Raw genomic sequence first — 46202 nt, forward strand, 5'->3', positions numbered from 1 at the left:
CTGGCTGAAACCTTGGGCAAGGCCGAGTTGAAGGGTCGCACGTTCGGGGATACTGAGTTCGTGATAGGACATAGTGGCAGCACCGTACCGGAAAGGTCAGGTGTTGCACTCAGTTTTTGCGGCCGCCCAGAGTAACAATTCAGCCCACCCATACAAAATAAAACTCAACAAGTCTTACATTTAAATAAAATCATCAACAAACTGGGAGTTACCAAAAGCCACGAGAGCACCTTCAAGGAAATAGACTACACAGCTTTCAGACTTCAGATCCGCGAAATTACATTTAACAGCCAAACTTTTCTCCCTTCAGCCATCAAAAAAACTTCTCCCTGATTGGAACACGTCTAGAATCATTTATAAGGAACCATAAGTAACTCATCTGCCGAAAATATAATCATTCCACAAAACATCTCACCCACCACACCATAAAGACGTCCCAACCAACCACTAGAAGCCTCTATATAAAAGTGAAAGAAAATGACCACACCACCAAAGAAAAGCGCCACTCCCATGACGATCATCGCGATCTTCGCTACCCTCTCGGAAACGTCGGCGGCCGTATCGCTTCCTTTCCTTGATTTCCAGGAACGTCAGGTTTATGTCTGGTTCCTGATTACCTTTCCGTTTTTTCTGATTTTGTTGTTCTTTGCCACCCTAAACTTCAACTACAAGTCACTTTATGCGCCGTCCGACTTTGAGAAAGGCAAACACTTTATAAAAATCATCGATGAGAAGCTAAAGCAAGAAAATTTAGCTAACAGCTCCACCGCCAACTTGCCGGATGAAGGAATGCCATCAAACTACCATAATTCGAACTTTTACCTTCCTGAAAGGCTGCGTAAACAGCCCCCACAGCATCCTGAGGTTCATTACCACAAGGATCATTACTCGTCAGGCAATGCCCAGGACCCACCTGCGCATGTGAATCTGTTCGCCGGCCATGGCGTACAGCACATACTGAACTTTCCTCGACTTTTATACGACCTGCACATTGTCGATACACGTTGGATTAGTACAAAAAAAGAAGCAGACGAATTGATGCACAAAGTTGAACAGAAAATCCAGAAATCATCCGACACAGGTTACTTGATTGTATTTTTGACCAATCAGAAATCCGCAAAACTTATGACCCAGAGCGATTGGAGCACAGCAAACGAAGAGAAGCACAAACGACACCCCTATATTTCTTACAACTTGAACAACTTTGCTTTAACCCTGTCCTACCAGGCCAATGGCTAATAACAAGAACAAACACCCGCGAGATCTGTTTATACATCATGCCATCACATACAACGGTTGCATTAAACGAATTCAATAAAAAAGGCCCTGCACTGCAGGGCCTTTTCTTATACACACCAGCTAAAATATCAAAACAGCTTGCGGCCCTTGTTGGCCGCAATGCGCATGCGCAATGCATTCAGTTTGATAAAGCCCGCTGCATCTTCCTGGTTATAAGCGCCACCATCTTCTTCAAAGGTCGCGATATTGGCATCGAACAGCGACTCATCGGACTTGCGCCCAGTGACAATCACATTGCCCTTGTACAATTTCAAGCGAACCACACCGTTCACGTGAGCCTGGGAAGCATCAATCATTTGTTGCAGCATCAAACGCTCAGGGCTCCACCAGTAGCCGGTATAGATCAGGCTGGCATACTTAGGCATCAACTCATCTTTAAGGTGTGCGACTTCACGATCCAGGGTGATGGACTCAATGGCGCGGTGCGCACGCAGCATGATGGTGCCGCCAGGGGTTTCGTAGCAGCCACGGGACTTCATACCGACGTAACGGTTCTCGACGATATCCAGACGACCGATGCCATGTTCGCCACCGATGCGGTTCAGGGTGGCCAGAACGGTGGCCGGAGTCATTTCGACACCGTCCAGGGCAACGATATCGCCGTTACGGTAGGTCAATTCCAGATACTGCGGGGCATCGGGAGCCTTCTCCGGGGAGACGGTCCAACGCCACATGTCTTCTTCGTGCTCGGTCCAGGTGTCTTCCAGCACGCCACCTTCATAGGAGATGTGTAGCAGGTTGGCGTCCATCGAGTACGGGGATTTCTTTTTGCCATGACGCTCGATCGGAATGCCGTGCTTCTCGGCATAATCCATCAGCTTCTCGCGCGACAGCAGGTCCCATTCACGCCACGGCGCAATGACTTTCACACCCGGCTTGAGTGCGTAAGCGCCCAGCTCGAAACGCACTTGGTCGTTGCCTTTACCGGTCGCGCCATGGGAGATGGCATCGGCACCGGTTTCGTTGGCGATTTCGATCAGGCGCTTGGCGATCAACGGGCGGGCAATGGAAGTACCCAGCAGGTACTCGCCTTCGTAAACGGTGTTGGCGCGGAACATCGGGAAAACGAAATCACGCACAAATTCTTCGCGCAGGTCGTCGATGTAGATTTCTTTCACGCCCATGGCTTGTGCCTTGGCGCGTGCAGGTTCGACCTCTTCGCCCTGACCCAGGTCAGCGGTGAACGTCACCACTTCACAGTTGTAAGTATCCTGCAGCCACTTGAGGATCACCGAAGTGTCCAGGCCGCCGGAATACGCCAGAACGACCTTGTTTACGTCCGCCATGCCATCACTCCACCGGGTTCTACGGAAAGCCGACAAGTCTACCGTTCCAAGCGGATGATTTACAGTGGCGCGACAGCTTATGACGACGAAGCGACAGATTATGTCGAGCGGGCGACTAGCGCTGCTTCAAGACGTCGCAGCTGCGTTGGGCGTGGAAGCGGCTTGTGGGGCCGGTTTCTCGACGGGCGCGACCCGTTGCAGATGAATGTTGACCCGACGGTTCTTGGCCCGGTTGGCGGAGTTGGTGTTGGCCACCAAGGGATAACGTTCGCCATGGAACCTGATGGTCACCTGGGATTCTTCTATGCCGTTGGCCTTGAAGAACTCCATCACCGCCAAGGCCCGGCGGCGCGACAAATCGCGGTTGGTCAAACGGTTGCCGCTGTTATCGGAGTGGCCGTCGAGTTCGATGTGGTTGACCGTGGGGTCGGCCTTCATATAGTCGAGCATCACTTGCAACTTGGCCTTGGCTTGCTCATCGAGCTCGATGCCGCCGCCCGGAAACCCAACCTGGCCCAGCTTCACTTGTTCGAAGTTCATGGGCAGGAGCTTGGCCACGCAACCTTGATAGTCGCTATAGGCCTTGCTGAATCGCACCGGCAACAGGCGGATTTCCGAAACCCCTGCGTCGCGGGAGTAGTGGCGCACGACAGGGCTGCGGCCGTCCATCAGGCCGCTGATAAGCCGGCCAGCCTGGGCTTGAGAGCTGTTGAACAGTACATCGCCACTGCCACTTCTGACCGTCCCCAAGTTGATATCAGCACGCCCCGGCTGCCACGGGGCCGCCGCCGCCAGCAATGTCGCCGAGCCACCGCCGAGCAAGGCGTTAAAGGCTTTGAGGCGAAACGTCGCCTGCTCGCCCGCGCGGCGCACGAACTCGCCAGAGCCGAAATCGGTGATCGGCTGCGCCAGGCGACACTCGAACTTGTCGCCTTCGACCTTCCACTCAATGCTCTCCAGACGAGTCTGGAAAGTCAGGGCCATGGCCGGCAGGCTGGCAAACACACTGAGCAAGGCTAGATAACGCTGGCGCACGGGCGGCTCCACTGGCTTCTACAACTGAAAAGACCGATACATTCATTTACGGCATACCTTGAGCATATCGGTTGCCAGCGACAAAACTTGATAGCGAGTGCCTGCAAGAGTCTTTTCCGGTAGCATTCGCCTCAGTTTGACCCGCCTGGAATCCCCAATGTCCGACCGCCTGACCCTGCTGCGTCCCGACGACTGGCACATACACCTGCGTGATGGTGCTGCGCTGCCCAATACTGTGGCGGATGTTGCGCGCACCTTTGGTCGCGCCATCATCATGCCCAACCTGGTACCCCCGGTGCGCAACGCCGCTGAAGCCGATGCCTATCGCCAGCGCATCCTCGCTGCGCGGCCGGCCGGCAGTCGCTTCGAGCCGCTGATGGTGCTGTACCTCACCGACCGCACCCAACCGCAAGATGTCCGCGAGGCCAAGGCCAGCGGCTTCGTGCACGCCGCCAAACTGTACCCGGCTGGCGCAACCACCAACTCGGACTCCGGCGTCACCAGCATCGACAAAATCCTGCCGGCGATCGAGGCCATGGCCGAAGTCGGCATGCCTTTGCTGATTCATGGCGAAGTCACCCGTGGTGATGTCGATGTCTTCGATCGCGAAAAAATCTTTATCGATGAACACATGCGCCGCGTGGTCGAGTTGTTCCCGACCCTGAAAGTGGTGTTCGAGCACATCACCACCGCCGATGCAGTGCAGTTTGTCAGCGAGGCTTCGGCTAACGTGGGGGCGACCATCACCGCCCATCACCTGCTCTACAACCGCAATCACATGCTGGTGGGCGGTATTCGGCCGCACTTCTATTGCCTGCCGATCCTCAAGCGCAATACTCACCAGCAGGCACTGCTCGACGCCGCCACCAGTGGCAATGCCAAGTTTTTCCTCGGCACCGACTCGGCCCCCCATGCTCAGCACGCCAAGGAAGCCGCCTGTGGTTGCGCTGGTTGCTACACCGCTTATGCGGCAATCGAGTTGTATGCCGAGGCGTTCGAGCAACGCAACGCGCTGGACAAGCTCGAAGCGTTCGCCAGCCTCAATGGCCCGCGCTTCTACGGTTTGCCGGCCAATACCGATCGCATCACCCTGGTCCGCGAAGACTGGACCGCCCCTACCAGCCTGCCGTTCGGCGAGCTGACTGTCATCCCGCTGCGCGCCGGTGAAAAACTGCGCTGGCGCCTGCTGGAGGAACACCCGTGAGTGAAGACCATTACGATGACGAGCAAGAAGGCCATGGTGGTGGCGGTTCCCGTCACCCGATGGCGGCCCGCTTCCGGGGCTACCTGCCCGTCGTAGTCGACGTAGAAACCGGCGGCTTCAACTGCGCCACCGACGCACTGCTGGAAATTGCCGCCACCACTATTGGCATGGACGAAAAAGGTTTCGTGTTCCCCGAGCACACCTATTTTTTCCGCGTCGAGCCTTTCGAGGGCGCCAACATTGAAGCCGCTGCCCTGGAGTTCACCGGAATCAAGCTCGACCACCCACTACGTATGGCAGTGAGTGAAGAAGCCGCGCTGACGGACATCTTCCGTGGTGTACGCAAGGCGCTGAAGGCCAATGGCTGCAAGCGAGCGATCCTGGTCGGTCACAACAGCAGCTTTGATCTGGGCTTCCTCAACGCCGCCGTGGCGCGCCTGGACATGAAGCGCAACCCATTTCACCCGTTCTCCAGCTTCGATACCGCCACACTGGCCGGCCTGGCGTACGGCCAAACCGTACTGGCCAAGGCCTGCCAGGCTGCGGATATCGATTTCGATGGCCGCGAGGCGCATTCGGCGCGCTATGACACCGAGAAAACCGCAGACCTGTTCTGTGGCATCGTCAACCGTTGGAAGCAAATGGGCGGTTGGGAAGACTTCAACGACTGATCGGCTTTGCTTGCCCCATAAAAAATCCGGAGCCCCATAAGGGCTCCGGATTTTTTGTGCCGGCTCAATAAGGGTCTATTGGAACAGCGACTCGCTGGATAAGCCATTTTTCTCCAGGATCTCGCGAAGACGTTTGAGCCCCTCGACCTGGATTTGCCTGACCCGCTCCCGGGTCAAACCAATCTCAAGGCCAACATCTTCAAGGGTACTGCTCTCGTGGCCACGCAACCCGAAGCGGCGTATCACCACTTCACGCTGTTTGTCCGTCAGCTCCGAGAGCCACTGGTCGATGCTTTGCGACAGATCGTCGTCCTGCAGCAACTCGCAAGGGTCGGTAGGGCGATCGTCCGTCAAGGTGTCCAGCAAGGTTTTATCCGAATCCGGACCTAGCGAGACATCCACCGAGGAAACCCGCTCGTTAAGGCCTAGCATGCGCTTGACCTCGCCCACCGGTTTTTCCAGCAGGTTGGCGATTTCTTCAGGGGAAGGTTCGTGATCGAGTTTTTGCGTCAATTCCCGTGCGGCCCGAAGGTAGACGTTCAGTTCCTTGACCACATGGATCGGCAACCGGATGGTCCGGGTCTGATTCATGATCGCGCGCTCGATGGTCTGACGGATCCACCAGGTTGCGTAGGTCGAAAAACGGAAGCCTCGTTCCGGGTCGAACTTCTCCACCGCGCGGATCAAGCCGAGGTTGCCCTCTTCGATCAGGTCGAGCAGTGAAAGCCCACGATTGACGTAGCGTCGGGCGATTTTCACCACCAGCCGCAAGTTGCTTTCAATCATGCGCTTGCGCCCGGCCGGATCGCCACTTTGCGACAAGCGCGCAAAATGAACTTCTTCTTCCGGCGACAGCAGGGGGGAAAAGCCGATTTCATTGAGGTACAACTGGGTCGCGTCGAGCGCCCGGGTGTAGTCAATGTATTTGTGTTGCTTGAGTGAAGCGGAGTGTTTGGATTTGGTGCGAACTGAAGGTGTTGCAGATCCCTCATTCGACATCGAATCCGTAGCGATGCCGGCCTCCATCAGGAGAACCTCATCATCGATGTCAAACTCCGGCACTTCTTTACTGAGAGCCATTGTTATAGTCCTTTGGTGAGTTCGACCTCAAGCTCAAGCGGCGCCTTTATCCTTGGCAACGCTGGAGCCTGTTCCTTCTACGTGAGGGAACAGGCTGACAACCGATCAACGGCGTGGCAGGAATTGCAGTGGGTCTACAGGCTTACCCTGACGGCGAATCTCAAAGTGCAGTTTCACCCGGTCTGTACCAGTTGACCCCATTTCGGCAATAGCCTGCCCGACTTTGACCTGCTGCCCCTCCCGAACCAACAGCCTGCGGTTATGACCGTAGGCACTGACGTAGGTATCGCTGTGTTTGATGATGACGAGCTCGCCGTAGCCCCGCAAGCCACTCCCGGCGTACACGACCGCCCCATCAGACGCAGCTAAAACAGGCTGTCCCAAATCCCCGGCGATATCAATCCCTTTATTCAAACTACCGTTTGAAGAGAATTTTCCAATCAAAACGCCATTTGCCGGCCACCCCCAACCCTTGGGCGCCGGGCCTGCGGGCGGCAGCGGCGCGAGGGTAGGCTTACTCGCCGGAGCGGTTATCACGCCGTTGGTAGTGCCCGCCGGGCGACGGGTCACAGTGGTCTTGCTGGAAGAAGACGGGGTCGAAGTGGACTGCGTGACGACAGTGGTTGGCGTTGAACCCGAGCGACCATCGAAGCGAATCGTCTGACCCGGGTGGATGGTGTAAGGCGGTGGAATATTGTTGCGTGCAGCGAGGGCCTTGTAGTCCCAACCATAGCGGAAGGCGATCGAAAACAGGGTGTCGCTGCGTTTGACCACGTACTGACCTGTGGTCACTACCGGCCGCTGAGGCGCTGCATTATTGCGATCGACCACCCGTACATTGCCCTTGGGCGTGCTGGAACAGGCAGCCAACATGGAACTCAAGACAAGGCCAATCACCAGTCGCTGAAAGCTTTTTACATCCATACGCTGCGCAATGGCTGTGAGACTCACCCGCCGCTCCCTTTGTGGTGGCTGATAAAAAAGAGTGCCCGTTGAGGCTTGGAATGTCGCCAGTATAACCGGCTGCGCATGCTTTACCGACGCCAAGGCCCATTCGATGGGTTTATCTGGCTATCGGTTCATGCTCGGGTTTTGTTTATTCTTTTCGGCGCCGTTATAGGACAGGCGACCGCGCACAGAATTCATCGCGTTTATATAAATGCTCAGGCCAGGGGGCCATTGAGCAACGGCACAAAACGTACGGCACCGAGAACCTGCCGAGAAAAACCCTGCTCCTCGCGGGTAATCAGCATCAATTGCTGAACTTCGCCAGCCCCCACCGGAATCACCAACCGCCCGCCAGGGGCCAACTGATCGAGCAAGGCCTGCGGCACATCAGTGGCCACCGCAGTGACGATAATGCCGTTATACGGTGCCAGCGCCGGCCACCCTTCCCAGCCGTCGCCCCAGCGGAACACCACGTTTCGCAGGTTCAACTCCACCAGGCGTTCTTTGGCGCGGTCCTGCAGGACCTTGATGCGCTCAACGGAAAACACCCGTTCCACCAATTGCGACAGCACCGCCGTCTGATAGCCCGAGCCGGTGCCGATTTCCAGCACCTTGTCCAGAGGCCCGGCGGCCAACAGCAGTTCACTCATGCGCGCGACCATGTACGGCTGGGAAATGGTCTGGTTGTGGCCAATGGGCAGCGCGGTGTCTTCGTAGGCGCGGTGGGCCAGCGCTTCATCGACGAACAGGTGCCGAGGTGTACGGCGGATCACCTCCAACACCTGGGCGTTGGACAGCCCTTCTTCATACAAGCGCTGGATCAAGCGCTCCCGCGTGCGCTGGGAGGTCATGCCGATACCGCGCCGCAGCATGTCGTCTTGCTCGCGAGCCATCAGCGCAGCCCCTCCAGCCAGCCTTCGACGCTGGCAAAGGCGTCGTTGAAGGTGCGATCGAGTTGCAACGGCGTAATCGAAACGTAGCCCTGCATCACCGCGTGGAAATCCGTACCAGGACCGCAGTCGTCGGCATCGCCAGCAGCCGCGATCCAGTAGCCGGAACGGCCGCGCGGGTCGACCACTTCCACCGGTGCCGCCGCCCGGGAACGGTGCCCCAGGCGCGTCAGTTGCACGCCGCGGATATGATCCACGGGCAGATTGGGCACGTTGACGTTGAGCACAGTGCGCGGTGGCAGCTGTAACCCGGCCTGGGCCTCGATCAGCTTGCGCGCGAAGTGGGCGGCCGTCGGCAGGTTCTCGACCTGGCGCGAGACCAGCGAAAACGCGAAGGACGGACGCTCCAGGAAACGCCCTTCCAGCGCCGCGCCGACGGTGCCCGAATACAGCACGTCATCCCCCAGATTGGCGCCCAGGTTGATCCCGGATACCACCATGTGCGGCGCCTGCGCGAGCAAGCCGTTGACCCCCAGGTGAACGCAGTCGGTGGGGGTGCCGTTGACGCTGATAAAGCCGTTGGCCAGGGTTTGCGGATGCAACGGACGGTCGAGCGTCAGCGAGCTGCTGGCGCCGCTTCGTTCCTGGTCCGGGGCGATCACCACGCACTCGGTGTAATCCGCCAACGCAGCATGAAGCGCGGCGAGGCCGGGGGCCGTGACCCCGTCGTCATTAGAAATCAGAATACGCATGGGCTGTCCGTCTGCCCCACCGGCACCAGATCGACAAGCTCGCGCACCAGTACAGTGGCAAAGCATCCGGCCGGCAGGACGAATTCCAGTTGCAGAATGTCAGGCTCGGGATAATGCCACGTCAAACCGCCAATGGGCAGCCGCAGGATTCGACGCTCATGTTTCATGCCCGCGGCCACCAGCCAATCGCGCAGGTCCGGCTCACTGCCCGCGACACCTTGCTCCAAGGCATGGGTCGCGCCGCCGGCCGGCGACTCGCCTTCGCCCCACTGCGGCCCGGTGGGGTGCAGGTCGAGAATGGCCAAGCGCGGATCACTGCACTCGGCCTCCCCGGCCGGGAAGAAGCTGCGGCTGTCGGTGAAGGCCAGGAGGTCGCCCACCTGGGCGCGCTGCCAACTGCCGTCGGCAACCCGCGCCGCCAGTACTTGGTTGAACAAAAAACTGCGGGCCGTGGACAGCAGCCGCGAGCGCACATTGCGTTGCTCCGGCAGTGCCTTACGCGCAGCCCAGCCACGGGCGTCAACCACATTGCCGCCGTTGTGGCCGAAACGTTGCGTACCAAAATAGTTGGGAATGCCCTGACGGGCGATCAAGCGCAAGCGCTCGTCGATGGCCGCGTGGTCGCCGCTCAGTTGGGTGAGGCGCAAAGTAAAGCCGTTGGCCGAATGGGCACCACGTTGCAGTTTGCGTTTGTGCCGCATGCTTTTGAGGATGGTCAACGTGTCGTTCTGCGCTGCCGACAGATCCGGGTCGGCCTTGCCCGGCAGTTGCAAGCTGAACCATTGGCGCGTCAACGCCTGGCGATCCTTGAGGCCCGCATAGCTCACCGTACGCAACGGCACGCCGGCAGCCTTGGCGATGCGCCGCGCCGCTTCTTCGGTGTTGAGGCCGCGTTTTTCGACCCACAACCACAGGTGCTCGCCATCGCCGCTCAAGGGGATATCGAGCACTTCATCGACCTGGAAATCTTCCGCGCTGGCTTTGAGTACGGCACTGCCAAGGGATTCGCCGTAGGCACGTGGGCCCAGCAATTGCAGGTCGTTCATGAGCGTTGCAACAAGGCGACGGCGTGCACCGCGATGCCTTCTTCACGGCCGACAAAGCCGAGCTTTTCAGTGGTGGTGGCTTTTACGTTCACTTGATCCAACTCGACCTGAAGATCCGCGGCAATCAACGCACGCATCGCTTCGATGTGGGGGGCCATTTTCGGCGCCTGGGCAATGATGGTGTTATCGACGTTGGCGACTTTCCAGCCTTTGGCATGGATCAATGCGACAACGTGGCGCAGCAGCACGCGGCTGTCGGCGCCCTTGAATTGCGGGTCGGTGTCCGGGAAGTGTTTGCCGATGTCCCCCAGCGCCGCCGCGCCGAGCAGGGCATCGCTCAAGGCATGCAGCAGCACGTCGCCGTCGGAATGGGCCAGCAGCCCGCAATGGTGGGCAATTTGCACACCGCCCAGGGTGATGAAATCGCCTTGTGCGAAACGGTGTACATCGTAGCCGTGGCCAATACGCATAAAAAAACGCCCCGATTGAGTCAGGGCGTGATTCTACCTGCTTTGGCGCACATTAGGCGCCTAGCGCACGAGCGTGATGGGCCAAGTGCTCGTCGATGAAACTGGCGATGAAAAAGTAGCTGTGATCGTAGCCCGGTTGCAGGCGCAGGGTCAGCGGATGGCCCGCCAGCCTGGCGGCCTGTTGCAGGGCCAGAGGTTTGAGTTGGGTTTCAAGGAAGTCATCGCGGTCACCCTGGTCCACCAGCAACGGCAGCTTCTCCCGGGCTTGGGCAATCAGCGCGCAGGCATCCCATTCGCGCCAGCGCGAGCGGTCCTCGCCCAGGTAACGGGAAAACGCTTTCTGACCCCAAGGGCAGTCGATGGGGTTGTTGATTGGCGAAAAGGCTGACACCGATTGGTAACGCCCCGGATTGCGCAACGCACACACCAGCGCCCCGTGACCGCCCATGGAGTGACCGCTGATACCGCGCTTGTCCGAGGCCGGGAAATGCGCTTCGACCAACGCCGGCAATTCCTGCACAACATAGTCATGCATCCGATAGTTTTTTGCCCACGGCGCTTGCGTGGCATTGAGGTAGAACCCGGCCCCCAAGCCAAAATCCCACGCGCCATCCGGGTCGCCCGGCACATCGGTGCCACGAGGGCTGGTGTCCGGGGCGACGATTATCAACCCCAACTGCGCCGCCATGCGCTGGGCGCCGGCCTTGTGCATGAAGTTCTCATCGGTGCAGGTCAGGCCCGACAGCCAATACAGCACTGGCAACTTGGCGCCCGACTCGGCCTGCGGCGGCAGGTACACGGCAAACACCATGTCACAACCCAACACCTCGGAGCGGTGCCGGTAACGCTTGTGCCAGCCGCCGAAGCTTTTCTGGCAAGAAATGTTTTCCAGGGGCATTGAAGGCTCCCAGCCGCAAGCGTCAAACCACAGGCTGCAAGAAGGCGCACCCTCTTGCAGATCACTGCTTGCCGCTCGCCACTATTGGTCAGAAGTGGATGACAGTACGAATGCTTTTGCCTTCATGCATCAGGTCGAAAGCCTTGTTGATATCTTCCAGGCCCATGGTGTGGGTGATGAAGGTGTCCAGTGGGATCTCGCCGGTCTGGGCCATTTCCACGTAGCTGGGCAACTCGCTGCGCCCACGCACGCCGCCAAACGCCGAACCGCGCCAGACGCGACCGGTGACCAATTGGAATGGCCGGGTAGCGATTTCCTGGCCCGCACCGGCGACGCCGATAATCACCGACTCGCCCCAGCCCTTGTGGCAGCACTCCAGCGCCGCGCGCATCAGCTGCACGTTGCCGATGCATTCGAAGGAAAAGTCCACGCCGCCGTCAGTCATATCGACAATCACCTCCTGGATCGGGCGATCGAAATCCTTGGGATTGACGCAGTCAGTGGCACCCAGTTGCCGAGCGATGTCGAACTTGGCCGGGTTGATGTCAATGGCAATGATGCGCGCCGCTTTGGCCTTGACCGCACCGATCACCGCCGACAAGCCAATGCCGCCCAGTCCGAAGATCGCCACGGTGTCACCCGGCTTGACCTTGGCGGTGTTGAGTACTGCGCCGATGCCAGTGGTGACGCCGCAACCCAGCAGGCAGACCTTTTCCAGGGGCGCATCCTTGGCGATTTTCGCTACGGAGATTTCCGGCAGCACGGTGTACTCGGAAAAGGTCGAGGTACCCATGTAATGGAAAATCGGCTGGCCTTTATAGGAAAAGCGAGTAGTGCCGTCGGGCATCAGGCCTTTGCCCTGGGTGGCGCGAATGGCCTGGCACAGGTTGGTTTTGCCCGACAGGCAGAACTTACATTTCCCACATTCGGGCGTGTAAAGCGGGATCACATGATCGCCCACCGCCACCGATGTCACGCCTTCACCGATGGCCTCGACTACCGCACCACCTTCATGGCCAAGGATCGACGGGAAGATGCCTTCCGGGTCCGCGCCGGACAACGTGTAGGCATCGGTGTGGCAGACCCCGGAGGCCACGACTCGCAGCAGAACTTCGCCTGCCTTGGGCATGGCGACATCGACTTCAACGATCTCAAGGGGTTTCTTGGCCTCGAAGGCAACGGCGGCGCGTGACTTAATCATGATGACTCTCCAGTGAATTAAAACGAGGCTGGGAGTGTAAAACAGCGCTGAACGATTAATAATCCAACCAAAAGCAAAACATTATTGCTACACAGGGATAATCAAGGAAGCCGCCATGACCGAGAACCGCTGGGAAGGCATAGACGAATTCGTCGCCGTGGCCGAATGCAGCCAGTTCACCGCAGCCGCCGAGCGTCTTGGGGTTTCGTCCTCCCATATCAGCCGACAAGTCGCACGCCTTGAGGAGCGCCTTCAGACAAAACTCCTCTACCGCAGCACCCGTCGCGTGACCCTGACCGAGGCCGGCCAGACGTTCCTGCAGCACTGCCAACGCCTGCAGGACGGTCGCGAAGAAGCCTTGCGCGCCGTGGGCGACCTGACCAGTGAACCCAAGGGCATGTTGCGCATGACCTGCGCGGTAGCTTACGGCGAGCGTTTTATCGTGCCGCTGGTGACCACCTTCATGGGCCTCTACCCGCAGTTGCGGGTGGATATCGAGTTGAGCAACCGCCCCCTGGACCTAGTGCATGAAGGCCTGGACCTGGCGATTCGCCTGGGCCGCTTGCAAGACTCGCGGCTGGTGGCTACGCGCTTGGCGCCCCGGCGCATGTACCTGTGCGCCTCGCCTTCCTACTTGGAGCGTTACGGCCGGCCCCATAGCCTGTCGGAATTGAGCCGCCACAACTGTCTGATCGGTAGCTCCGACCTGTGGCTTTTACAGCAGGATGGCCGGGAATTTTCCCAACGGGTCCAGGGAAACTGGCGATGCAACAGTGGGCAAGCGGTGCTGGATGCGGCGCTGCAAGGCGTCGGGCTCTGCCAATTGCCGGATTACTACGTGCTGGAGCACTTGCACAGCGGCCGCTTGGTTGCCCTGCTCGACGCCCATCAGCCGCCCAACACCGCCGTTTGGGCGCTCTACCCGCAGCAACGGCACTTGTCGCCCAAGGTGCGCAAACTGGTGGAGTTCTTGAAGGAAGGCTTGGCCCTGAGGCCGGAATATCGCGGTTGAAGCTTATGTACGGGTGGCCCAGCGCAGGCGCAGCCACTCCAGGTCTTCCGGGCGGGTGACCTTGATATTGTCCGAACGGCCCTCGATCAGGCGTGGCGCCAGGCCCGCCCACTCCATGGCCGAGGCTTCGTCGGTGACCACGGCATCCGCCACCAGGCTGTCGGCCAAGGCCCGGTGCAAGGCGCCGAGGCGGAACATCTGCGGGGTGTAGGCCTGCCAGATCTGGCTGCGATCCACGGTTCCCAGCACCCGCCCCTGGGCATCGACGCGCTTGAGGGTGTCGCGGGCCGGCACCGCCAGCAAGCCGCCCACCGGGTCGTCGGCCAATTCGCTGAGCAAATGGTCGAGGTCATCCCGGGCCAGGTTCGGCCGCGCGGCGTCGTGCACGAGCACCCAGTCATCATCGCCCGCGCCCTGGGCGTGCAGATGCAATAAAGCATTGAGGACCGAGCCGGAACGTTCATCGCCGCCCTCGACCCGCTGGATCCGCGTATCGCTCGCGCATGCCAGGTTCGGCCAATAGGGATCGTCCAACGCGAGGCTGACCACCAGGCCTTTGAGGGACGGGTGATCGAGGAAACAGCCGAGGCTGTGTTCAAGAATTGTGCGTGTGCCCAAGGCCAGATACTGCTTGGGGCGGTCCGCGGCCATACGGGCACCGACGCCCGCGGCAGGAATCACGGCCCAGAAGGCCGGCAAGACAGGAATCATTGGGCCAACTGGTAGAGGGTTTCGCCCTCCTTGACCATTCCCAACTCATGGCGAGCCCGTTCCTCAACGGTCTCCATGCCTTTTTTCAACTCGGTGACTTCCGCGTCCATCACTCGGTTACGCTCCAGCAACCCTTCGTTCTCGGCGTGCTGGTCAGCAATTTGCTGGGTCAAGTCGGCCACTTGCGCCAGGCTGCCATTGCCCACCCATAGGCGGTACTGCAAGCCGGCCAGCAACAAGAGCAAGACAAGGAACAACCAATTGGGACTGCGCATCGAATATCGGGTTTCCAGTGAAAAAAGACAGCCACGCCAACAACTTCGGATCAACCAATAGCACGAAGCCTGGAAGAACCAGGCCCGTACCAATAAGACATCAGATTAGTGGCAAAACCGTCGATCGCACGACTTTTCCGACACAATCCGGTGTCTTTTTTACCATTTAGTGCTTAACCGCGAAACTCACCACGGCCGTTGTACTTGGCCTTGGCGCCCAGTTGCTCTTCGATACGCAGCAATTGGTTGTACTTGGAGACACGATCGGAACGGCACAGCGAGCCGGTCTTGATCTGGCCAGCCGCAGTCCCGACCGCCAGGTCGGCAATGGTCGAGTCTTCGGTTTCGCCGGAGCGGTGCGAGATCACGGCGGTGTAGCCAGCAGCCTTGGCCATCTGGATGGCTTCCAGGGTTTCGGTCAGGGTGCCGATCTGGTTGAACTTGATAAGGATCGAGTTGGCGATCTTCTTATCAATGCCTTCCTTGAGGATCTTGGTGTTGGTCACGAACAGGTCATCGCCCACCAATTGGGTTTTCTCGCCGATCTTGTCGGTAAGAATTTTCCAGCCAGCCCAGTCGGACTCATCCAGGCCATCTTCGATGGAGATGATCGGGTAGCGTTCGGTCAGGCCCTTGAGGTAATCGGCAAAACCTTCAGCGGTGAACACCTGGCCTTCGCCGGACAAGTTGTACTTGCCGTCTTCAAAGAACTCGCTGGCCGCGCAGTCCAGAGCCAGGGTCACGTCGGTGCCCAGGGTGTAGCCCGCATTGGCCACGGCTTCGGAGATGACCTTGAGGGCATCTTCGTTGGACGCCAGGTTCGGCGCGAAACCACCTTCGTCACCCACCGCAGTGCTCAGGCCGCGAGCCTTGAGGACAGCCTTGAGGTGATGGAAGATCTCGGTGCCCATGCGCAGGCCATCGGAGAACGTCTTGGCGCCGACAGGCTGCACCATGAATTCCTGGATATCGACGTTGTTGTCGGCATGTTCGCCGCCGTTGATGATGTTCATCATCGGCACCGGCATCGAGTACACACCCGGCGTGCCGTTGAGGTTGGCGATGTGGGCGTACAGCGGCAGGTCCTGGTCCTGGGCTGCCGCCTTGGCCGCAGCCAGGGACACGGCGAGGATCGCGTTGGCACCCAGGGAGCCTTTGTTCTCAGTGGCATCCAGGGCGATCATCGCGTGATCCAGGCCTTTCTGGTCAACCGGGTCCTTGCCCAGCAGCAGCTCACGGATCGGGCCGTTGATGTTGGCTACGGCCTTGAGTACGCCCTTGCCCAGGTAACGGCTCTTGTCGCCATCACGCAACTCCAGTGCTTCACGGGAGCCGGTGGAAGCACCGGACGGCGCGCAGGCGCTGCCGATGATGCCGTTGTCGAGAAGCACGTCGGCTTCCACAGTGGGATTGCCACGGGAGTCGAGAACTTCACGACCTTTGATGTCGACGATTTTTGCCATTGTTGTAAACACTCCAAAGTTGACGAAAACGACGCAGCTGAAGGAAACCTGAGTCGTCTGCGCGGTACGCGGGGCAGCCCGGCAGACAACAAAACTCAGGCCCGAGGGCCTGAGTCATAAAAACGTGCGGTACTTTACCGGAGAAATCAGCTTTACGCGGTTTCTACCGTCGGAAAACTCTTCACCAGTTCGTCCAGGGCCTTGAGCTGGGCCAGGAACGGCTCCAGCTTGTCCAGACGCAGGGCGCAAGGGCCGTCGCACTTGGCGTTGTCCGGGTCGGGGTGGGCTTCCAGGAACAGGCCGGCCAGGGCTTGGCTCATACCTGCCTTGGCCAGGTCGGTGACCTGGGCGCGGCGACCGCCCGCTGAATCGGAGCGACCGCCAGGCATTTGCAGCGCGTGGGTCACATCGAAGAAAACCGGGTACTCGAACTGCTTCATGATGCCGAAGCCGAGCATGTCCACCACCAGGTTGTTGTAGCCGAAGCTCGAACCACGCTCGCAGAGGATCAACTGGTCGTTACCCGCTTCCACGCACTTGCTCAGGATGTGCTTCATTTCCTGGGGCGCGAGGAACTGGGCTTTCTTGATGTTGATGACCGCGCCGGTCTTGGCCATGGCCACCACCAGGTCGGTCTGGCGAGACAGGAAGGCCGGCAACTGGATGATGTCGCAGACCTCGGCCACCACGGCAGCCTGCGCGGGCTCGTGCACGTCAGTGATGATCGGCACGCCGAAGGCTTGCTTGATGTCCTGAAAAATCCGCATGCCTTCTTCCAGGCCTGGGCCACGGTAGGAGGTCACGGACGAACGGTTGGCCTTGTCGAAGCTGGCCTTGAACACGTAAGGAATACCCAGTTTCTGGGTAACCTTCACATACTCTTCGCACACCTGCATGGCCATGTCGCGGCTTTCCAGCACGTTCATGCCGCCGAACAGCACCATTGGCTTGTCGTTGGCGATTTCGATGTCGCCGACACGGATGATTTTCTGTGCCATGGGGATCACGCCTTCTTCTGGTGTTGAGCCAACGCGGCCTTGACGAAACCGCTGAACAACGGGTGACCGTCACGGGGCGTCGAGGTGAACTCGGGGTGGAACTGGCATGCGACAAACCACGGATGATCCGGCGCTTCGACCACTTCCACCAGCGCGCCATCACCGGAGCGACCGGAGATTTTCAGGCCGGCCTCGATCAGGCTTGGCAGCAGCTTGTTGTTGACTTCATAACGATGGCGATGGCGTTCAACGATCACGTCCTTGGCATAGCAATCGTGTACCAGGGAGCCGGCAACGAGCTGGCAGTCCTGAGCGCCCAGGCGCATGGTGCCGCCCAGGTCGGAGGATTCGGTACGGGTCTCGACGACACCGGTGGCATCTTCCCACTCGGTAATCAGGCCCACGACCGGGTGAGCGCTGGTGTGGTCAAACTCGGTGGAGTTGGCGTCCTTCCAGCCCAGAACGTTACGGGCAAACTCGATGACCGCCACTTGCATGCCCAGGCAGATACCCAGGTAGGGCACCTTGTTTTCGCGGGCGAATTGCACGGCGGTGATCTTGCCTTCCACGCCACGCAGGCCAAAGCCGCCGGGTACCAGGATCGCGTCCACGCCTTCGAGCAGCGCGGTGCCCTGGTTCTCGATGTCTTCGGAATCGATGTAGCGCAGGTTGACCTTGGTGCGGTTGGTGATGCCAGCATGGCTCATCGCTTCGATCAGCGACTTATAAGCATCCAGCAGCTCCATGTACTTGCCGACCATCGCGATGGTGACTTCGTGTTCCGGGTTGAGCTTGGCGTCGACCACTTTCTCCCACTCGGACAGATCCGCGCCTTCGCATTGCAGGCCAAAGCGCTCGACGACGAAATCGTCCAGGCCCTGGGAATGCAGGATGCCTGGGATCTTGTAGATGGTGTCGGCGTCTTCCAGGGCAATCACCGCACGTTCTTCGACGTTGGTGAACTGGGCGATTTTGCGACGCGAGGAGATATCGATCGGGTGATCGGAGCGGCAGACCAGTACGTCCGGCTGCAGGCCGATGGAGCGCAATTCCTTGACCGAGTGCTGGGTCGGCTTGGTCTTGGTCTCGCCAGCGGTGGCGATGTACGGCACCAGGGTCAGGTGCATCAGCATCGCGCGCTTGGCGCCGACTTCAAAACGCAACTGGCGGATCGCTTCCAGGAACGGCTGGGATTCGATGTCGCCCACGGTGCCGCCGATCTCGACCAAGGCCACGTCGGCATTGCCGGCACCCTTGATAATGCGGCGCTTGATTTCATCGGTGATGTGCGGGATCACCTGGATGGTGGCGCCCAGGTAGGCACCACGGCGCTCCATGCGCAGCACGTGTTCGTAAACCCGGCCGGTGGTGAAGTTGTTGTCCTGGGTCATGGTCGTGCGGATGAACCGCTCGTAGTGGCCCAGGTCCAGGTCGGTCTCGGCGCCGTCGTGGGTGACGAACACTTCACCGTGCTGGAACGGGCTCATGGTGCCCGGGTCAACGTTGATGTACGGGTCCAGTTTGAGCATGGTGACCTTAAGTCCCCGCGCCTCCAGGATGGCCGCCAATGAAGCCGATGCGATGCCTTTCCCCAATGAAGAAACAACACCGCCCGTGACGAATATGTAGCGCGTCATGAAAAACCCTAGAAGTCTGCGTTAAAGCGGTCCGAGCCGCCGGGGAAAGCGAAGGAAGGCCGAAGCCCCCGATCACCTGCATTAATTACAGTGCATCTTTCAAAAAAACCGCCGCGTTGGGACAGACCGGAAGTGAAACCACCGGTACGTTGTTCGCTACACATTTTTTGGAATCGCCCAGCAAAGACTGCTTGGTAATCGGCAACTGCTGCAATTCAGGCGAATCCACAGAAGTTGTATCAAGAAGGGAGCGTAGTCTACCGGAAAGCCCCTTCCAGCTCAAACCTTGATCTCAGGCAGGAGGCTGCCACCGCAATTGCCACGGGCCATCGGCAGCACCATCCAGGCCCGCCACGCCGCCCACCGCCAGCAGTTCGCCGCCTCTGTACAGCAGCGGCAATCGGCCACGGGCAAAGCCTGGCACACCCCGTTCATTGAGCAAACGCTTGAGATCGCGATGGCCGCGCCCCACCACCGCCATCACTTCGCCGCCCTGGCGATAACGCACCCGCAGCCGCCCGTCGGGCGCCGTGCCGGTCAATGCGAGGCAGCCGTTATCCGGCAACGCCAAAGCTTGGCGTGGATCGGCCCAGACCAGGTCGGCCACCGGCTTACGCAGCCAGGCACCGGCCAGCCACCACAGGCGCCCGCCCGCGCGCTGCAACTCGCCGTCCGCCAGCCGCCAACATGGATGCCGGCCTGGCGCGGCGTCGCGCAGGCTCTCCCATCCCGCCCAGTGATCGCTGTCCGGCAACCGGGTCATGGGCGCCAGCCAATGGCTCAGGGCATTGCGTTGCCGGGCCGGGGACAGCCCGATAAACGCCGCCATTTCCAGCGAAGGCAGCCCCAGCCAATCGAACGCGCAGGCCGCGCGGGCCGTTTGCAAATCCATCAGCGCCAATTCATCGAGCAAGCCTTGGGCTTCCTGCACATGGGCGGCGCTGCGGGCCATGGTGGCCACGGCTTGTGGCCAGCGCTGGAGCAATGCAGGAAAGATTTCCTGTCGCAGATAGTTGCGGGAAAACTGCTGATCCTGGTTGGACGGGTCGTCAATCCAGCACAAGCCATGCTCGCGGGCATAGGCCGCCAACTCGGCCCGCGACACGTCCAGCAGCGGGCGCAGCAACTGCCCTTGCCCCAGCGCACGCTGCGGCGGCATCGCCGACAGGCCTCTGACCCCAGCACCGCGCAACAGGCGAAACAGCAAGGTTTCGGCCTGATCGTCACGGTGCTGGGCGGTGAACAGCACCTCGTTGCTCCCCAGGCTTTGAGCGAAGGCAGCATAGCGGGCCTCACGAGCCGCTCGCTCAAGGCTCGCCCCGGCCTTCACCTGCACGTGGATCACCCGCAATGGCACGCCAAGGGCGTCGCAAACAGCCTGGCAATGTGGCGGCCACGCATCCGCCACCGATTGCAGGCCATGATGCACATGGATGGCCGTCAGCCTGGGCAGGGAATGGGTGTGCGCCAATTGGGCAAGAAGGTGCAGCAGGACGGTGGAATCGAGCCCCCCGGAGAAGGCGACGTGCCAGATAGGGGCCGTGCGCCAAGGGGCCAGGGTCAGCAGCAGTTTGGCGGGTAGATCCATGGCTGACTGATTCATTTCGATCACTTCGCCCAAATCCAATGTCGGAACGGGCCGGACGGCGCTCCGCTTGCCCGCGAAGAGTCCATGGCCTCCAACATTAATGTTGGTTGTGCCGACGCCTTCGCGGGAAAGCCCGCTCCCACAGGGGTGTCGCTGGGTCAGGTCAGAGACCGTAGCTCATCAAACGCTCATAGCGACGGGCCAACAATGCATCGTTATCGAACTTTTTCAGCATCGCTAACTGCGAACTCAGCTCGGCGCGAATCGATGCAGCGGCGGTAGCCGGGTCACGGTGGGCGCCGCCCAAAGGCTCGCCAATCACCTTATCGACAATGCCCAGACCCTTGAGGCGCTCGGCGGTGATGCCCATGGCTTCGGCGGCGTCCGGAGCTTTTTCGGCGGTTTTCCACAGGATCGACGCACAGCCTTCCGGTGAGATCACCGCGTAGGTGGAGTACTGCAGCATATTCAGTTGGTCACACACGCCAATCGCCAGGGCGCCGCCGGAGCCACCTTCACCGATCACGGTGGCGATGATCGGGGTTTTCAGGCGCGCCATGACGCGCAGGTTCCAGGCAATCGCTTCGCTCTGGTTGCGCTCTTCGGCGTCGATGCCCGGGTACGCGCCCGGGGTGTCTATGAAGGTCAGGATCGGCATTTTGAAACGCTCGGCCATTTCCATCAGGCGGCAGGCCTTGCGGTAGCCTTCGGGGCGCGGCATGCCGAAGTTACGGCGTACTTTTTCCCGGACTTCACGCCCTTTCTGGTGGCCGATAATCATCACCGGCTGGTCTTCGAGGCGGGCAACGCCGCCGACAATGGCCGCATCGTCGGAGAAATGACGGTCACCGTGCAGTTCGTCGAACTCGGTGAAAATGTGCTCGATGTAGTCCAGGGTGTACGGGCGACGCGGGTGACGCGCCAGGCGCGCGATCTGCCAACTGGTCAGCTTGCCGAAGATGTCTTCGGTCAGGGTGCTGCTCTTGGCCTGCAGGCGGGAGATCTCATCGCCGATATTCAGCGAATTGTCGTTACCGACCAAGCGCAACTCTTCGATCTTGGCTTGCAGGTCGGCGATTGGCTGTTCGAAATCTAGAAAATTCGGGTTCATAGGCGTCCGTCTTGGGTCGACGTCCAAGAGAGCTTGGGCCGGCCGGTTGTCTATTCGCGCCCTACCTTAAGGGAGAGGCGCGTTCAGGTCGAGATTAAAAATTCAGGTCAGGACCGGCGCCCACGCGGGGCACCAGGCCATCAACGGTATTGGAGGAAGACGTTGTCTCGCCCGAACTGGTCACGCAAGGCTTGAATCAAGCTGTCCGCCGGGTCGATTCGCCAGGTTTCGCCGAACTGTAGCAGCGCCTTGGCATCGGGGCCGCTGTATTCCAGGGTGATCGGGCAGGCACCGCGATGGCGCTTGAGCAAGTCGCCCAGCACCCGCAATTGGTCGCCCTTGAGGGCGTCGGCCTGCACCTTCAGGCGCAGGCTCTCGGCCAGGTTCGTGCGTGCGTCTTCCATGCTCATCACGCGCTTGACCCGCAGGCGCAAGCCACCGGAGAAGTCGTCGTTGCTGACCTCGCCTTCGACCACCACCATCGCGTCGGTCTGCAACAACGATTGCGCCGAATGGAATGCCTCGGCAAACAGCGACGCTTCGATGCGCCCGGAGCGGTCATCGAGGGTGATGAAGCCCATCTTGTCGCCCTTTTTGTTCTTCATTACTCGCAAGGCAATAATCATCCCGGCGACCGTTTGGGTGTCGCGCGCCGGTTTCAGGTCGATGATGCGCTGACGGGCGAAGCGGCGGATTTCCCCTTCGTATTCGTCGATCGGGTGGCCGGTCAGGTACAGGCCCAGGGTGTCTTTCTCGCCTTTGAGACGTTCCTTGAGGGTCAGTTCCTTGGCCTTGCGATGGTTGGCGTAGACATCCGCGTCCGCCTCGACGAACAAGCCGCCGAACAGGTCGGCATGGCCGCTGTCATGGGTGCGCGCGGTCTGTTCGGCAGCCTTGATGGCTTCTTCCATGGCCGCCAGCAGCACAGCCCGGTTACGGTCGATATTGGCCTGGTAGGCCTTGGTTTCATCGAAGAAGTGCGGGCCGAGGCGGTCTAGGGCGCCGCTGCGGATCAAGCCGTCCAGGGTGCGTTTGTTGATGCGCTTGAGGTCGACCCGGGCGCAGAAATCGAACAGATCCTTGAACGGCCCGTCCTGGCGCGCTTCGGTGATGGCCTCCACCGGGCCTTCGCCGACACCCTTGATGGCACCGAGCCCGTAGATGATCCGGCCTTCGTCATTAACGGTGAATTTGAATTCCGAGGCGTTCACATCCGGCGCGTCGAGACGCAGCTTCATGGTGCGAACTTCTTCGATCAGGGTGACAACCTTGTCGGTGTTGTGCATATCCGCCGACAACACCGCCGCCATGAACGGCGCCGGGTAGTGCGCCTTGAGCCAAGCGGTCTGGTACGACACCAGGCCATAGGCGGCGGAGTGGGACTTGTTGAAGCCGTAACCGGCGAATTTCTCCACCAGATCGAAGATGTTCCCGGCCAGGTCCGCGTCAATATTGTTGGTTGCGCAACCTTCGATGAAGCCACCGCGTTGCTTGGCCATCTCTTCGGGTTTCTTCTTACCCATGGCCCGGCGCAGCATGTCCGCGCCACCAAGGGTGTAGCCGGCCATGACCTGGGCAATCTGCATCACCTGTTCCTGGTACAGGATGATGCCGTAGGTCGGCGCCAATACGGGCTTGAGGCCCTCGTACTGGTAGTCGGAGTGGGGATACGCCAGCTCGGCGCGCCCGTGCTTACGGTTGATGAAGTCGTCCACCATGCCCGATTGCAGCGGGCCGGGGCGGAACAGCGCCACCAGGGCGATCAAGTCTTCCAGGCAGTCGGGCTTGAGCTTTTTAATCAGCTCTTTCATGCCACGCGACTCAAGCTGGAACACCGCTGTGGTTTCGGCTTTTTGCAGCAGGCTGTAGGTGGGCTTGTCGTCCAGCGGGATGAACGCGATGTCCAACGGCGCTTCATTGACCTTGGCGCGGTCGCGGTTGATGGTCTTGAGCGCCCAGTCGATGATCGTCAGGGTCCGCAGGCCAAGGAAGTCGAACTTCACCAGGCCGGCCGCCTCCACGTCGTCCTTGTCGAACTGGGTTACCAGGCCATCGCCTTCTTCGTCGCAGTAAATGGGCGAAAAGTCAGTCAACTTGGTCGGTGCGATCACCACGCCACCGGCGTGCTTGCCGACGTTACGCACCACGCCTTCGAGCTTGCGGGCCATGGCCCAGATTTCTGCGGCCTCTTCATCGACCTTGATGAAGTCGCGCAGGATTTCTTCCTGTTCGTAGGCTTTTTCCAGGGTCATGCCGACTTCGAAGGGGATCATCTTCGACAGCTTGTCCGCCAGGCCATAGGACTTGCCCTGCACCCGCGCCACGTCGCGGATTACAGCCTTGGCCGCCATGGAACCGAAGGTGATGATCTGACTGACCGCGTTGCGGCCGTACTTTTCGGCCACGTATTCAATGACCCGGTCGCGCCCGTCCATGCAGAAGTCGACGTCGAAGTCGGGCATCGAAACCCGTTCCGGGTTAAGGAACCGTTCAAACAGCAGGTCATATTCCAGCGGGTCGAGGTCGGTGATCTTCTGCACATAGGCCACCAGCGACCCTGCACCCGAACCCCGCCCCGGGCCTACCGGGACGCCGTTGCTCTTAGCCCACTGGATGAAGTCCATCACGATCAGGAAGTAACCGGGGAAGCCCATCTGGATGATGATATCCAGCTCGAAATTCAAACGGTCGACATAGACCTGGCGCTTGGCCTCGTAATCCTCAGTGGTGTCCCGGGGCAGCAGGACGCTGAGGCGCTCCTCAAGGCCATCGAAGGACACTTTGCGAAAGTATTCGTCGATGGTCATGCCATCGGGGATCGGGAAGTTGGGCAGAAAGTGCTTACCCAGTTTCACTTCGATGTTGCAGCGCTTGGCGATCTCCACGCTGTTTTCCAGCGCCTCAGGCAAGTCGCTGAACAGCTCGGCCATTTGCGCGGCGCTCTTGAGGTACTGCTGGTCGCTGTAGTTCTTGGAGCGACGCGGGTCGTCAAGGGCGCGGCCCTCGCCAATGCACACGCGGGTTTCGTGGGCTTCGAAGTCTTCGGGCTTGATGAAGCGCACATCGTTGGTTGCCACCAGCGGCGCGCCAAGCTTCTCGGCCAGGGCTACGGCCGCGTGCAGGTGCTCTTCGTCGTTGGGCCGGTTGGTGCGCTGCACTTCCAGGTAGAAGCGCTGCGGGAACACCGCCATCCAGTCCCGTGCCAGGACCTCGGCCTCGTCCGGGTTGCCGCCCAACAGGGCCAGGCCGATCTCACCCTCCTTGGCCGCTGACAACATAATCAGGCCTTCACTGGCCTCGGCGACCCATTCGCGCTCGATGATGATCGAGCCATTGCGCTGGCCATCAATGAAGCCACGGGAAATCAGTTCGGTGAGGTTGCGATAGCCAACCGCGTTCATCGCCAGCAGGCTGATGCGGCTCAGGGCATTGTCCGGGTCTTTGTTCGACAGCCACAGGTCAGCGCCGCAGATCGGCTTGATGCCCGCCCCCATGGCGGCTTTGTAGAATTTGACCAGGGAACACATGTTGTTCTGGTCGGTGACCGCCACTGCCGGCATGTTCATACCGACGAGGGTCTTAACCAGCGGTTTGATCCGCACCAGACCATCGACCAGGGAGTATTCAGTGTGCAGGCGCAGGTGAACGAATGAAGCCGGCATAGTGATCCTGTCCAGAAAGCGTAAAGACAACAAGGCCCGGATTGTACCGGGCCCTGAGTAAAACATCAGCCTGTTGGCTAAACCCTGGTCTTGGCGTCCAGCGCCTCGTAGGCCAGGCGCACCGGTGCGAAAGAGCGCCGGTGAATCGGGGTGGGGCCCAAGCGCGCCAGGGCTTCGAGGTGCACTGGGGTGGGATAGCCCTTATGCCCGCCGATGCCATAGCCGGGGTAGATCAGTTCCATGGCGGCCATTTCCCGGTCACGGCTGACCTTGGCCAGGATCGAGGCGGCGGCGATCGCCGGCACCTTGCTATCACCCTTGACCACCGCTTCGGCCGGCATCGCCAGCTTCGGGCAGCGATTACCGTCGATCATCGCCAACTTCGGCTGAATGCTCAGGCCCTGCACCGCGCGCTGCATGGCCAACATGGTGGCGTGCAGGATGTTGAGCTCGTCGATTTCCTCGACTTCCGCCCGGGCGATGCACCAGCTCAGGGCTTTTTCGCAAATTTCGTCGTAGAGCTTTTCGCGCCGGGCCTCGGTGAGCTTCTTCGAATCATTGAGGCCGATGATCGGGCGATTGGGATCGAGGATCACTGCCGCCGTGACCACCGCGCCGCACAACGGGCCGCGGCCCACTTCATCGACACCGGCCACCAAGTCCTGAGCATCGGCGACCAGAGTGAAATCCAGGCCCATTTGCTTGAGGCTGCTCATACGGATTTGCCGATCAGGTTCAGCACCGCGTCCGCCGCTTGATTAGAGGCGTCGCGGCGCAAGGTGCGGTGAATTTCGTCGAAACCGCGGGTTTGTTCCTCACCCCCGTCGATCAGGGGCGCCAGGGTCAGGGCCAAGGCGTCGGCAGTGGCCTCGTCCTGCAGCAACTCGGGCACCAGCAAACGCTGGGCCAGCAGGTTAGGCAACGAAATGTAGGGGCTTTTGACCATGCGCTTGAGAATCCAGAACGTCAACGGCGCCAGGCGATAGGCCACTACCATCGGCCGCTTGTATAACAAGGCTTCAAGGGTCGCAGTGCCAGAGGCGATCAACACCGCATCGCACGCAGCCAAGGCCTGGTGGGAACGGCCGTTGAGCAGGGTCAGTGGCAGGTCGCGGCCGGCGAGCAGCTCTTCCAGTTGCGCACGGCGCTCCGGGCTGGCGCAGGGCATGACAAACCGCACGCCAGGACGCAACGCACGCAAGCGTTGGGCAGCATCGAGAAACAACGCCCCCAGGCGCCCGACTTCACTGCCACGACTGCCTGGCATCAACGCCACTAGAGGGCCATCAGGTAGCCCCAGTTCTTCGCGGGCCGCAATGCGGTCGGCCTCCAGTGGAATGGCATCGGCCAGGGAGTGCCCGACAAACCGCACCGGCACACCCTTCTCTTCGTAGAACTGGGCCTCGAACGGGAACAGCGTGAGCATCAGGTCGCAGCCTTCGCGGATTTTCAGCACGCGCTTCTGCCGCCATGCCCAGACCGACGGGCTGACGTAGTGCACGGTCTTGATCCCGGCCTGGCGCAGCTTGAGTTCGATATTGAGAGTGAAGTCCGGAGCGTCGATGCCGATGAACGCATCCGGCTTCTCGGCGATCAGAGTCGCGATGAGCTTCTTGCGCCGTGCCAGCAGCTCACGCAAGCGCCCGAGCACTTCCACCAAGCCCATGACCGCCAGGCGCTCCATCGGAAAATAGGACACCAGGCCCTCAGCTTCCATCAGCGGGCCGCCGACGCCGATGAATTCCACATCGGGGTGACGAGCCTTGAGCGAACGCATTAAACCTGCGCCCAGGATGTCCCCGGATGCCTCACCCGCCACCAACGCAATACGCAAAGTCGTCATGGTTATCGGGTAATGCCGCGGGACGAGGACTGGATCGAGTCACGGAATACCGCGACTTCGGGGAACTGCGCCGAGGGTTCGGCCAATTGCGCCAATGCCTGGTCAACCGTCAGGCCTTGGCGATAAACGGTTTTATAGGCGCGACGCAGGGCGTGGATCACCTCGTCGCTGAAGCCGCGACGGCGCATGCCTTCAAAATTCATGCTGCGTGCTTCGGCGGGGTTGCCAAATACGGTCACATAGGCCGGTACGTCCTTGCCAATGGCCGTGCCCATCCCGGAAAAGCTGTGGGCGCCGATGTGGCAATACTGGTGCACCAGGGTGAAACCGGAGAGGATCGCCCAGTCTTCGACGTGAACATGGCCGGCCAGTGCGGTGTTGTTGACCAGGATGCAATGGTTACCGATGACGCTGTCGTGACCGATATGGGCATAGGCCATTATCAGGTTGTGGTCGCCCAGGGTGGTTTCGCTGCGGTCCTGCACGGTGCCGCGGTGAATGGTCACGCCTTCGCGGATGACATTGTGGTCACCGATGACCAGGCGGGTTTCCTCGCCCTTGTATTTGAGATCGGGAGTGTCTTCGCCTACCGAGGAGAACTGGTAGATACGATTGTGCCGGCCGATCCGGGTCGGGCCCTTGAGAATCACGTGCGGCCCGATCACCGTCCCCTCGCCGATTTCCACACCGGCACCGATGATCGACCAGGGGCCGACCTCGACATCGTCGGCCAGTACGGCCGACGGATCGATGATTGCGCGAGGGTCAATCAAACTCATAGCTTGCGTTCCGCACAGATGATTTCAGCGGAGCAGACCGGCTTGCCGTCCACCGTGGCCTGGCACTCGAACTTCCAGATCTGACGCTTGCAACTGATGAACTTGGCTTCGAGGATCAACTGGTCACCCGGCAACACAGGCTGGCGGAAACGCAGTTTGTCGGAGCCGACGAAGTAGTACAGGGTGCCATCCGCCGGCTTCACGCCCATGATCTTGAAGCCCAGGATACCCGCGGCCTGCGCCATGGCCTCGATAATCAGCACACCCGGCATGATGGGGTGGGCTGGAAAGTGGCCATTGAAGAAGGGTTCGTTGATGCTGACATTCTTGTAGGCACGAATGCGCTTGCCCTCAACATCCAAGTCCACCACCCGATCCACCAGCAGGAACGGGTAACGGTGAGGCAGGTATTCGCGAATCTCGTTGATGTCCATCATTTCGGGGGGAAGCCTGTAGTAAAGATTGGGAGCACGCGACAACGCGCACTCCTCAAGTAGCAAATCAAGGAGGCAGTCTAGCGGCCGTGCACACTTGATATGGAAAGGGTATCAGCCATCAGATGAAGCAATACCGCCGGGGGTCACGTCCCCTACACGCTTTTCCAGTTGGCGCAAACGCCGCGCAATGTCATCGAGTTGCCGAATGCGGGCCGCGCTTTTGCGCCATTCGGCCGCGGGCTGCATTGCCGTGCCGGAGGAGTAGGCACCCGGCTCGGTAATGGAGTGGGTGACCATGGTCATGCCGGTCAGGAACACGTTGTCGCAGATATCGATATGCCCCACCAGGCCAACGCCACCGGCGAGCATGCAATGCTTGCCGATCTTGGTGCTGCCCGAGATCCCCACGCACGCAGCCATGGCCGTGTGGTCACCGACCTGCACGTTGTGGGCAATCTGGATCTGGTTGTCCAGTTTCACGCCGTTGCCAAGAACTGTATCGGCCAATGCACCGCGGTCAATGGCGGTATTGACGCCGATCTCGACGTCATCGCCGATCAATACACCGCCCACTTGCGCGATCTTCTGCCAGACACCCTTCTCATTGGCAAAGCCGAAGCCCTCGCCACCCAACACGGCCCCGGACTGGATCACCACACGTTTGCCGATGCGCACGTCGTGGTAGAGCGTGACCCGCGGGGCCAGCCAACCGCCCTCGCCGATCTGCGAGCGAGCGCCGATAAAGCAATGGGCGCCCACGGTGACACCGGCCGCAATGTGCGCACCGCTCTCGATCACGGCAAACGGGCCGATGCTCGCCAGCGGATCGACCACTGCGTCCTCGGCCACCACCGCTGTCGGGTGGATACCGGCCTGTGCCACGGGTTTGGGGTCGAATAGATGGGAGACCCGTGCGTACGCCGCGTAAGGGTCGGGCACCACCAGCGCGTCGCCGGCATAGCCTTCGGCATCCGCGGCCTTCAACAGCACCGCAGCCGCGTGGCTATCACCCAGGTACTTGCGATACTGGGGGTTTGCCAGGAAGCTCAACTGAGCTGGGCCGGCCTCTTGCAAAGTGGCCAGCCCAGTGATTTCTTTCTCCGGGTCGCCACGCAGGGTGGCGCCAAGGAACTCGGCCAACTGGCCGAGTTTTTTAGTCGCGATCATGGATTACTTCAGCTGATTCATACGCTCGATAACTTGGCGAGTGATGTCGTACTGAGGTTTGACATCAATCACTGCACCCCGCTCGAAGACCAGGTCAAAGGCACCTTTCTTGATGACTTCTTCCACGGCGCTGTCGAGCTTTGGCTTGAGTTGCTTGAGCATTTCACGGTCGGCAACGGCTTTGGCTTCGTTCAGCTCCTTGGATTGGAACTGGAAGTCGCGGGCCTTTTGCTTGAATTCCAGCTCGAGACGTTCACGCTCGCCCTGGGCCATTTTGTCGCCACCGCTGACCAGGCGATCCTGGATGCCCTTGGCGCTGCTTTCCAGAGTCTTGAGTTTGGTCAACTGCGGGCCGAACTTTTTCTCGGCATCCACGGCGTACTTCTTCGCCGCATCGGACTCCAGCAAGGCCATTTGGTAGTTCAGTACCGCGATTTTCATTTCGGCAAATGCCGGGGTCGCTACCAGGACAGTCGCCAGGAGAACCAATTGAGTCAACTTACGCACGATGCACTCCTACAAAATCCATTGTCGTTATCTAGGGTCAGACTCTTAGAAAGTCTGGCCAAGGGAGAATTGGAACACCTGGGTCTCAGCCTCATCCGGTTCCTTGATCGGCATCGCCAGCGCAAAGCTCAACGGGCCGAGTGCGGTAATCCAGGTCACGCCAATACCTACGGAACTGGCCAGACCATCAAGACCGATGTCGTTGCATTCAACTTTTTTGCCTTTAGTCGTCTTGCCGGTATTGCAGTTGGTGTCGAAGACATTACCCACATCCCAGAAGACCGAGGTCCGCAACGAACGCTGATCCTTGATGAATGGCAGCGGGAACAGAACTTCCACGCCACCTTGAATCAGGACGTTGCCACCGAACGGCAGTGGGTCCTGGTCCGGGTCCTTCTTGTTCGGAGTGCTGCGCGGACCAAGGGTGCTGTCCTTGAAGCCACGTACCGAGTTGAAGCCACCGGCATAGTAGTTCTCATAGAACGGCAAGCCGTCGGTGTCGCCATAGCCGTCACCGTAACCCAGTTCGGTGTGCAGGCGCATGGTGTAGTTATCGCTCAACGGCTGGAACAACTGGCCGCGATAATCAAGCTTGAAGAACGCCAGGTCGCTGCCCGGGGTGGTGGCCTCCAACACTACGCTCTGGGAATGACCACGGGTGGCCAGCACGCCTTTGTTCAGGGTTGACTCGGACCAACCGGCCGAAGCTTTGAAGTTCAGGTAGTTATCACCTTCTTTGGCCACGAAATCATTGATCTCGTCGACGGTGTAGGTGCCCGTGTTGATCTTGTCCTGCTGAGCTGTGAGGCCGAAGGTCAAGCGGGAAGTCTCGCTGATCGGGTAGCCGACGCTGACGCCCGCACCCAGGCTGTCCACGGCGTAACTGGCCAGATCGACATCGAGTTCGTCGTAGTCAGTGGTGCGATAGAAGGCGTTGTAGCCCAGGCTGACGCCGTCGGCAGTCCAGTAGGGGTCCACATAGCCGAAGTTATAGCGGCTCTGGTATTCGCTGCGGGTCAGGCCGACGCTGACCTTGTTACCCGTACCCAGGAAGTTGTTCTGGGTGATCGAGCCGCCGAGGATCAGACCGGCGCTCTGGGCAAAACCCACGCTGGCGGTGATCGAGCCGGAGGCTTGTTCTTCAACGCTGTAGTTGACGTCGACTTGGTCATCCACACCCGGCACGGCCGGTGTCTCGACGTTCACTTCCTTGAAGAAGCCCAGACGCTCCAGACGGGTCTTGGACTGGTCGATCAGGTAGGTCGAAGCCCAGCCACCTTCCATCTGACGCATTTCGCGACGCAGCACTTCGTCTTCGGACTTGGTGTTGCCACGGAAGTTGATGCGGTTGACGTAGGCACGCTTGCCCGGATCGATCACGAAAGTGATATCAACCGTGTGATCTTCGTCGTGGGGCTGCGGCACGCCGTTGACGTTGGCGAAGGTATAGCCTTCGTTACCGAGGCGGCGGGTAATGAGTTCGGAGGTGGTGGTCATCAACTTGCGCGAGAACACCTGGCCCTGTTGCACCAGCAGCAATGCCTTGACCTGCTCTTCAGGGACTTTCAGATCACCGCTGAGCTTGACCTCACGAACGCTGTACTTCTCGCCTTCGTTGACGTTGACGGTGATGTAGACGTGTTTTTTGTCCGGCGTGATCGACACCTGGGTGGAGGCGATATCCATGTTGATATAGCCACGGTCCAAGTAGTAGGAACGCAGCCGTTCCAAGTCACCGGACAGCTTTTCACGGGCGTACTTATCGTCGTTCTTGAAGAAGGACAACCAGTTGGTGGTTTTCAGCTCGAACAGGTCGATCAAGTCGTCGGCCGGGAAAACAGTGTTGCCCACCACGTTGATGTGCTGGATCGCCGCAACCGTACCTTCGTTGATGTTGACCTTGAGGCCGACGCGGTTACGCGGCTGCGGCACCACTTCGGTGTCGACCGTAGCCGAGTAACGACCCTGAGCGACGTATTGGCGCTGCAGCTCGTTACGCACACCTTCGAGGGTGGCACGCTGGAAAATCTCGCCTTCGGCCAAGCCCGACTGCTTGAGGCCTTTCATCAGGTCTTCGGTGGAAATCGCCTTGTTGCCATCGATCTCGATGCTGGCGACAGAAGGACGCTCGACGACCGTGATGACGAGGACATTGCCGTCACGCCCCAGTTGGATGTCTTGAAAGAAACCGGTTTTGAACAGCGCACGAGTGGATTCCACCAGGCGACGATCGTCAGCCTGTTCACCGACGTTCAACGGCAAGGCACCAAAGACGCTACCCGCGGAGACCCGCTGGAGGCCATTGACGCGAATATCGGAGATAGTGAAGGACTCGGCGTGAACTTCGGCGATCATCAATACGGAGAGAACCGCAGTTAGCAGCAGACGTTTCATGAAGTCCTTTCTTATTCCAACTGGCAATAAACAAACTGCCGCAAAATGCGGCAGATTCGCAATTCGGCGAAGCGCTACAGCCGACCCAGATCGTTGACCAGGGCAAGCAACATCACCCCGACCACCAAACTGATACCGATCTGTATCCCCCAACCCTGCACCCGATCCGACAAGGGGCGACCACGCACCCACTCGATCAGATAAAACAACAAATGCCCCCCATCCAGTACCGGGATGGGCAACAAATTGAGAACCCCAAGGCTAATACTCAGATAAGCCAGGAAATTCAGGAAATCAGCAACGCCCGACTGGGCAGAAGCGCCCGCCACTTTAGCAATGGTTATCGGTCCACTCAAGTTTTTTACCGAGAGCTCGCCGAACAACATTTTCTTGAGTGAATCCAGGGTCAGCACACTCATGGTCCAGGTGCGTCGCGCGCCCTCGCCAATGGCCTCCAGCGGGCCGAAACTGACCTCGCGGATCATTTCCGGCGGCCAGTCGATACCTTTGACGCCAGCCCCCAAGTAGCCACTGGCAGCTTTCCCATCACCACGACTGGCCAAGGTAACCGGCACATCGATCCGTGCCCCGTCACGCTCGACTTGCAGAATGATTGCGGTTGCAGGGCGCACGCGTACCCAGTCCACCACCTGCTGCCATTCATTCAGCGCCTGGCCATCGACCGCCAACAGATGATCACCGGTTTTCAGGCCAGCAGCCTGGGCCGGACCTTTGGGGTCCAGTTCCGCCAGCACCGGCGGCAACGCCGGCCGCCACGGACGAATGCCCAGTGAGCGGATCGGATCCGGCTCGTCGGCCCCCTTGAGCCAGCTATCCAGCACCAGCTCACGGGGCGAATCAGCGGAGGCGCCCGGCTCGCGCACCAGCAATTGCAGGGAGCCGCTTTCACCCAGGCGCCGCACCAGTTGCAGATTAACGGCAGCCCAACCGGAAGTCGGCTCGCCATCGATGGCGACGATTTCCTGCCCCGCTCCCAGGCCAGCCTTGGCGGCGATACTGCCCGCCTCTACGGCACCAATGACCGGCCGCACCTGCTCGCTGCCGAGCATCGCCAACACCCAGAAGAACACCAGAGCCAGCATGAAGTTGGCAATCGGCCCGGCGGCCACGATGGCGATACGCTGGCGGACGGTCTTGCGATTGAAGGATTGATCCAGCTGTTCGGCCGGCACCTCGCCTTCGCGCTCATCGAGCATCTTGACGTAGCCACCCAACGGGATGGCGGCGATCACGAATTCCGTGCCATGGCGGTCGTGCCAGCGCACCAGCGGCATGCCGAAACCCACGGAAAAACGCAGAACCTTCACGCCACAGCGACGCGCGACCCAGAAGTGACCAAATTCATGGAAAGTGACCAGCACGCCCAGCGCAACCAGGGTGCCGACAATCATATAGAGCGCGCTCATTTACCTTCTCCGCATTCCTGACCCGCCCAGACTCGCAGCCTCATGCTACCGCCCGTGGCGCTTGAGCCACTGCCCGGTCAACTCGCGCGCCCGGGCATCCGCCGAGAACACCGCGTCGAGCTCATCGACCGCCACCACAGGCTCACGATTCAAAACTTCCTCGATGATACTCGCGATCTCCGGGTAACGGATGCGCCCCTCGAGAAACGCTGCCACTGCCACTTCGTTGGCCGCATTCAGGGACGCCGGCGCACTCGCGCCCGCCTCTGCTGCTTGACGCGCCAGGCGCAGGCAAGGAAAACGCTGCTCATCCGGGGCCTGGAAGTCCAGGCGCGCGATAGCGAACAGGTCCAGCGGCGCCACGCCGGAGTCAATGCGCTGCGGCCACGACAAGGCATTGGCGATGGGCGTGCGCATGTCCGGGTTACCCAACTGCGCCAGCACCGAACCGTCTATGTAGTCCACCAGCGAATGGATCACGCTTTGAGGATGAATGACTACTTCGACCTGGGCCGGCTTTGCATCAAACAGCCAGCAGGCCTCGATCAACTCCAGGCCCTTGTTCATCATGCTGGCCGAATCCACCGAGATCTTGCGGCCCATGGACCAGTTCGGATGGGCACAGGCCTGTTCCGGCGAAACGTGCTCAAGCTCCGACAGGGGTGTGTGCAGGAACGGGCCGCCGGAGGCGGTCAACAGAATCCGCCGCACGCCGACCTGCCCCAGGCCCCTGGCAAAATCGCCGGGCATGCACTGAAAAATCGCGTTGTGCTCACTATCCACCGGCAACAGCAACGAACCACTCTTGCGCACGGCTTGCATAAACAGGGCGCCGGACATCACTAGCGCTTCTTTATTGGCCAGCAAGATTTTCTTGCCGGCATGCACGGCCGCCAGGGTCGGGCGTAAGCCTGCCGCACCAACGATCGCAGCCATCACGGCATCGACCTCAGGATCGGCCGCAACTTGGCACAAGCCCTCTTCGCCCACCAGCACTTCAGTACGCAAGCCCGCGGCTCGTAACTCATCCTGCAAGTCCCGGGCGATGGCTGCCTGCGGCACCACCGCGAAACGCGGCGTATGGCGCACGCACAGTGCGAACAACTCCTTGAGGCGGCTGAAACCGCTCAAGGCAAACACCTGATAACGATCCGGGTGGCGGGCAATCACATCCAGCGTGCTCAGACCGATGGAGCCAGTCGCCCCGAGCACGGTGACCTGCTGGACCCGACTCACGAAGCCGCCATCCACAGCAGCACGGCGAATACCGGAACAGCTGCGGTCAGGCTATCGATACGATCCAACACACCGCCATGGCCCGGCAGTAGGTTGCTGCTGTCCTTGATCCCGGCCTGGCGCTTGAACATGCTTTCGGTCAGGTCGCCCACCACGGAAATCAGCACCACCACCGCCGCGCCGATCAGGCCGGACAGCATCTGGGCAACGCCCCATTCGCGAACGACGCCAACCGCCAGCGTAATCAGCAGGCTCAGCAGCAAACCGCCATAGACCCCTTCCCAGCTCTTGCCCGGGCTGACCTGTGGCGCGAGCTTGCGCTTGCCGAAGGCCCGACCGGAAAAATAGGCACCGATATCCGCCCCCCAGACCAGCACCATCACAGCCATGATGAGCCAGTTACCCAGCGGGTACTGCTTAATCAGAACCAGGCCTTGCCAGGCTGGCAGCAGGATCAGCAGGCCGATCAAGAGCTTGCAGGCTGCGCTGGACCACAGCGGCGCAGTGCGCGGGTAAGTCAGCACCAGGAACGTCGCCACCACCCACCACAACACCGCGGCGCCGAGCACCCAAGGCGCCAGCCCCGGAAAGGTGTGCATAAGGAACAACGCCGCAGCGACCAGCACCGCGAAGGCAACGCGCTGGGGCTGGGCAGCAAAGCCGGCCAGCCGCGCCCACTCCCAGGCCCCCAGGGTCACCACCAGAGCGATGAACAAGGCGAAACCCGCCCCTTCGAGCAGGAAAAACCCGCACAAGGCGATCGGCAGCAGGATCAGTGCAGTAATGATTCGTTGTTTAAGCATTAAACCCGGGCTCCAGCTTCGACCTGCTCGCTCGTTTTACCGAAACGGCGCTGGCGGGAAGCGAAATCGGCCAGCGCGGTACGCATGGCATCGTGTTTGAAGTCCGGCCAGAACAGGTCGGAGAAATACAACTCGGCGTAAGCCAACTGCCACAGCAAGAAGTTGCTGATGCGGTGTTCGCCGCCGGTACGGATGCACAAGTCCGGCAATGGCAGGTCGCCGGTGGCCAGACAGGTTTGCAGCAACTCGGGCGTGATGTCCTCAGGTTGCAAGTGCCCGGCCTGGACTTCCCGCGCCAAACGCTGGGCAGCCTGGGCTATATCCCACTGCCCACCGTAATTGGCCGCAATTTGCAGCACAAAACGGTTGCTGCCGGCAGTCAGCGCCTCGGCCTCACGCATCGCCGCCTGCAATTGCGGATTGAAACGCGAGCGGTCACCGATGATGCGCAAACTGATGTTGTTGTCATTCAGGCGCTTAGCCTCGCGGCGCAGTGCCTTGAAGAACAGGTCCATCAAGGCACTGACTTCGTCGGCCGGGCGCTGCCAGTTCTCGCTGGAGAATGCGAACAGCGTCAGCACTTCGACCTTGGCTTCGGCGCACACCTCTATAACGGCGCGCACCGCGTCCACGCCCGCCTTATGCCCGGCAACACCGGGCATGAAGCGTTTCTTGGCCCAACGGTTATTGCCATCCATGATGATCGCGACATGCCGCGGCACAGAGGACAGAACCGCTTGCTTGGTCTTTTCCATGAAAACGCCCAGACCCTTATACGGCCATCAGGTCAGCTTCTTTTTGCTTGGTAGCCGCGTCGATTTCAGCCTCGGCCTTGTCGGTCAGCTTCTGGATATCAGCGGCAGCACGGCGCTCTTCGTCCTCGCTGATTTCCTTGTCCTTAACCAGCTTCTTCAGCTCACCCAACGCATCACGACGGATGTTGCGCACAGCCACACGAGCGTCTTCGGCAGCGCTGCGCGCCTGCTTGGTGAAGCCCTTGCGGGTTTCTTCGGTCAGGGCAGGCATCGAGATCAGCAGCAACTCACCCAGGTTGGTCGGGTTGAGGTTCAGGCCTGCACTCTGGATAGCCTTATCGACCGCAGCGAGCATGTTGCGCTCGAAAGCCACGACCTGCAGGGTGCGCGAGTCTTTCACAGTGACGTTGGCGACGCTGCTCAATGGGGTGTCGGCGCCGTAATAAGGCACCATCACGCTACCGAGGATGCTGGGGTGTGCCTTACCGGTACGAATCTGGCCGAATGCGTGGCTCAGAGACTCCAGGGATTTCTGCATACGCGCTTGGGCGTCTTTCTTGATGTCGTTAATCATTGCTGGCTTTCCTCGATCAGCGTCCCTTCAGCGCCGCCATGCACGATGTTCAGCAGGGCGCCGGGCTTGTTCATGTTAAATACGCGCAGCGGCATCTTATGGTCGCGGCACAGGCAAATAGCTGTCAGATCCATCACACCCAGCTTGCGATCCAGCACTTCATCATAGGTCAGATGATCGAACTTCTCGGCATGCGGGTCTTTGAATGGGTCAGCAGTGTACACCCCGTCCACCTTGGTGGCCTTGAGCACCACATCGGCGTCGATTTCAATCGCGCGCAGGCAGGCGGCCGAATCCGTGGTGAAGAACGGATTACCCGTACCAGCGGCAAAAATCACCACTTCCTTGGCATTGAGGTGACGCATGGCTTTGCGGCGGTCGTAATGGTCAGTCACCCCGACCATGGAGATCGCAGACATCACGATGGCGGAGATATTGGCGCGTTCCAGCGCATCGCGCATGGCCAGGGCGTTCATCACAGTAGCCAGCATGCCCATGTGGTCGCCTGTAACGCGATCCATGCCGGCAGCGCTCAATGCCGCGCCGCGGAACAGGTTGCCGCCACCGATCACCAGACCGACCTGGACACCAATGCCGACCAGTTGGCCGACTTCCAGCGCCATGCGATCCAGGACCTTAGGGTCGATCCCGAACTCTTCCGAGCCCATCAGGGCCTCGCCGCTAAGCTTGAGTAGAATGCGTTTATAGCGAGCCTGATAACCACTGCCCTGCTGAGCCATTGCGAATCTCTCCTGCGGCGTATTTTAAAAATTCTTTGCAAGCTGTTTGCAGCCTGCGCTTACTTCTAGCTCGACGCTATCACAGCGCCATCGGAACACGGCTTTGTAAGCCAGTTCCGGGAAGAAACCAAATAAATTGGCAACCCCATTTGAAAAGAGGCTGCGCGCGTGAGCGGGCAGCCTCCTTTGGGCGACAGTTGGAAACCGTCTTATTGCTTGCTGGCAGCAACCTGCGCGGCAACTTCAGCAGCGAAGTCGTCCACAGGCTTCTCGATGCCGTCGCCTACTTTGAAGTAGGTGAAGGAAACGATTTCAGCGCCGGCTTTCTTGGCCAGGTCGCCGACCTTGATTTCAGGGTTCTTGACGAACGCCTGCTCAACCAGGCTGGCTTCGGCCAGGAACTTGCTGATGCGGCCTTTAATCATGTTTTCAACGATGTTTTCCGGCTTGCCGGCGATCTTGTCAGCGTTGAGGGACAGGAATACGCCCTTCTCACGCTCGATCGCTTCAGCGGAAACTTCCGACGGCAGCAGGAACTCAGGGTTGGTCGCCGCTACGTGCATAGCGATGTCCTTGGCCAGTTCAACGTCGCCGCCCTTCAGAGCCACCGCAACACCGATCTTGTTACCGTGCAGGTAACCACCGACCACGTCACCTTCAACCCGTGCCAGGCGGCGGATGTTGACGTTTTCGCCAACCTTGCCGACCAGAACCAGGCGATCGGCTTCTTGAGCTTCGATCAGCGGAGCGACGTCAGTCAGTTTGTCAGCGAACGCCTTTTCAACGCTTGCAGCAACAAATGCCTTGAAGTCGTCCTGCAGAGCCAGGAAGTCGGTCTGCGAGTTCACTTCCAGCAGAACGGCGGTTTTACCGTCTTCTTTCAGAGCGATAGCGCCTTCAGCAGCGACGTTGCCTGCTTTCTTGGCAGCCTTGATGGCGCCGGAAGCACGCATGTCATCAATGGCTTTTTCGATGTCGCCGCCGGCCTTGGTCAAGGCCTTTTTGCAATCCATCATGCCTTCGCCGGTACGCTCACGCAGTTCTTTAACCAACGCTGCAGTAATCTCTGCCATTTTCAAAATCCTCTTGGATAGGTTTTCAACCATTCCACCCGATCAAACGGGCGATCAATTCTTCCCGAATCTCCGTTGTAGGCCGCCGCACATTACAGCCGTTGCAGCTAGCTTGCCGACAAATGGTTTTCGAGGTGGCAAAAAGGGGGCCAAGCCCCCTTTTTGCTTACTGAGTCAACGCCAGGGCGTCGATTACTCAGCTGCGGCTACTGGAGCTTCTTCAACGAACTGCTCGGTACCGCCAGCGACGTGGTTGCGGCCACGGATAACAGCGTCAGCCATCGCGCCCATGTACAACTGGATGGCGCGGATTGCGTCATCGTTGCCTGGGATGATGTAGTCAACGCCTTCCGGGCTGCTGTTGGTATCGACAACGCCGATAACCGGGATACCCAGCTTGTTGGCTTCGGTGATCGCGATGCGCTCGTGGTCAACGTCGATCACGAACAGTGCGTCAGGCAGACCGCCCATGTCCTTGATACCACCCAGGCTGCGGTCCAGTTTTTCCAGGTCGCGAGAGCGCATCAGCGCTTCTTTCTTGGTCAGCTTGGCGAAAGTACCGTCTTCGGCCTGAACTTCAAGGTCACGCAGACGCTTGATGGAAGCACGAATGGTCTTGAAGTTGGTCAGCATGCCGCCCAACCAGCGGTGATCGACGTACGGCGAGCCGCAACGTGCTGCTTCTTCAGCAACGATCTTGCCAGCGGAACGCTTGGTGCCGACGAACAGAATCTTGTTTTTGCCCTGGGCCAGGCGCTCTACGAAAGTCAGAGCTTCGTTGAACATTGGCAGGGTTTTTTCAAGGTTGATGATGTGGATCTTGTTACGCGCGCCGAAAATGTATTTACCCATTTTCGGATTCCAGTAACGGGTTTGGTGACCGAAGTGGACACCGGCTTTGAGCATATCGCGCATGTTGACTTGGGACATGATAGTTCCTTGATAAGTCGGGTTTGGCCTCCACGTATCCCAATGACCAACCAGCAGCATAAAGCTGAAGGCACCCAGGTCATCGTGTCGACACGTGTGTGGATTTAAGCTTCGCGGGGCATCCCCGGAAAGCGGCGCATTTTATACCACAGACAAGTCAAAAACGAAACCTGGAATAGCATCGCCATCGCCACGTTCTTGGCCTCTGCGGGAATCGCCCAGAAATGCGCCCTCGCGCCTATATAGAAGGCGCAATGCACAGACCCTCATGATTTGCGCCGATCGTCTGTTAGAATCGCGTTTTTCCGGGCCGCGGGCAGGCTTGCCGTCAAAGCCGCCGCGCGCGCCCACATTCCTTCAAGTTGCGCCTTCGAGCGCTAGAGAGCCCGTATGACCGTCACCCTCAAGACTCCAGAGGACATCGCAAAAATGCGTGTCGCCGGCAAACTGGCCGCCGACGTGCTGGAAATGATCGCCGAACACGTCAAGCCCGGCGTCACCACCGAAGAGCTGGACCGCCTCTGCCACGACTACATCGTCAACGTCCAGGGCGCCATCCCGGCGCCGCTGAACTACAAGGGCTACCCCAAGTCGATCTGCACCTCGATCAACCACGTGGTCTGCCACGGCATCCCGAACGAGAAACCACTCAAGGATGGCGACACCCTGAACATCGACGTAACCGTCATCAAAGATGGCTATCACGGCGACACCAGCCGCATGTTCCACGTCGGCACCGTGCCGGTCTGGGCCGAGCGCCTGTCCCAAATCACCCAGGAATGCATGTACAAAGCCATCGAACTGGTCAAGCCTGGCTGCCGCCTCGGCGACATCGGCGAAGTCATCCAGAAGCACGCGGAAAAGAACGGCTTCTCGGTGGTGCGCGAGTTCTGCGGCCACGGTATCGGCAAGGTGTTCCACGAAGAGCCGCAGATCCTGCACTACGGCCGCGCCGGCACCGGCATGGAGCTCAAGGAAGGCATGACCTTCACCATCGAACCGATGATTAACCAGGGCCGCGCCGACACCAAGGTGCTGGGCGATGGCTGGACCGCCATCACCAAGGACCGCAAGCTCTCGGCCCAGTGGGAACACACCCTGGCGGTGACCGCCACCGGCTACGAGATATTCACCCTGCGCAGCGATGACACCATCCCTCGCGTTTCGGCCTGATCCGCCCCGCGCCCAGCGCCTATAAAGGAAAGCAATCGATGCCGCAGGTGGACCCAGATCTCTTCGACCGCGGCCAGTTCCAGGCCGAACTGGCCCTCAAGGCCAGCCCGATTGCCGCTTTCAAGAAGGCCATTCGCCAGGCCCGCGAAGTGCTCGACGAGCGCTTTCGCGCCGGGCGCGATATCCGCCGCTTGATCGAGGATCGCGCCTGGTTCGTCGACAACATCCTGCAAAAGGCCTGGGAGCAGTTCGCCTGGAGCGAGGACGCCGACATTGCCCTGGTGGCGGTCGGCGGCTACGGGCGCGGTGAGTTGCACCCCTACTCCGACATCGACCTGCTGATCCTGCTCGACAACGCCGACCATGAGATTTTTCGCGACTCCATCGAGCGTTTTCTCACCCTGCTGTGGGACATCGGCCTGGAAGTCGGGCAAAGCGTACGCTCGGTGGACGAATGCGCCCAGGAGGCCCGCGCCGACCTGACGATCATCACCAACCTGATGGAAAGCCGCACCATCGCCGGCCCCGAGCGCCTGCGCCAACGCATGCTGGAAGTCACCAGCACCGCGCACATGTGGCCGAGCAAGGAATTCTTCCTGGCCAAGCGCGCCGAGCAAAAGGCCCGGCACCACAAGTACAACGACACCGAATACAACCTGGAACCCAACGTCAAAGGCTCCCCCGGTGGCCTGCGGGATATCCAGACCCTGCTCTGGGTGGCGCGCCGCCAGTACGGCACCCTGAATCTGCGGGCCCTGGCCGGCGAAGGCTTCCTGGTGGAGAGCGAAAACGCCCTGCTGGCGTCGTCTCAGGAGTTCCTCTGGAAAGTGCGCTATGCCCTGCACATGCTGGCCGGGCGCGCCGAAGATCGCCTGCTGTTCGACCACCAGCGCTCTATCGCCAGCCTGCTGGGCTTTACCGGCGATGACGCCAAACAAGCCATCGAAAGCTTCATGCAGCAGTACTACCGAGTGGTCATGAGCATCGCCCAGCTCAGCGACCTGATAATCCAGCACTTCGAGGAAATCATCCTCGCCCCGGCCGACGAGGCGCCGCCCCAGCCCCTCAACTCGCGCTTCCAACTGCACGACGGCTATATCGAAGTCAGCCACGTCAACGTGTTCAAACGCACACCGTTCGCCATGCTGGAAATCTTCCTGCTCATGGCCCAGCACCCGGAAATCAAGGGCGTGCGCGCCGACACCGTGCGCCTGTTACGCGAACATCGCCACCTGATCGACGACGATTTCCGCAACGATATCCGCAACACCAGCCTGTTCATTGAACTGTTCAAGTGCGAGATCGGCATCCACCGCAACCTGCGCCGAATGAACCGCTACGGCATTCTCGGGCGCTACCTGCCGGAGTTCGGCTTTATCGTCGGGCAGATGCAGCACGACCTGTTCCACATCTACACGGTCGATGCCCACACCCTGAACCTGATAAAGCACCTGCGTAAGCTGCAATACACCCAGGTGTCAGAGAAATTTCCGCTGGCCAGTAAGCTCATGGGCCGCTTGCCCAAGCCTGAGCTGATCTACCTCGCCGGCCTGTACCACGACATCGGCAAGGGCCGCCACGGCGACCACTCGGAAATCGGCGCCGTCGATGCCGAGGCGTTTTGCCAGCGTCACCAATTACCGCTGTGGGACAGCCGCTTAATTGTCTGGTTGGTGCAAAACCACTTGGTGATGTCCACCACGGCCCAGCGCAAGGACTTGTCCGACCCGCAAGTGATCCACGACTTTGCCCTGGCGGTAGGCGACGAAACGCGCCTGGACTACCTCTACGTGCTCACCGTGGCCGACATCAACGCCACCAACCCCACGCTGTGGAACTCCTGGCGTGCCAGCCTGCTGCGCCAGCTCTACACCGAGACCAAGCGCGCCCTGCGCCGCGGCCTGGAAAACCCGGTAGACCGCGAAGAGCAGATCCGCCAGACCCAGAGCGCGGCCCTAGACATCCTCGTGCGCGGCGGCAACGACCCCGACGACGTGGAGCAGCTCTGGTCGCAACTGGGCGACGACTACTTCCTGCGCCACACTGCCGGCGACGTCGCCTGGCACACCGATGCCATCTTGCAACAGCCCGCCGACGGCGGCCCGCTGGTGCTGATTAAGGAAACCACCCAGCGCGAGTTCGAGGGCGGCACGCAGATTTTCATCTACGCTCCCGACCAGCACGACTTCTTCGCCGTAACCGTGGCCGCAATGGACCAGCTCAACCTGAACATCCACGACGCCCGGGTCATCACCTCCAGCAGCCAGTTCACCCTCGACACCTACATCGTGCTCGACACCGACGGCGACTCGATCGGCGACAACCCGGAGCGGGTCAAGCAGATCCGCGACGGCCTGACCGAAGCCCTGCGCAACCCGGACGACTACCCAACCATCATCCAGCGCCGCGTACCGCGCCAGCTCAAGCACTTCGCCTTCGCCCCGCAAGTGACCATCCACAATGACGCCCAACGCCCGGTGACCGTGCTGGAACTCAGCGCCCCCGACCGCCCGGGCCTGCTGGCGCGCATCGGCGGGATCTTCCTGGAGTTCGACCTGTCGTTGCAAAACGCCAAGATCGCCACCCTGGGCGAGCGCGTGGAAGACGTCTTTTTCATCACCGATGCCCACAACCAGCCGCTGTCCGACCCAGAGCTGTGCCAACGCTTGCAGGACGCCATCGTCGAGCAGTTGAGCGTCAACCAGGAGCCCAGCGCGCAAGGTTTCAAGCTAACGATCTGAGCCCACTCACACCCCTGTAGCACAACGGCGCCGGCCCACCGCCCTTGCGGCCGCGCCTGCCTCCACACTGAATGCACGAGCCTGTGACCATGAACAACGCCCTGAACCAGTTGCAGCCCTACCCCTTCGAGAAACTGCGAGCCCTGCTGGGCAGCGTGACGCCAAACCCGGACAAACGCCCGATTGCCCTGTCCATTGGCGAACCCAAGCACAAGTCCCCCGCGTTCGTGGCCCAGGCGCTGGCCGACAACCTCGACCAAATGGCGGTCTACCCCAGCACCCTGGGCCTGCCAGCACTGCGCGAAGCCATCGCGACGTGGTGCGAACGACGCTTCAGCGTGCCCCAGGGCTGGCTCGACCCGGCACGGCACATCTTGCCGGTAAACGGCACCCGTGAAGCCCTATTCGCCTTCACCCAGACCGTGGTCAACCGCAGCCACGACGCCCTAGTGGTCAGCCCCAACCCGTTCTACCAAATCTACGAAGGCGCGGCGTTCCTCGCCGGGGCCAAGCCGCTGTACCTGCCGTGCCTGGCCGACCACGGCTTCAACCCCGACTTCGATGCCGTGCCGGCCGACGTCTGGGAACGCTGCCAGATCCTGTTTCTCTGCTCACCGGGCAACCCCACCGGCGCGCTGATCCCGCTCGACACCCTGAAAAACCTCATCGCCCTGGCCGATAAGCACGACTTTGTGATCGCCGCCGACGAGTGCTACAGCGAACTGTATTTCGACGAACAGACCCCGCCACCGGGCCTGCTCAGCGCCTGCGTGGCACTGGGCCGCCAGGACTTCAAACGCTGCGTGGTGTTCCATAGCCTGTCCAAGCGCTCCAACCTGCCCGGCCTGCGTTCAGGTTTCGTGGCCGGCGACGCCGAAATCCTCAAGGCGTTCCTGCTGTACCGCACCTACCATGGCTGCGCGATGCCGATCCAAACCCAACTTGCCAGCATTGCGGCGTGGAACGACGAAGAACACGTCGCCGCCAACCGTGCCCTGTACCGCGAAAAATTCGACGCGGTACTCGACATCCTCAGCCCGGTGCTGGACGTGCAGCGCCCCGATGGCGGTTTCTACCTGTGGCCCAACGTACAGGGCGACGACGCCGCGTTCTGCCGCGATCTGTTCGTCGAAGAGCACGTCACCGTCGTGCCGGGCTCGTACCTGTCACGCGAAGTCGATGGCCACAACCCCGGCGCCGGTCGCGTGCGCCTGGCACTGGTCGCCCCCCTGGCCGAGTGCATAGAAGCGGCCACCCGCATGCGCGACTTCATTATCCGCAAGCGCTAACTTACAGCGCCCCACCCTGTGCAACGCAGGGTGGGGCCACCATCAAAAGCCAAACAAAAATATCAAGTTACAGCAGCACCACCCCGCGAACTTTACAACCTTCACTATCAAACTAACCTTCTATAAACAAAACAACTTACGCCTCTACGGAAAGAGGCCACCATGCAATAAAACAAGGAAGTTACTCTATGCCCACCCACCACTTCTGCAAGATAACCTGCCCACACAATGAACAGCACGCTTATAGCTGTGCGATTAACGAAAACCCGCTTAACGCACTCTGCCAACCCACTAACAGCCGTTCAAAACGCGCCGTTGGCTTCTATAGCAAGTGCTGGAGCCCTGGCCGGACTATCACCATCACCTTCACGCAGGCTTTGCCTGAAGCGATCAAGGCCCGAGTTGAGCAGGTCATCCGGATGTGGGAGCCCTATGTCAACTTGAAGTTCGAGTTTGAAGACGGTGACCATGGCGATATTCGTATTGCACTGAACGCCAAGTTCAACGAATCAGTGATGGGTACCGACGCATTGTCCGTCCCCTCCTATGAGCCAACGCTGAGCATCGCAACCCCGCATACCAGCGAGGATTTCAACCCCACGCTCTTGCATGAGTTCGGCCACGCTCTAGGGTTGAGCCACGAACACCAACATCCCAGCGCCAACATTCCCTGGGACAAGGAAAAAGCCTTTCGTTATTTCCAAGAAACCCAAGGATGGACTCTCGAGGAAATCACCTACAACTTGTTCGATATCGATAATAGCCCCGATATTTATCGTGGCTCTTACGACCCCCACTCCATCATGCATTATGAAATACTCAACGATCTAACCATCGGCGATTGGACAGTTGGCTATAACACAGAACTCAGCGAACAGGACAAAATCAGTATCAGTAATATCTACCCACCTGCCTAAACTTTTAACCCACCTAAAAACCAGGCACTTCAGGGCAGGCATCAAAAACCATCATGGCGGTCTCAAGGAGCAAGTGCAACAGTCAGTTAACTTTTCTGCACTTGCTAAGCGAACGCAATCCCGCTTCCAAAACATCATCATCAATGGACGTCTGACCGAACCGAGCCGATCTGCTTGCAC

42 protein-coding genes are annotated in these 46202 nt (G+C 59.9%); 8 read left to right on the top strand and 34 right to left on the bottom strand.

The features are described 5' to 3' along the window. Positions 1-350: 350 nt before the first annotated feature. A complete protein-coding gene (locus tag AC19YR_RS21065) occupies positions 351-521 on the bottom strand; it encodes a hypothetical protein (protein ID WP_176465016.1) in 171 nt (56 codons plus the stop codon). Between AC19YR_RS21065 and AC19YR_RS21070 the strand changes: the two genes are divergently transcribed. Further along, entirely contained in the window at positions 511-1239 is a 729-nt protein-coding gene (locus AC19YR_RS21070) for a hypothetical protein (protein WP_256576487.1), read from the top strand. The genes AC19YR_RS21065 and AC19YR_RS21070 overlap by 11 nt on opposite strands. Positions 1240-1367: 128 nt before the next feature. Here the strand turns inward: AC19YR_RS21070 and AC19YR_RS21075 are convergent, their stop codons facing one another. Next, on the bottom strand, positions 1368-2585 hold the full coding sequence (locus AC19YR_RS21075) for an argininosuccinate synthase (protein WP_095106457.1): 1218 nt from the start codon (positions 2583-2585) through the stop codon (positions 1368-1370). A gap of 126 nt (positions 2586-2711) precedes the next feature. Then, positions 2712-3620 carry a flagellar protein MotY gene (locus AC19YR_RS21080; protein WP_095107022.1) on the bottom strand — a complete coding sequence of 303 codons (909 nt, stop codon included), beginning with the start codon at positions 3618-3620 and terminating at the stop codon, positions 2712-2714. 157 nt (positions 3621-3777) lie between these two features. Here AC19YR_RS21080 and pyrC point away from each other — a divergent pair, with 157 nt between their 5' ends. Together pyrC and rnt are read left to right on the top strand one after the other, a co-directional pair. Beyond that, positions 3778-4824 (top strand): dihydroorotase, encoded by a 1047-nt coding sequence (pyrC, locus tag AC19YR_RS21085; RefSeq protein ID WP_500600011.1) that lies wholly within the window; start codon positions 3778-3780, stop codon positions 4822-4824. Then, the gene (gene rnt / locus AC19YR_RS21090) at positions 4821-5495 is read left to right on the top strand and encodes a ribonuclease T (RefSeq protein ID WP_095106453.1); all 675 of its coding nucleotides are present in this window, start codon (positions 4821-4823) and stop codon (positions 5493-5495) included. The genes pyrC and rnt overlap by 4 nt, the downstream gene beginning before the upstream one ends. Before the next feature lie 75 nt (positions 5496-5570). Here the strand turns inward: rnt and rpoS are convergent, their stop codons facing one another. The 8 genes from rpoS to AC19YR_RS21130 form a co-directional block, all read right to left on the bottom strand. Further along, positions 5571-6575, bottom strand: coding sequence for an RNA polymerase sigma factor RpoS (gene rpoS / locus AC19YR_RS21095; RefSeq protein WP_095106451.1), 1005 nt, complete (start codon positions 6573-6575; stop codon positions 5571-5573). Between the two features lie 105 nt (positions 6576-6680). Continuing rightward, a complete protein-coding gene (locus AC19YR_RS21100; protein ID WP_095106449.1) occupies positions 6681-7526 on the bottom strand; it encodes a peptidoglycan DD-metalloendopeptidase family protein in 846 nt (281 codons plus the stop codon). Positions 7527-7738: 212 nt separating this feature from the next. Next, positions 7739-8374 carry a protein-L-isoaspartate(D-aspartate) O-methyltransferase gene (locus tag AC19YR_RS21105; protein ID WP_176465036.1) on the bottom strand — a complete coding sequence of 212 codons (636 nt, stop codon included), beginning with the start codon at positions 8372-8374 and terminating at the stop codon, positions 7739-7741. Positions 8375-8415: 41 nt separating this feature from the next. Further along, the gene (gene surE, locus AC19YR_RS21110) at positions 8416-9165 is read right to left on the bottom strand and encodes a 5'/3'-nucleotidase SurE (protein ID WP_095106445.1); all 750 of its coding nucleotides are present in this window, start codon (positions 9163-9165) and stop codon (positions 8416-8418) included. After that, positions 9153-10211 carry a tRNA pseudouridine(13) synthase TruD gene (truD, locus tag AC19YR_RS21115; RefSeq protein ID WP_500600014.1) on the bottom strand — a complete coding sequence of 353 codons (1059 nt, stop codon included), beginning with the start codon at positions 10209-10211 and terminating at the stop codon, positions 9153-9155. The genes surE and truD overlap by 13 nt, the downstream gene beginning before the upstream one ends. After that, positions 10208-10681 carry a 2-C-methyl-D-erythritol 2,4-cyclodiphosphate synthase gene (ispF, locus tag AC19YR_RS21120; protein ID WP_095106441.1) on the bottom strand — a complete coding sequence of 158 codons (474 nt, stop codon included), beginning with the start codon at positions 10679-10681 and terminating at the stop codon, positions 10208-10210. The genes truD and ispF overlap by 4 nt, the downstream gene beginning before the upstream one ends. A gap of 52 nt (positions 10682-10733) precedes the next feature. Next, positions 10734-11579: an S-formylglutathione hydrolase gene (gene fghA, locus AC19YR_RS21125; protein WP_500600016.1), complete on the bottom strand. Its 846-nt coding sequence runs from the start codon at positions 11577-11579 to the stop codon at positions 10734-10736. An 88-nt stretch (positions 11580-11667) separates the two neighbouring features. After that, entirely contained in the window at positions 11668-12780 is a 1113-nt protein-coding gene (locus AC19YR_RS21130; protein ID WP_095106437.1) for an S-(hydroxymethyl)glutathione dehydrogenase/class III alcohol dehydrogenase, read from the bottom strand. A 115-nt stretch (positions 12781-12895) separates the two neighbouring features. On the opposite strand from AC19YR_RS21130, the gene AC19YR_RS21135 reads away from it, so the two are divergent. Beyond that, positions 12896-13792 (top strand): LysR substrate-binding domain-containing protein, encoded by an 897-nt coding sequence (locus tag AC19YR_RS21135; RefSeq protein WP_095106435.1) that lies wholly within the window; start codon positions 12896-12898, stop codon positions 13790-13792. A gap of 3 nt (positions 13793-13795) precedes the next feature. Here AC19YR_RS21135 and ispD read toward each other — a convergent pair whose 3' ends face one another. The 23 genes from ispD to rpsB form a co-directional block, all read right to left on the bottom strand. Next, positions 13796-14503, bottom strand: coding sequence for a 2-C-methyl-D-erythritol 4-phosphate cytidylyltransferase (gene ispD / locus AC19YR_RS21140; RefSeq protein ID WP_095106433.1), 708 nt, complete (start codon positions 14501-14503; stop codon positions 13796-13798). Next, a complete protein-coding gene (gene ftsB / locus AC19YR_RS21145) occupies positions 14500-14778 on the bottom strand; it encodes a cell division protein FtsB (RefSeq protein ID WP_095106432.1) in 279 nt (92 codons plus the stop codon). The genes ispD and ftsB overlap by 4 nt, the downstream gene beginning before the upstream one ends. 173 nt (positions 14779-14951) lie before the next feature. Next, the gene (gene eno, locus AC19YR_RS21150; protein ID WP_095106431.1) at positions 14952-16241 is read right to left on the bottom strand and encodes a phosphopyruvate hydratase; all 1290 of its coding nucleotides are present in this window, start codon (positions 16239-16241) and stop codon (positions 14952-14954) included. 152 nt (positions 16242-16393) lie between these two features. After that, positions 16394-17239: a 3-deoxy-8-phosphooctulonate synthase gene (gene kdsA / locus AC19YR_RS21155; protein WP_095106429.1), complete on the bottom strand. Its 846-nt coding sequence runs from the start codon at positions 17237-17239 to the stop codon at positions 16394-16396. A 5-nt stretch (positions 17240-17244) separates the two neighbouring features. Next, complete coding sequence (gene pyrG, locus AC19YR_RS21160; RefSeq protein WP_095106427.1) at positions 17245-18876, bottom strand: CTP synthase; 1632 nt, start codon at positions 18874-18876, stop codon at positions 17245-17247. 292 nt (positions 18877-19168) lie between these two features. Then, entirely contained in the window at positions 19169-20479 is a 1311-nt protein-coding gene (gene tilS / locus AC19YR_RS21165; protein WP_500600020.1) for a tRNA lysidine(34) synthetase TilS, read from the bottom strand. Between the two features lie 148 nt (positions 20480-20627). Next, a complete protein-coding gene (locus tag AC19YR_RS21170) occupies positions 20628-21575 on the bottom strand; it encodes an acetyl-CoA carboxylase carboxyltransferase subunit alpha (protein WP_095106425.1) in 948 nt (315 codons plus the stop codon). A 140-nt stretch (positions 21576-21715) separates the two neighbouring features. Then, a complete protein-coding gene (dnaE, locus tag AC19YR_RS21175; RefSeq protein ID WP_500600021.1) occupies positions 21716-25237 on the bottom strand; it encodes a DNA polymerase III subunit alpha in 3522 nt (1173 codons plus the stop codon). Positions 25238-25314: 77 nt separating this feature from the next. Next, on the bottom strand, positions 25315-25953 hold the full coding sequence (gene rnhB, locus AC19YR_RS21180; protein WP_500600022.1) for a ribonuclease HII: 639 nt from the start codon (positions 25951-25953) through the stop codon (positions 25315-25317). Further along, the gene (gene lpxB / locus AC19YR_RS21185) at positions 25950-27080 is read right to left on the bottom strand and encodes a lipid-A-disaccharide synthase (RefSeq protein ID WP_500600023.1); all 1131 of its coding nucleotides are present in this window, start codon (positions 27078-27080) and stop codon (positions 25950-25952) included. The genes rnhB and lpxB overlap by 4 nt, the downstream gene beginning before the upstream one ends. Before the next feature lie 2 nt (positions 27081-27082). Beyond that, entirely contained in the window at positions 27083-27859 is a 777-nt protein-coding gene (gene lpxA / locus AC19YR_RS21190; RefSeq protein WP_095106420.1) for an acyl-ACP--UDP-N-acetylglucosamine O-acyltransferase, read from the bottom strand. Beyond that, on the bottom strand, positions 27856-28296 hold the full coding sequence (gene fabZ, locus AC19YR_RS21195; RefSeq protein WP_095106418.1) for a 3-hydroxyacyl-ACP dehydratase FabZ: 441 nt from the start codon (positions 28294-28296) through the stop codon (positions 27856-27858). The genes lpxA and fabZ overlap by 4 nt, the downstream gene beginning before the upstream one ends. A 111-nt stretch (positions 28297-28407) precedes the next feature. Next, positions 28408-29463 carry a UDP-3-O-(3-hydroxymyristoyl)glucosamine N-acyltransferase gene (gene lpxD, locus AC19YR_RS21200; RefSeq protein ID WP_095106416.1) on the bottom strand — a complete coding sequence of 352 codons (1056 nt, stop codon included), beginning with the start codon at positions 29461-29463 and terminating at the stop codon, positions 28408-28410. A 3-nt stretch (positions 29464-29466) separates the two neighbouring features. After that, the gene (locus AC19YR_RS21205) at positions 29467-29970 is read right to left on the bottom strand and encodes an OmpH/Skp family outer membrane protein (protein ID WP_019692093.1); all 504 of its coding nucleotides are present in this window, start codon (positions 29968-29970) and stop codon (positions 29467-29469) included. A 45-nt stretch (positions 29971-30015) separates the two neighbouring features. Further along, entirely contained in the window at positions 30016-32364 is a 2349-nt protein-coding gene (gene bamA / locus AC19YR_RS21210) for an outer membrane protein assembly factor BamA (protein WP_500600025.1), read from the bottom strand. A gap of 74 nt (positions 32365-32438) precedes the next feature. Continuing rightward, the gene (gene rseP, locus AC19YR_RS21215; protein ID WP_500600026.1) at positions 32439-33791 is read right to left on the bottom strand and encodes a sigma E protease regulator RseP; all 1353 of its coding nucleotides are present in this window, start codon (positions 33789-33791) and stop codon (positions 32439-32441) included. A gap of 45 nt (positions 33792-33836) precedes the next feature. Further along, positions 33837-35027 carry a 1-deoxy-D-xylulose-5-phosphate reductoisomerase gene (gene ispC / locus AC19YR_RS21220; RefSeq protein WP_500600027.1) on the bottom strand — a complete coding sequence of 397 codons (1191 nt, stop codon included), beginning with the start codon at positions 35025-35027 and terminating at the stop codon, positions 33837-33839. Further along, positions 35024-35830, bottom strand: a complete 807-nt coding sequence (locus AC19YR_RS21225; protein WP_095106408.1) for a phosphatidate cytidylyltransferase — start codon at positions 35828-35830, stop codon at positions 35024-35026. Before AC19YR_RS21225 ends, ispC begins: the two co-directional genes overlap by 4 nt. Beyond that, on the bottom strand, positions 35830-36585 hold the full coding sequence (gene uppS / locus AC19YR_RS21230) for a polyprenyl diphosphate synthase (protein ID WP_095106406.1): 756 nt from the start codon (positions 36583-36585) through the stop codon (positions 35830-35832). The genes AC19YR_RS21225 and uppS overlap by 1 nt, the downstream gene beginning before the upstream one ends. A 16-nt stretch (positions 36586-36601) precedes the next feature. Beyond that, the gene (gene frr, locus AC19YR_RS21235) at positions 36602-37159 is read right to left on the bottom strand and encodes a ribosome recycling factor (RefSeq protein WP_095106404.1); all 558 of its coding nucleotides are present in this window, start codon (positions 37157-37159) and stop codon (positions 36602-36604) included. Further along, positions 37156-37899 (bottom strand): UMP kinase, encoded by a 744-nt coding sequence (pyrH, locus tag AC19YR_RS21240; RefSeq protein ID WP_095106401.1) that lies wholly within the window; start codon positions 37897-37899, stop codon positions 37156-37158. Before pyrH ends, frr begins: the two co-directional genes overlap by 4 nt. Positions 37900-38108: 209 nt before the next feature. Further along, complete coding sequence (gene tsf / locus AC19YR_RS21245) at positions 38109-38972, bottom strand: translation elongation factor Ts (RefSeq protein ID WP_095106399.1); 864 nt, start codon at positions 38970-38972, stop codon at positions 38109-38111. 192 nt (positions 38973-39164) lie between these two features. After that, positions 39165-39902 (bottom strand): 30S ribosomal protein S2, encoded by a 738-nt coding sequence (rpsB, locus tag AC19YR_RS21250; protein WP_095106396.1) that lies wholly within the window; start codon positions 39900-39902, stop codon positions 39165-39167. 390 nt (positions 39903-40292) lie between these two features. Here rpsB and map point away from each other — a divergent pair, with 390 nt between their 5' ends. From map to AC19YR_RS21270, 4 genes are all read left to right on the top strand, one after another. Then, positions 40293-41075, top strand: a complete 783-nt coding sequence (gene map / locus AC19YR_RS21255; RefSeq protein WP_095106392.1) for a type I methionyl aminopeptidase — start codon at positions 40293-40295, stop codon at positions 41073-41075. 38 nt (positions 41076-41113) lie between these two features. Continuing rightward, positions 41114-43816, top strand: coding sequence for a [protein-PII] uridylyltransferase (locus AC19YR_RS21260; protein WP_500600030.1), 2703 nt, complete (start codon positions 41114-41116; stop codon positions 43814-43816). A gap of 89 nt (positions 43817-43905) precedes the next feature. Next, a complete protein-coding gene (dapC, locus tag AC19YR_RS21265) occupies positions 43906-45105 on the top strand; it encodes a succinyldiaminopimelate transaminase (protein ID WP_500600032.1) in 1200 nt (399 codons plus the stop codon). 188 nt (positions 45106-45293) lie between these two features. Further along, positions 45294-46022 carry a M12 family metallopeptidase gene (locus tag AC19YR_RS21270; protein ID WP_500600034.1) on the top strand — a complete coding sequence of 243 codons (729 nt, stop codon included), beginning with the start codon at positions 45294-45296 and terminating at the stop codon, positions 46020-46022. Positions 46023-46202: the final 180 nt, after the last annotated feature.

This window comes from Pseudomonas sp. MF08817 (assembly GCF_059862705.1).

What these genes read in the sequence shown, in the direction of transcription:
- tilS (WP_500600020.1), bottom strand. Translation starts at nt 20,479, where the DNA reads ATGAATCAGTCAGCCATGGATCTACCCGCCAAACTGCTGCTGACCCTG.
- kdsA (WP_095106429.1), bottom strand. Translation starts at nt 17,239, where the DNA reads ATGGCACAGAAAATCATCCGTGTCGGCGACATCGAAATCGCCAACGAC.
- AC19YR_RS21070 (WP_256576487.1), top strand. Translation starts at nt 511, where the DNA reads ATGACGATCATCGCGATCTTCGCTACCCTCTCGGAAACGTCGGCGGCC.
- AC19YR_RS21065 (WP_176465016.1), bottom strand. Translation starts at nt 521, where the DNA reads ATGATCGTCATGGGAGTGGCGCTTTTCTTTGGTGGTGTGGTCATTTTC.
- pyrC (WP_500600011.1), top strand. Translation starts at nt 3,778, where the DNA reads ATGTCCGACCGCCTGACCCTGCTGCGTCCCGACGACTGGCACATACAC.
- pyrG (WP_095106427.1), bottom strand. Translation starts at nt 18,876, where the DNA reads ATGACGCGCTACATATTCGTCACGGGCGGTGTTGTTTCTTCATTGGGG.
- rpoS (WP_095106451.1), bottom strand. Translation starts at nt 6,575, where the DNA reads ATGGCTCTCAGTAAAGAAGTGCCGGAGTTTGACATCGATGATGAGGTT.
- ispD (WP_095106433.1), bottom strand. Translation starts at nt 14,503, where the DNA reads ATGATTCCTGTCTTGCCGGCCTTCTGGGCCGTGATTCCTGCCGCGGGC.
- fabZ (WP_095106418.1), bottom strand. Translation starts at nt 28,296, where the DNA reads ATGATGGACATCAACGAGATTCGCGAATACCTGCCTCACCGTTACCCG.
- lpxB (WP_500600023.1), bottom strand. Translation starts at nt 27,080, where the DNA reads ATGACGACTTTGCGTATTGCGTTGGTGGCGGGTGAGGCATCCGGGGAC.
- pyrH (WP_095106401.1), bottom strand. Translation starts at nt 37,899, where the DNA reads ATGGCTCAGCAGGGCAGTGGTTATCAGGCTCGCTATAAACGCATTCTA.
- rnhB (WP_500600022.1), bottom strand. Translation starts at nt 25,953, where the DNA reads ATGAGCAGCCTCAAGCAAATGGGCCTGGATTTCACTCTGGTCGCCGAT.
- AC19YR_RS21130 (WP_095106437.1), bottom strand. Translation starts at nt 12,780, where the DNA reads ATGATTAAGTCACGCGCCGCCGTTGCCTTCGAGGCCAAGAAACCCCTT.
- truD (WP_500600014.1), bottom strand. Translation starts at nt 10,211, where the DNA reads ATGAACGACCTGCAATTGCTGGGCCCACGTGCCTACGGCGAATCCCTT.
- surE (WP_095106445.1), bottom strand. Translation starts at nt 9,165, where the DNA reads ATGCGTATTCTGATTTCTAATGACGACGGGGTCACGGCCCCCGGCCTC.
- dnaE (WP_500600021.1), bottom strand. Translation starts at nt 25,237, where the DNA reads ATGCCGGCTTCATTCGTTCACCTGCGCCTGCACACTGAATACTCCCTG.
- lpxA (WP_095106420.1), bottom strand. Translation starts at nt 27,859, where the DNA reads ATGAGTTTGATTGACCCTCGCGCAATCATCGATCCGTCGGCCGTACTG.
- bamA (WP_500600025.1), bottom strand. Translation starts at nt 32,364, where the DNA reads ATGAAACGTCTGCTGCTAACTGCGGTTCTCTCCGTATTGATGATCGCC.
- eno (WP_095106431.1), bottom strand. Translation starts at nt 16,241, where the DNA reads ATGGCAAAAATCGTCGACATCAAAGGTCGTGAAGTTCTCGACTCCCGT.
- map (WP_095106392.1), top strand. Translation starts at nt 40,293, where the DNA reads ATGACCGTCACCCTCAAGACTCCAGAGGACATCGCAAAAATGCGTGTC.
- uppS (WP_095106406.1), bottom strand. Translation starts at nt 36,585, where the DNA reads ATGGAAAAGACCAAGCAAGCGGTTCTGTCCTCTGTGCCGCGGCATGTC.
- AC19YR_RS21270 (WP_500600034.1), top strand. Translation starts at nt 45,294, where the DNA reads ATGCCCACCCACCACTTCTGCAAGATAACCTGCCCACACAATGAACAG.
- dapC (WP_500600032.1), top strand. Translation starts at nt 43,906, where the DNA reads ATGAACAACGCCCTGAACCAGTTGCAGCCCTACCCCTTCGAGAAACTG.
- fghA (WP_500600016.1), bottom strand. Translation starts at nt 11,579, where the DNA reads ATGCCCCTGGAAAACATTTCTTGCCAGAAAAGCTTCGGCGGCTGGCAC.
- tsf (WP_095106399.1), bottom strand. Translation starts at nt 38,972, where the DNA reads ATGGCAGAGATTACTGCAGCGTTGGTTAAAGAACTGCGTGAGCGTACC.
- frr (WP_095106404.1), bottom strand. Translation starts at nt 37,159, where the DNA reads ATGATTAACGACATCAAGAAAGACGCCCAAGCGCGTATGCAGAAATCC.
- rpsB (WP_095106396.1), bottom strand. Translation starts at nt 39,902, where the DNA reads ATGTCCCAAGTCAACATGCGCGATATGCTCAAAGCCGGTGTCCACTTC.
- ispF (WP_095106441.1), bottom strand. Translation starts at nt 10,681, where the DNA reads ATGCGTATTGGCCACGGCTACGATGTACACCGTTTCGCACAAGGCGAT.
- lpxD (WP_095106416.1), bottom strand. Translation starts at nt 29,463, where the DNA reads ATGATCGCGACTAAAAAACTCGGCCAGTTGGCCGAGTTCCTTGGCGCC.
- AC19YR_RS21170 (WP_095106425.1), bottom strand. Translation starts at nt 21,575, where the DNA reads ATGAACCCGAATTTTCTAGATTTCGAACAGCCAATCGCCGACCTGCAA.
- AC19YR_RS21260 (WP_500600030.1), top strand. Translation starts at nt 41,114, where the DNA reads ATGCCGCAGGTGGACCCAGATCTCTTCGACCGCGGCCAGTTCCAGGCC.
- ftsB (WP_095106432.1), bottom strand. Translation starts at nt 14,778, where the DNA reads ATGCGCAGTCCCAATTGGTTGTTCCTTGTCTTGCTCTTGTTGCTGGCC.
- AC19YR_RS21075 (WP_095106457.1), bottom strand. Translation starts at nt 2,585, where the DNA reads ATGGCGGACGTAAACAAGGTCGTTCTGGCGTATTCCGGCGGCCTGGAC.
- AC19YR_RS21225 (WP_095106408.1), bottom strand. Translation starts at nt 35,830, where the DNA reads ATGCTTAAACAACGAATCATTACTGCACTGATCCTGCTGCCGATCGCC.
- AC19YR_RS21135 (WP_095106435.1), top strand. Translation starts at nt 12,896, where the DNA reads ATGACCGAGAACCGCTGGGAAGGCATAGACGAATTCGTCGCCGTGGCC.
- rseP (WP_500600026.1), bottom strand. Translation starts at nt 33,791, where the DNA reads ATGAGCGCGCTCTATATGATTGTCGGCACCCTGGTTGCGCTGGGCGTG.
- AC19YR_RS21105 (WP_176465036.1), bottom strand. Translation starts at nt 8,374, where the DNA reads ATGACCTCCCAGCGCACGCGGGAGCGCTTGATCCAGCGCTTGTATGAA.